At 64.4% G+C, this 54,829-nt stretch carries 58 protein-coding genes, 2 tRNA genes and 2 pseudogenes (1 of these 62 only partly in view); 19 read left to right on the forward strand and 43 right to left on the reverse strand.

The window, feature by feature from the left end; genetic code table 11:
• The 3 genes from MBENS4_RS20255 to MBENS4_RS20265 all read right to left on the reverse strand — a co-directional run.
• On the reverse strand, positions 1–618 hold a 618-nt coding region (locus MBENS4_RS20255; RefSeq protein WP_039394131.1), incomplete at its 3' end, for a nucleotidyltransferase domain-containing protein.
• Positions 619–717: 99 nt separating this feature from the next.
• Positions 718–942, reverse strand: coding sequence for an RNA polymerase sigma factor (locus tag MBENS4_RS20260; protein ID WP_039394134.1), 225 nt, complete (start codon positions 940–942; stop codon positions 718–720).
• Between the two features lie 55 nt (positions 943–997).
• Entirely contained in the window at positions 998–2,773 is a 1,776-nt protein-coding gene (locus tag MBENS4_RS20265) for a ParB/RepB/Spo0J family partition protein (protein WP_039394136.1), read from the reverse strand.
• Positions 2,774–3,664: 891 nt separating this feature from the next.
• On the opposite strand from MBENS4_RS20265, the gene MBENS4_RS20270 reads away from it, so the two are divergent.
• The 4 genes from MBENS4_RS20270 to MBENS4_RS20285 all read left to right on the forward strand — a co-directional run bounded on the left by MBENS4_RS20270 (position 3,665) and on the right by MBENS4_RS20285 (position 7,421).
• Positions 3,665–4,072 carry a sigma-70 family RNA polymerase sigma factor gene (locus tag MBENS4_RS20270; RefSeq protein WP_039394139.1) on the forward strand — a complete coding sequence of 136 codons (408 nt, stop codon included), beginning with the start codon at positions 3,665–3,667 and terminating at the stop codon, positions 4,070–4,072.
• Between the two features lie 130 nt (positions 4,073–4,202).
• Positions 4,203–5,189, forward strand: coding sequence for a hypothetical protein (locus tag MBENS4_RS20275; protein WP_039394142.1), 987 nt, complete (start codon positions 4,203–4,205; stop codon positions 5,187–5,189).
• A 391-nt stretch (positions 5,190–5,580) separates the two neighbouring features.
• A complete protein-coding gene (locus MBENS4_RS20280) occupies positions 5,581–6,516 on the forward strand; it encodes a hypothetical protein (RefSeq protein ID WP_039394144.1) in 936 nt (311 codons plus the stop codon).
• An 86-nt stretch (positions 6,517–6,602) separates the two neighbouring features.
• Positions 6,603–7,421 (forward strand): DUF4365 domain-containing protein, encoded by an 819-nt coding sequence (locus MBENS4_RS20285; RefSeq protein WP_159108110.1) that lies wholly within the window; start codon positions 6,603–6,605, stop codon positions 7,419–7,421.
• A 399-nt stretch (positions 7,422–7,820) separates the two neighbouring features.
• Here the strand turns inward: MBENS4_RS20285 and MBENS4_RS20290 are convergent, their stop codons facing one another.
• From MBENS4_RS20290 to aspS, 7 genes are all read right to left on the reverse strand, one after another.
• Complete coding sequence (locus MBENS4_RS20290; RefSeq protein ID WP_084592260.1) at positions 7,821–9,146, reverse strand: tyrosine-type recombinase/integrase; 1,326 nt, start codon at positions 9,144–9,146, stop codon at positions 7,821–7,823.
• Between the two features lie 201 nt (positions 9,147–9,347).
• A tRNA-Met gene (locus MBENS4_RS20295) sits at positions 9,348–9,424 on the reverse strand.
• Positions 9,425–9,531: 107 nt separating this feature from the next.
• Complete coding sequence (locus MBENS4_RS20300) at positions 9,532–10,077, reverse strand: 2'-5' RNA ligase family protein (RefSeq protein ID WP_052322571.1); 546 nt, start codon at positions 10,075–10,077, stop codon at positions 9,532–9,534.
• Positions 10,078–10,114: 37 nt separating this feature from the next.
• Complete coding sequence (mltG, locus tag MBENS4_RS20305; protein ID WP_445321524.1) at positions 10,115–11,089, reverse strand: endolytic transglycosylase MltG; 975 nt, start codon at positions 11,087–11,089, stop codon at positions 10,115–10,117.
• A 31-nt stretch (positions 11,090–11,120) separates the two neighbouring features.
• Positions 11,121–12,380: a beta-ketoacyl-ACP synthase II gene (gene fabF / locus MBENS4_RS20310; RefSeq protein ID WP_039394150.1), complete on the reverse strand. Its 1,260-nt coding sequence runs from the start codon at positions 12,378–12,380 to the stop codon at positions 11,121–11,123.
• Between the two features lie 133 nt (positions 12,381–12,513).
• Positions 12,514–12,750 (reverse strand): acyl carrier protein, encoded by a 237-nt coding sequence (locus MBENS4_RS20315; RefSeq protein ID WP_028657713.1) that lies wholly within the window; start codon positions 12,748–12,750, stop codon positions 12,514–12,516.
• 184 nt (positions 12,751–12,934) lie between these two features.
• A complete protein-coding gene (aspS, locus tag MBENS4_RS20320) occupies positions 12,935–14,728 on the reverse strand; it encodes an aspartate--tRNA ligase (protein ID WP_039394154.1) in 1,794 nt (597 codons plus the stop codon).
• Between the two features lie 170 nt (positions 14,729–14,898).
• On the opposite strand from aspS, the gene MBENS4_RS20325 reads away from it, so the two are divergent.
• The 3 genes from MBENS4_RS20325 to MBENS4_RS20335 all read left to right on the forward strand — a co-directional run bounded on the left by MBENS4_RS20325 (position 14,899) and on the right by MBENS4_RS20335 (position 18,134).
• A complete protein-coding gene (locus tag MBENS4_RS20325; protein ID WP_039394157.1) occupies positions 14,899–15,915 on the forward strand; it encodes a hypothetical protein in 1,017 nt (338 codons plus the stop codon).
• Positions 15,916–15,990: 75 nt separating this feature from the next.
• Positions 15,991–17,241, forward strand: a complete 1,251-nt coding sequence (rnd, locus tag MBENS4_RS20330) for a ribonuclease D (protein WP_039394159.1) — start codon at positions 15,991–15,993, stop codon at positions 17,239–17,241.
• Positions 17,238–18,134, forward strand: coding sequence for a hydrogen peroxide-inducible genes activator (locus MBENS4_RS20335; protein WP_039394162.1), 897 nt, complete (start codon positions 17,238–17,240; stop codon positions 18,132–18,134). Before rnd ends, MBENS4_RS20335 begins: the two co-directional genes overlap by 4 nt.
• A 7-nt stretch (positions 18,135–18,141) precedes the next feature.
• Here the strand turns inward: MBENS4_RS20335 and MBENS4_RS20340 are convergent, their stop codons facing one another.
• Complete coding sequence (locus MBENS4_RS20340) at positions 18,142–19,290, reverse strand: MFS transporter (protein ID WP_242405030.1); 1,149 nt, start codon at positions 19,288–19,290, stop codon at positions 18,142–18,144.
• Positions 19,291–19,472: 182 nt separating this feature from the next.
• Positions 19,473–20,066 (reverse strand): CDP-diacylglycerol--glycerol-3-phosphate 3-phosphatidyltransferase, encoded by a 594-nt coding sequence (pgsA, locus tag MBENS4_RS20345; RefSeq protein WP_039394165.1) that lies wholly within the window; start codon positions 20,064–20,066, stop codon positions 19,473–19,475.
• A gap of 122 nt (positions 20,067–20,188) precedes the next feature.
• On the opposite strand from pgsA, the gene MBENS4_RS20350 reads away from it, so the two are divergent.
• Positions 20,189–21,496 carry an MFS transporter gene (locus tag MBENS4_RS20350; protein WP_039394167.1) on the forward strand — a complete coding sequence of 436 codons (1,308 nt, stop codon included), beginning with the start codon at positions 20,189–20,191 and terminating at the stop codon, positions 21,494–21,496.
• Here MBENS4_RS20350 and MBENS4_RS20355 read toward each other — a convergent pair.
• The 3 genes from MBENS4_RS20355 to MBENS4_RS20365 form a co-directional block, all read right to left on the reverse strand.
• Entirely contained in the window at positions 21,493–21,720 is a 228-nt protein-coding gene (locus tag MBENS4_RS20355) for a hypothetical protein (RefSeq protein ID WP_039394168.1), read from the reverse strand. The two genes, MBENS4_RS20350 and MBENS4_RS20355, sit on opposite strands and share 4 nt — an antisense overlap.
• Before the next feature lie 184 nt (positions 21,721–21,904).
• Positions 21,905–22,087 carry a CsbD family protein gene (locus MBENS4_RS20360; RefSeq protein ID WP_039394171.1) on the reverse strand — a complete coding sequence of 61 codons (183 nt, stop codon included), beginning with the start codon at positions 22,085–22,087 and terminating at the stop codon, positions 21,905–21,907.
• 148 nt (positions 22,088–22,235) lie between these two features.
• Positions 22,236–22,649, reverse strand: coding sequence for an EVE domain-containing protein (locus MBENS4_RS20365; RefSeq protein ID WP_039394174.1), 414 nt, complete (start codon positions 22,647–22,649; stop codon positions 22,236–22,238).
• A gap of 82 nt (positions 22,650–22,731) precedes the next feature.
• On the opposite strand from MBENS4_RS20365, the gene MBENS4_RS20370 reads away from it, so the two are divergent.
• From MBENS4_RS20370 to MBENS4_RS20395, 7 genes and pseudogenes are all read left to right on the forward strand, one after another.
• Positions 22,732–23,667 carry an isopenicillin N synthase family dioxygenase gene (locus tag MBENS4_RS20370; RefSeq protein ID WP_039394176.1) on the forward strand — a complete coding sequence of 312 codons (936 nt, stop codon included), beginning with the start codon at positions 22,732–22,734 and terminating at the stop codon, positions 23,665–23,667.
• 459 nt (positions 23,668–24,126) lie between these two features.
• Positions 24,127–24,372 (forward strand): annotated as a pseudogene (locus MBENS4_RS26960) (GGDEF domain-containing protein); the annotation flags it as partial.
• 164 nt (positions 24,373–24,536) lie between these two features.
• Entirely contained in the window at positions 24,537–25,478 is a 942-nt protein-coding gene (locus MBENS4_RS26965) for a putative bifunctional diguanylate cyclase/phosphodiesterase (RefSeq protein ID WP_052322573.1), read from the forward strand.
• Between the two features lie 85 nt (positions 25,479–25,563).
• Positions 25,564–26,400 carry a diaminopimelate epimerase gene (gene dapF / locus MBENS4_RS20380; RefSeq protein ID WP_039394179.1) on the forward strand — a complete coding sequence of 279 codons (837 nt, stop codon included), beginning with the start codon at positions 25,564–25,566 and terminating at the stop codon, positions 26,398–26,400.
• Positions 26,397–27,575 (forward strand): MiaB/RimO family radical SAM methylthiotransferase, encoded by a 1,179-nt coding sequence (locus MBENS4_RS20385; RefSeq protein WP_039394181.1) that lies wholly within the window; start codon positions 26,397–26,399, stop codon positions 27,573–27,575. The genes dapF and MBENS4_RS20385 overlap by 4 nt, the downstream gene beginning before the upstream one ends.
• Entirely contained in the window at positions 27,572–28,534 is a 963-nt protein-coding gene (gene ftsY, locus MBENS4_RS20390) for a signal recognition particle-docking protein FtsY (protein ID WP_052322574.1), read from the forward strand. Before MBENS4_RS20385 ends, ftsY begins: the two co-directional genes overlap by 4 nt.
• A complete protein-coding gene (locus MBENS4_RS20395) occupies positions 28,534–29,208 on the forward strand; it encodes an inner membrane-spanning protein YciB (protein WP_039394184.1) in 675 nt (224 codons plus the stop codon). The genes ftsY and MBENS4_RS20395 overlap by 1 nt, the downstream gene beginning before the upstream one ends.
• A 21-nt stretch (positions 29,209–29,229) precedes the next feature.
• On the opposite strand, the gene MBENS4_RS20400 is transcribed toward MBENS4_RS20395, so the two are convergent.
• The 11 genes from MBENS4_RS20400 to MBENS4_RS20445 all read right to left on the reverse strand — a co-directional run bounded on the left by MBENS4_RS20400 (position 29,230) and on the right by MBENS4_RS20445 (position 37,305).
• On the reverse strand, positions 29,230–29,478 hold the full coding sequence (locus MBENS4_RS20400; RefSeq protein ID WP_052322575.1) for a YrhK family protein: 249 nt from the start codon (positions 29,476–29,478) through the stop codon (positions 29,230–29,232).
• A gap of 48 nt (positions 29,479–29,526) precedes the next feature.
• Positions 29,527–30,021 (reverse strand): DUF2938 family protein, encoded by a 495-nt coding sequence (locus MBENS4_RS20405; protein WP_039394187.1) that lies wholly within the window; start codon positions 30,019–30,021, stop codon positions 29,527–29,529.
• 8 nt (positions 30,022–30,029) lie between these two features.
• On the reverse strand, positions 30,030–32,000 hold the full coding sequence (locus MBENS4_RS20410; protein ID WP_084592262.1) for a potassium transporter Kup: 1,971 nt from the start codon (positions 31,998–32,000) through the stop codon (positions 30,030–30,032).
• Between the two features lie 92 nt (positions 32,001–32,092).
• On the reverse strand, positions 32,093–32,803 hold the full coding sequence (locus MBENS4_RS20415; RefSeq protein ID WP_144401016.1) for a tetratricopeptide repeat protein: 711 nt from the start codon (positions 32,801–32,803) through the stop codon (positions 32,093–32,095).
• Positions 32,800–33,252, reverse strand: a complete 453-nt coding sequence (locus MBENS4_RS20420) for a cytochrome c-type biogenesis protein (protein WP_039394192.1) — start codon at positions 33,250–33,252, stop codon at positions 32,800–32,802. The genes MBENS4_RS20415 and MBENS4_RS20420 overlap by 4 nt, the downstream gene beginning before the upstream one ends.
• The gene (locus MBENS4_RS20425; RefSeq protein WP_052322576.1) at positions 33,249–33,818 is read right to left on the reverse strand and encodes a DsbE family thiol:disulfide interchange protein; all 570 of its coding nucleotides are present in this window, start codon (positions 33,816–33,818) and stop codon (positions 33,249–33,251) included. The genes MBENS4_RS20420 and MBENS4_RS20425 overlap by 4 nt, the downstream gene beginning before the upstream one ends.
• A complete protein-coding gene (locus MBENS4_RS20430; protein WP_039394195.1) occupies positions 33,815–35,782 on the reverse strand; it encodes a heme lyase CcmF/NrfE family subunit in 1,968 nt (655 codons plus the stop codon). Before MBENS4_RS20430 ends, MBENS4_RS20425 begins: the two co-directional genes overlap by 4 nt.
• Positions 35,779–36,231, reverse strand: coding sequence for a cytochrome c maturation protein CcmE (gene ccmE, locus MBENS4_RS20435; protein WP_039394199.1), 453 nt, complete (start codon positions 36,229–36,231; stop codon positions 35,779–35,781). The genes MBENS4_RS20430 and ccmE overlap by 4 nt, the downstream gene beginning before the upstream one ends.
• 5 nt (positions 36,232–36,236) lie before the next feature.
• Positions 36,237–36,377 carry a hypothetical protein gene (locus MBENS4_RS26180; RefSeq protein WP_199904437.1) on the reverse strand — a complete coding sequence of 47 codons (141 nt, stop codon included), beginning with the start codon at positions 36,375–36,377 and terminating at the stop codon, positions 36,237–36,239.
• A gap of 16 nt (positions 36,378–36,393) precedes the next feature.
• Entirely contained in the window at positions 36,394–37,122 is a 729-nt protein-coding gene (gene ccmC / locus MBENS4_RS20440; protein ID WP_039394200.1) for a heme ABC transporter permease CcmC, read from the reverse strand.
• Between the two features lie 106 nt (positions 37,123–37,228).
• Positions 37,229–37,305 (reverse strand) — tRNA-His (locus tag MBENS4_RS20445).
• Between the two features lie 183 nt (positions 37,306–37,488).
• Here MBENS4_RS20445 and MBENS4_RS20450 point away from each other — a divergent pair.
• Both MBENS4_RS20450 and MBENS4_RS20455 read left to right on the forward strand, forming a co-directional pair.
• Entirely contained in the window at positions 37,489–38,121 is a 633-nt protein-coding gene (locus MBENS4_RS20450) for a prolyl hydroxylase family protein (protein WP_039394203.1), read from the forward strand.
• Between the two features lie 112 nt (positions 38,122–38,233).
• Entirely contained in the window at positions 38,234–38,674 is a 441-nt protein-coding gene (locus MBENS4_RS20455; protein ID WP_039394206.1) for a PilZ domain-containing protein, read from the forward strand.
• A 92-nt stretch (positions 38,675–38,766) separates the two neighbouring features.
• Here MBENS4_RS20455 and rpmE read toward each other — a convergent pair whose 3' ends face one another.
• The 11 genes and pseudogenes from rpmE to MBENS4_RS20510 all read right to left on the reverse strand — a co-directional run bounded on the left by rpmE (position 38,767) and on the right by MBENS4_RS20510 (position 48,941).
• Positions 38,767–38,994, reverse strand: a complete 228-nt coding sequence (gene rpmE / locus MBENS4_RS20460) for a 50S ribosomal protein L31 (RefSeq protein WP_039394209.1) — start codon at positions 38,992–38,994, stop codon at positions 38,767–38,769.
• Between the two features lie 133 nt (positions 38,995–39,127).
• On the reverse strand, positions 39,128–39,580 hold the full coding sequence (fabZ, locus tag MBENS4_RS20465) for a 3-hydroxyacyl-ACP dehydratase FabZ (protein WP_039394211.1): 453 nt from the start codon (positions 39,578–39,580) through the stop codon (positions 39,128–39,130).
• 24 nt (positions 39,581–39,604) lie between these two features.
• The gene (locus tag MBENS4_RS20470; RefSeq protein WP_039394213.1) at positions 39,605–40,291 is read right to left on the reverse strand and encodes an OmpH family outer membrane protein; all 687 of its coding nucleotides are present in this window, start codon (positions 40,289–40,291) and stop codon (positions 39,605–39,607) included.
• Positions 40,291–42,945, reverse strand: coding sequence for an outer membrane protein assembly factor BamA (bamA, locus tag MBENS4_RS20475; protein WP_039394216.1), 2,655 nt, complete (start codon positions 42,943–42,945; stop codon positions 40,291–40,293). The genes MBENS4_RS20470 and bamA overlap by 1 nt, the downstream gene beginning before the upstream one ends.
• 156 nt (positions 42,946–43,101) lie before the next feature.
• Positions 43,102–44,475, reverse strand: coding sequence for an RIP metalloprotease RseP (gene rseP, locus MBENS4_RS20480; protein WP_039394220.1), 1,374 nt, complete (start codon positions 44,473–44,475; stop codon positions 43,102–43,104).
• A 37-nt stretch (positions 44,476–44,512) separates the two neighbouring features.
• Entirely contained in the window at positions 44,513–45,676 is a 1,164-nt protein-coding gene (locus tag MBENS4_RS20485) for a 1-deoxy-D-xylulose-5-phosphate reductoisomerase (protein ID WP_039395664.1), read from the reverse strand.
• 8 nt (positions 45,677–45,684) lie between these two features.
• Positions 45,685–46,461, reverse strand: a complete 777-nt coding sequence (locus MBENS4_RS20490; RefSeq protein WP_039394222.1) for a phosphatidate cytidylyltransferase — start codon at positions 46,459–46,461, stop codon at positions 45,685–45,687.
• A pseudogene (gene uppS / locus MBENS4_RS20495) lies at positions 46,448–47,136 on the reverse strand (polyprenyl diphosphate synthase). The gene MBENS4_RS20490 and the pseudogene uppS overlap by 14 nt, the downstream one beginning before the upstream one ends.
• A 31-nt stretch (positions 47,137–47,167) precedes the next feature.
• Positions 47,168–47,725, reverse strand: coding sequence for a ribosome recycling factor (frr, locus tag MBENS4_RS20500; RefSeq protein WP_039394225.1), 558 nt, complete (start codon positions 47,723–47,725; stop codon positions 47,168–47,170).
• A 2-nt stretch (positions 47,726–47,727) separates the two neighbouring features.
• Positions 47,728–48,450 carry a UMP kinase gene (gene pyrH / locus MBENS4_RS20505; RefSeq protein WP_039394228.1) on the reverse strand — a complete coding sequence of 241 codons (723 nt, stop codon included), beginning with the start codon at positions 48,448–48,450 and terminating at the stop codon, positions 47,728–47,730.
• Between the two features lie 110 nt (positions 48,451–48,560).
• Positions 48,561–48,941, reverse strand: a complete 381-nt coding sequence (locus MBENS4_RS20510; RefSeq protein ID WP_039395668.1) for a winged helix-turn-helix transcriptional regulator — start codon at positions 48,939–48,941, stop codon at positions 48,561–48,563.
• A 110-nt stretch (positions 48,942–49,051) separates the two neighbouring features.
• On the opposite strand from MBENS4_RS20510, the gene MBENS4_RS20515 reads away from it, so the two are divergent.
• Positions 49,052–49,660 (forward strand): NAD(P)-dependent oxidoreductase, encoded by a 609-nt coding sequence (locus MBENS4_RS20515; protein ID WP_039394230.1) that lies wholly within the window; start codon positions 49,052–49,054, stop codon positions 49,658–49,660.
• Here the strand turns inward: MBENS4_RS20515 and MBENS4_RS20520 are convergent, their stop codons facing one another.
• The 4 genes from MBENS4_RS20520 to MBENS4_RS20535 all read right to left on the reverse strand — a co-directional run bounded on the left by MBENS4_RS20520 (position 49,661) and on the right by MBENS4_RS20535 (position 52,928).
• Positions 49,661–50,236, reverse strand: coding sequence for a hypothetical protein (locus tag MBENS4_RS20520; RefSeq protein ID WP_039394233.1), 576 nt, complete (start codon positions 50,234–50,236; stop codon positions 49,661–49,663).
• A 194-nt stretch (positions 50,237–50,430) separates the two neighbouring features.
• Positions 50,431–51,357: a translation elongation factor Ts gene (gene tsf, locus MBENS4_RS20525; RefSeq protein ID WP_039394235.1), complete on the reverse strand. Its 927-nt coding sequence runs from the start codon at positions 51,355–51,357 to the stop codon at positions 50,431–50,433.
• A 121-nt stretch (positions 51,358–51,478) separates the two neighbouring features.
• Positions 51,479–52,234, reverse strand: coding sequence for a 30S ribosomal protein S2 (rpsB, locus tag MBENS4_RS20530; RefSeq protein WP_039394238.1), 756 nt, complete (start codon positions 52,232–52,234; stop codon positions 51,479–51,481).
• Between the two features lie 220 nt (positions 52,235–52,454).
• Positions 52,455–52,928: a hypothetical protein gene (locus MBENS4_RS20535; RefSeq protein ID WP_039394241.1), complete on the reverse strand. Its 474-nt coding sequence runs from the start codon at positions 52,926–52,928 to the stop codon at positions 52,455–52,457.
• A 218-nt stretch (positions 52,929–53,146) separates the two neighbouring features.
• On the opposite strand from MBENS4_RS20535, the gene MBENS4_RS25570 reads away from it, so the two are divergent.
• A complete protein-coding gene (locus MBENS4_RS25570) occupies positions 53,147–53,419 on the forward strand; it encodes a hypothetical protein (RefSeq protein ID WP_144401017.1) in 273 nt (90 codons plus the stop codon).
• On the opposite strand, the gene pssA is transcribed toward MBENS4_RS25570, so the two are convergent.
• Together pssA and MBENS4_RS20545 are read right to left on the reverse strand one after the other, a co-directional pair.
• Complete coding sequence (gene pssA, locus MBENS4_RS20540) at positions 53,346–54,134, reverse strand: CDP-diacylglycerol--serine O-phosphatidyltransferase (RefSeq protein ID WP_084592310.1); 789 nt, start codon at positions 54,132–54,134, stop codon at positions 53,346–53,348. The two genes, MBENS4_RS25570 and pssA, sit on opposite strands and share 74 nt — an antisense overlap.
• An 83-nt stretch (positions 54,135–54,217) precedes the next feature.
• Positions 54,218–54,829 carry the 3' portion of a phosphatidylserine decarboxylase gene (locus tag MBENS4_RS20545; RefSeq protein ID WP_039394244.1) on the reverse strand. Its footprint extends 138 nt past the window's final position, so the window shows 612 of its 750 coding nt (coding positions 139–750); its start codon lies beyond the right edge, outside the window — the gene reads right to left on this strand; its stop codon occupies positions 54,218–54,220.

Consider the following 54,829-nt stretch of genomic DNA (forward strand, 5'->3'; position numbering starts at 1 on the left):
AAGGCGTTCAGCTTCCTGATGGAGGATGAAAGCTGCGTCTCTCCATTCCTTCTCACCCAAGAAGAAATGGAAACCCTTCTTTGCGGAGTGTGCTTGAGGCATCCACTCCTCGTAGTACTCCTTCGCCAGATCCAGCGCGGCATGCGGTGTCTTGGGCTTGGGGGTCGCCAGCTCGCTGTCGTCGGCCTCGTAAAGCGCGATACCGTCGCGGGCGATGTCCATGAAGAAGTACCGGCCCTGGGCGAGCCCGTCGTTCACTTCCTGCATGGTGTGCACGATGAAATTGACCGGCGTCTTGAGGCTCTCGGTGATGCCGTATTCGCGCATCAGCCGCTCATCGACGCGGGTCCAGTACTTGACCCGGTCGGTCAGCCGCTTGTCGCTGACGATCACCAGCAGATCGTAGTCCGACTTGTAGCCCTTGGCGGTGTGCGGCTCGTCGATCCAGTTGCCCCGGGCATAGCTGCCGTAGAGCACGATCTTGAGGATGCGCCCCTTCTTCTTCCAGTTCTGCGTTGAAAGCGCGAAGGCGTCCTCGAATTCCTCGAAGACGATCTGCACCACGCGTTCGAGCTCGCGCTGCTTGTTCGCCGGGAGATGGTCGAGGCTCGTTTTCATGGGCACAGACTCGCGCCTAACATCCCAATTGCCAAGAGCAAAGTGCAAGGACCGGCCCTGCACAGGACCAGCCCTTGCCGCGTTTGGGGGGAACGCACATCACGGTTGCGCCCCCAACGCGCGCAACCGCTTGTCCAGATGACGGATGGCGCGCGCCAAGCGTTTCACCACCTGCCGCTGCGACAATCCGGTGTGCCGGGCAATCTCCTCTACGGACATGTTGTCGAGCCGCATCGCGAGGAATATCTGGCGGTCGAGGTTGGTGAGTTCGAGCAGCGCCGCCTCGATCCGGCGCAGGCGTTCGGGATTGAAGTCCTGTTCCATGGGCCTTGTCTCCTATGCGAAGGAGCCCGGCGACCTTCGCCACCGGGCTCACCCATCAGGCCGCCTGCGGCAGCGGGTTCGAGGTGTCCGGCCCGGCCTTTTCGACCTCGGCAGGATCGGCGATCCGCACCGAACATTCGGCACTGCCCACGCCGCCGCGCTCGGTGTAGGCGCTGGCCGGGAACGCCATCCAGCGCGGTACCCAGCTCTCGTGCTTGCGCCGTCCATTGCTCCCCGTCAGGCAATCGCGGATGATGCCGCGCTGGACCTTGCTCGTCGCCTTGGCGTTCTCGGCGGCGACCTTCTCGCCCGCGACATCGGCCAATAGATGCCCGATCACCTCGCGGTCGCGCACGGCATCGAGCAAGGCATCGTCGGCCTGCCAGACATCAGCCAGGGTCACGGCCATGTGCTGGCCCAGCATCTCGATCAGGCTGCTGCCCATGCCAAGCGTTTCCCCCATGACCACGGCCAGAACCCGCAACACTTCGGCATCGTCCAGCGCGATCAAACGGCGCAGCAGACCGCAAAGCCCTTCCCCATCGGGATTGCCTGCGGTGACGGTTGGCGTGTCCGCATCGAAGCCGAGCAGGGCCAGAACCTCGCACCGCCGTGCATCGAACAGGCTTTCCGAAAGAGAGTTCTCGATGCTCTCGGCCACGGCATCGTTGGGAGTCTTCTGCGGCTCGACCCGCACCGACCATAGACAAGACCCGGCAATCGCATGGGCGACCATCACCCGCAGCGAGAGCCCGGTATCTTCGGCCAGTCTGGCGCGCACGGCGGCATGGCGGTGCAGGTCGATATAGGCGTTCACCGTGCTCGACACTTCGGGGCGAGTAACTTTCTCCAAGGCTTCCCCGCGTTCCAGTCGCCGCGCTTCCTTTGTGGTCACATAGCCTTCGTGGAAGGTGACGTCGCCGCGATGACCGATGGCGACATAGACCCGCCCACCCTTCGCCTGCCCCATGCGTTCGTGTTCCCACGAATGGAAGGTGTCGCCCCTTTCCAGCACGACCACCTCGCCCCAACCGGCCTCTCGCAGCGCCTCGACCCGATTGTCGACTTCGGCCATCTGGAGGCCCCAAAAGGCGTCCGGAGAGGCAAAATAGGCCTCGTTTCCGAACAAGTCGGCGATTGTTTCAATCTTGTAAGCCTCGACGTCGAACAGCGCCGCGCTCACCGGGATCGAGGCCCCGCCGAACAGCCACGCCTTGAGCCACGAGCCGGTCGGCGCGGTCGCCCGCTCGTCGTCGTGCAGATCCAGCCATTCCTTCTGCCTGGCCTTAGATGCCATGGTCAGATGCCGCAGCGACACGGCATCGATGCCGTCCGAGCGGTAGAGGTTGCGCAGGCGCGGGACCAGATTGCCGAGCGCCAGCGTGCGCTTCACCTGCAAGGCGGTCAGCCCGAAAGTCTGCGCGATACCTTCGACGTCACGCCCCTCACGCACCAGACGGGTGAAGGTTTCGCAGCGGGTCATCTCGTCGGGATCGAGCCGGGCCACGTTCTCGATCAGCGAGGCTTCAAGGGCCGCCGCATCGTCACCCGGTTCGATCACCGCGCAGGGCAGGTCCTCGATTCCGCCGCCTTCTTCGGCCACCGTACGGGCCGCATGAAAGCGGCGCTTGCCTGCGAGGATTTCATAAGCGGGAGGGCTGTCCACCCCGCCTTCACCCGTGCCGGGCAGTTCGCGAACGATCAGCGGCACCAGCACGCCGCGTGCCCGAACCGAGGGCAGGATATTGGCGATGTCGCAGGTCTTCTTCGTGCCCCGCATGTTGAGGCTGGAAACCGAGAGACGCGCAAGGTCGATGTGCATGAGTTCCATTTTGCTTCACTCCTTCCTTCAACCGCCATTGACCGGCGCCAGGGTGGCGGGGGGCGGCAGGAGCGAACCAGCAGCCCCGCCGGCGAAGGCGGGGCGCACCCGAAGGGGCGAAATGAAATGGAGCACCCGGGAGCGCAGCGGACGGGTTGCGCCTCGTCGAGGCGGGGCTATCGGGCAGCGACGCCCCCCGTCACCTTGGAGCCGACAAAGGCCAACGCCGCCGCGCGGGTCAGCGCGGCGACACTTGAAGGGATGCATGCAGCATCTCGCCCCTGACAGGGATCGTGACGGCCCTGCCGACGAGACGGCGGCGGAGCCGGTGGCTCGGTTGAGCGGAAGCGAAATAGAGCCCGGCCGCGCCATCGGCGCGGGTCAGCCTGCAATGTTTACCTCGCGTCAAAGATCGCAAGCCTGATCCATCTACCTGAACCGCCAGACTGCGCCCCTCCCCAAGGCAGCCGCCGAAGCCTTCACGATAACGACTAAAATTGGAGGGAATGCAGTCGCTGTTTCGCGCCCTAATCGGTAGCTTCAGGGGCGATTTGATGCGCCAGTGAGTCGACGTTCACGGCCGCTTTTGGCAAGCTACTTTGAGCAGTCAAACGGCAGGAAAGTCGGCGGGATCCGGCGTTGGTCCGATTGGCATCCAAGTAGGCAAGTGTCGACCAATATACGCCCTTTCGCAGGTATGCTGCGAATGTCGGCATACGCCGAATCCTGCCATTCGTAAGATTGACGCTGACCGAGCAGCAAGAGACCCCATAAACAGTTATTCAGTCGCGTTGTTGTCCGTTCCGAAATCCTCGCTCATTCGTCGCGCGCAAAAAACAAGGTTGCCAAGTCAGACGTATTGGAATAATATCATATTACTCCAAAGATAGGAAAACTCGAATGGCGAAGCCCACAAAGCCCCTCAAACTGAAGCGATCCCGCGCCCTTGTTCCGACACCAACAGGAAATGACCTCGCCATCGAGACGGTGAAGATCACGCAGGCCTTGGCCAATGACAAACGTATCAAAAAATATGTTGTCGAGTCAGACAATGCCACTGGCATCACGAAAATTAGAGCTGTGGGCTATAACGGCCAAAATGTCGTGCAGGAATTGCTAGGTCCGGGCTTGGTCCAGAGCACCACCTCCCGCCCTGTTGGCGATACGCCAGCCGAACGGCGCGCTGCTCGAGACGAGAATATCATAGCCTTTCATCTCAAGAATTTGAGCCAAGAGGAAACGGCCGAACGGCTGAACTGCTCACAGTCGCTCGTATCGAAGGTGTTGCGTCGAGAGGGGTATCGCTAAGACTCAACCCTCCTTAATTCACAACCTTAAATCTGTACCCTTGATTCTATCGGGGACATCTACGCTGTAAATGCGCGGATGGCAGCCAACTTCGGATCGCCAATGTCTCTCAGCCATGCCAAGGTAGAATATGGCGTCATTCTCCGACAACTCGTTCCAGACCTTCACGTTCGACGATCTCCCGATCGGCCGCGACACATGGATCATGGACGAGGCTTATATGTCCAAATGGGAGGCGGAGTGGCTCAAGAACATACACGATGATGAGGATGCATCGCCCTATACGGTAGGCTACATCACCCCGGTCAGCATTGAGGCCATCACACCGGTGGGCGCTGAGATCCGGTGGTATCCCAATATCCATGACCGATTTCATGTCGTGAAGACCTTCCTCCCGCGCGAGGCATTAGTCGGCGCCGCGCTCGCTTACGAATATGAGAAACGGGTGACCGTTTTCGTGAAAGGCGAATGGCTGCGCAAGCTACACCTACGCTCTAACTCGATTTTCGCGATGATCGATGCGGTCGACATGACGGCCGCAATCCAGTCAGGCGCCATATTGCATGACAAGGTCATTAGACTGCGCGACTCACTAGACGAATTCGCAGCTCGGCACCCTTTCATCTCCTTCATCTCTTTCGCCGACAGCCTGCTGCTCAAGACGAACTGGACCGCTGGGATGGTCGAGACCGACGTTAAATACACCTATGTGCCGGAGAACCTTCTTATCCTCTTCCGGCAGTTACAGACGCTGTACCGAGACGCGTTGGGCCTCGAAATCTATGGGGTGTTTGCGCAAGGGTCGAACGAATACTATGACGATCCACTGCTCCACATCTCGAAAGCGCAGAACCACATCTCGCTCAACAGTCTGGGGCTTCCCTTCGCGCAAATCTCGCTCATCGAAGCGGCTGCGCGCAAGGCCATCAAAGCGGGGGCCCATCCTCGCATGGAAGTCTACATGGACAGCGACTTGTTCCATTCGCTCATGTTCAAGAACTACCAGCGGAAGGAAGCTTGGCCTTCGGCGCCCTATAAACCGAAGATGACGTCAGAGCCGGGCCACTATTACTATGCCGCCTGCGACGATCTTATCTCCTGCCTGCATCAGCCTTGAACGTCGGATCCTGGTCGGATTACGGCCCTTCCGCTTTCGACTGTTTGATACCCTGAAACAGAAATTCGTGGCTCCTCAACCCAAAAAGGCTCGGGCTTTTCCAGCACCCTGCTGCAGGGTCGATCCAACTTTCACCAGCGGCTGGTAGCGCTAGGTCCCCCCGCACATTCATAATCTCTCGCCCGCTGTCGCTCAGCAGCACCCAGCGCTACCGGCGCTGGGTGCGCATCACGCGTCTGATCGCAGAAGCGAATGGCTGGATCGTCATTGTGGGCATGATCGCGGCAACAATTGCATCGTGTAGGGCACGCCTATCAAACTTTCCACTTGTCCGCCAACGCCAGAACACATATTTACGTGACTGTATAACTTTACGTGAATAGGACATGTCATGGAATTTCGAGCGCCGACCGTTGCAGCCCAGCAGAATGTGCGGGCGACTGAATACCTCACCAAGAACCTGAGCGACCCGGAAGCTGGGCGGCGACAAGTCGAGGAACTGATCGCTAACTTGGGCAATGCCATCGACACCTATCCGGACTGGCACCCGGTCCTGACGGCACCCCCAAGGGACAACTTCCATCACGTGTCTTCGCAATCGCAATTGCGGACCTATGACGGCATCGATCACACGGTGGAATTCGTACGGGGATTCGTCACGTGCCCATATTCCGACAAAGACGCTGACAAGCTTGTCGACGCCGTAAACCAAGTGCCGGGGCTTCAAGCGTATCGGCTGGCAGAGCCACTGTATTCGGACCGTGCCTATCCTGTCGTGGTCGAAGCCTATCTGGTCGAACTGGAAGCTGACGGGACAATTCGGAGCCGCGATGCACTGAGGTGGTTCGTGCAGCAGACGATCAAAGAAGCCGAAGGCTATCAGGTCGCAGAGACGTGGTGGAACATCCGTTCCTACATCCTCGGTCGACCTCACGGCTCGCGCTCGTCGCTGTTCGTGAACCAGCACGCGGGCAATCACATACGCAAGATTCTGGAGGCGATGAACGAAAGCGGCATGTTCGGCCCCATCAAGGAGTCATCGCTCGATATGCTGTCGCAGAAGAAGCGGGATGCGATCAACGAAACGCTGCTCCGCACCGCCGTCGAAACGTGGGACAAGCGTAGCGAGCAGTTCGAGTTCGAGTTGCGCGGCGAAACCTGCAAGGCGAAAATCCGCGACACGTGGGATGACGGCATGGAACTGTCCATCCGCGTGGAGATCGGCAAACACGATCTTTACGTGTCGGGCTTCTACTATCCAGCCGACGACCGGACCACCTACGTCGATCCAACCGGCAAGCGCAAGCTGGCCGAAAAGTTCATCTAGCAAGGCCGTGAGGCGGCGGGGCTTGTCACGCTAGTTTCTCCGAGCTGACACACGCCAAAACACCCTTTAATTCGAGGATACAATTGGTGGCAAAACCGACCAATCAAACGGAAAGGGCGGGAGTTCACGCTGTCGGAGCAATCTTCACGGCATTGGGCTGGGCGTTTCGTGAGCAGCCTACCAGCGATTTCGGAATCGATGCTCATGCGGAGAAGCTTAACGACGACGGCTTGGGAGGCGGGAAACTGATCGCACTCCAGATCAAGAGCGGTCCGTCATACTTCAAGAAACGCGGCGACAATTACGTGTTTTACGGCGAGGATCGCCATCGCGAGTATTGGACCAACCATTCACTGCCGGTGTTCATCGTCCTTCATGATCCCGAAACCCAACTAACGCTTTGGCAGAAAGTCGAGCAGCACCTGATTGAAGAAGGAAAGGATGGGCGCTGGTCGATTACGATTCCAGCCAAGCAGCAACTCGACAAGGCGAATGAACAATACATCGCGCAGGGGATCGCATCGGACTTAGGCAGTATCCGTAGGCATCGATTGACCCTCGACCTCCCGCTCATTCGGCAGTTTGCCGAGCACGAGATGGCTTATCTTCACGTAGAAGACTGGGTAAACAAGTCACTCAACTTTAGACGCACCACAGTGGTTTTCGGTGACGACCCTGACGCCGAGGCTGATCTGGACCTCGACACGTGGCTCCCGGCTTACACGATAGGCCGCTTTATGGCTGTGCACTTCCCATGGCTCGACTGGAAGGAGCATGAATACATAGGTGCCGAACACGGCTCCTACGAGGTGGCTTGCTGGGTTCTCGAGGTCGAACTGTCCAATGTTGGCAAAGCCGCGCTTGTCCTAGATGATTTCTACACAAGCGAGCTTTCGTCAGATTAATGGTCAGAATTCGATGTCGTCCCGGAACTGCTGGCCTTCCTCGCAGAAAGCGATGTCGACGACCCAGACGATCGGGAACCTTAGAATTCGGGAACAAACTTGGTAAGCCTCGAGACCGATGGCTGCTTTTGGTAAAGGCAACTAAGTCCCGTTTCGTCTGTTAGGGGGCGCTTTACTGACGGTCCACTTCGCTATGTTCCAACGGCCGCTTTTGCCTGAAGCCGACGTTCCCGGAAACAGATCTGTGCGACCGGCTCTGGGTCGGAGTCGGCATCGGACGAACAGCAGCTATCCTCACGTCCTGGCCCCGAACCCGATATTCACCTATCGGCCCATCGCGGCCACTGATGGCCCTCAAATTGACCAGCGCACTCACGAGGAGAGAAAAGCCGTCTCCTTTCAGTGTGGCTTGCCATTCGTCGAGACTAGCCGCAAAAAGGGCTTGGGCTTGCCCTGGGGCGGCTGCACCTCAGCCGCAGGTGCGCTTCTAGGCTCACTACAGCGGTTGCTTTTGGGCGAGCCGGACCTCGCTTTTCTCATGGTCGCGCCATCGATCATGTCCGCCCAGTCCTGAAGCATGCGCCGCCGCGAGGAAATATAGAGCGCGCTGTTGTATGCCCCCCTCACCGAGTTGGTTTCCGAATGCGCCAAAGCCATCTCAATCCAATCGGAGCTGTAACCTTCTGTCTCGTTGGCCCAGGTCGATGCTAGTCCTCGGAAGCCGTGAACAGTCTGGCGGCGCCGGTAACCCATGCGATAGCAGGCATAGATCATGGTGTTCTCGGAGATCGGCTGACCGGCCTTCGGGCCGGGGAAGACGAACTCGCTTTCGCTTGCTGAACGGCATCGGCGCAGCAGCGCGACGGCCTGCCTCGGTAAGGGCACAAGATGCTCTCGGCTCATCTTCATGCGTTCAGCTGGAATACGCCAGAGCGGCTCGCTCCCGTCCAGTTCTTCGAACTCACTCCATACGGCGAATCGCACCTCACTCGTCCGCGCCCACGTCATCATGGTGAACATCAGGGCGTCGCGCGTGAGCGACTGGCAGCGCGGATTCTCTTCGCCATCGTAGGAAGCGATGGCCCGCAGCAATTGGGGCAGTTCCTTGAGTGGCACGCGAGACATGTGCTTGACGCGCGGTCGAGGCTTGAGCGCTCCCGCAAGGTGAACCGAAGGATCGTCTTGCGCCCAGCCGTTGGCAATCGCAAAACGGAAGACCTGTCCCACGCACTGCTTGGCCCGGCGACTGATATCGAGAGCCCCACGCTCTTCAATCTTGCGGATCATGGCCAGGATCTCAGGAGCGGTGATCTGGGTGATCGGCTTTGCGCCCAGCATCGGAAACACATCCCGCTCCATTCGACTCAGCACACGCTTGGCGTGCGCATGGTCCAGTCCCCCTTCTCTATTCGCGTGCCACTTGCGCGCCACTGTCTCGAAAGTGTTCGTCCTGACCTGGACCTCCGCAGCGATCTCGACACCAGGATCACGCCCCTCGGCGAGGAGACCCCGCGCCACGTCCCTGCGCGCACGGGCGACCGCGAGGGAGATCTCAGGGTACTTGCCGAAGCTCAGCAGCTTCTCCTTGCCCGCGAAGCGGTATTTCATCCGCCACAGCTTCGAGCCATTGGGCTGAACAAGCACATGCAGCCCACCCCCGTCCGAGAGCTTGTAGGGGCGCGGCCGAACGGCCGCATATTTCACCTCGAGTTCCTTGAGTGCCATGTGGGGGTATCGCTGTTGTGGGGTATGCGGCGATGGTACCCCCAGATTCAGCGAAAATTCAAACCGACACCCCCAAACGCAGGCGAATGCGCTCGGACGTCAGCGCACGCGGACAACCGGGAAAAATAATTGATTTTAAAAAGAAAAAAGACGCTGCCGGCTCGTTCTGGACTAGCGCGGACAACGTCTAAAAATGGGGTATGGTAGCGGAGGAGGGACTCGAACCCCCGACACGCGGATTATGATTCCGCTGCTCTAACCGGCTGAGCTACTCCGCCATACCAATTCCGGCCTTGGCCGGAGCAGTGTGGTGCGCCGCGTCTGCGGGGCAGGTGCGTGCCTCTAGGGGGGTATCGGGGATTGGTCAACACCCTATTTTACAAATTTAGCGATTAAAGTGCAGGTCCTTGATCGGACGCCATAATCCGTCCTCCCAGGCATAGATGCCAAAGCCGCGGAAACGGAAGGTTCGGGGCTCCAGCGTAGGGCCCAACTGCGCCTGGAGCGCCCTCGCCTCCTGCGAGGTCACCTTGTTCTGGATTGTGATGTGAAGGCGCAGGGGCTGGGCGTCCTGGCGCGTGAGGAGGCCGTGCATGCGCTCGGCGATCTCCGCGTGGCATTCGACCATCGCGGGCGATTCGATGCGGATCGCCGTGCCCTTGCCCAGCTTCAGCAGACCCACGACCTGAGCCTGCGCTGGCGGAGTGCGCGTCAGGTCCTTGAGGACCTGTATCAACTCCTCCTCCACGCTGGGTGGCAGCGCGTGAAAGAGCGTCACGTGCGCGCGCAGGCGATTGCGTTCAGGCGGGAAATGGGCCGTGCGAAGTGTGTCGGCCCAAGCCTGGATCTCAGGGGGAAGCAGGGCCGTCACCAGCAAGGGAGCGCCCGGCTGACGCTCGGAGCTCAGAACTTCGCCGGGAAGGTTCACCATGGCCGGCCTACCGTCACGCCAGGTGCCTCGAATGCACTCAGATCTCGCCGCGCTTGCGCCGGATCTCGAACCACTTCTTCACGTTCTCGTTGTGCGCTTCGAGCGTCGACGCAAAGACGTGTCCGCCAGTTCCGTCGGCGACCATGTAGAGCGCGTCGGTCTCGGCCGGGTGCAGCACCGCCTCGATCGAAGCGCGGCCCGGATTGCAGATCGGGTGCTTGGGCAGGCCTACCATGGAGTAGGTGTTGTAGTCGTTGATCGCCTGGATCTCGGACTGTCGGATGCGCCGGCCCAGCGGCTTGCCCTTGGTGATGGGGTAGATGATCGTGGGATCGGCCTGGAGCAGCATCCCCTGCTTCAGACGGTTGGAATAGAGCCCGGCCACGACAGTGCGCTCTTCGGCCTTGGCCGTTTCCTTCTCCACGATGGAGGCGAGCACCAGCGCTTCTTCAGGCGTCTTCACGACAAGATCGGGCGCGCGCTTTTCCCAGAGCTCGGCCAGGGTACGGCGCATGCCCGCCTGCATCTGGCGCAGGACATCCGCGCGCGCATCGCCTTTCTGGATATCGTAGGTGGCGGGTAGGACCGAACCTTCTTCGGGCACCGCAAGATCGCCGGACAGGGCCTCCTGCGCCATCAGGCGCTCGTAGACCATGATCGAGGGCATGCCCTCCGGGATCATGACCTGGCGACGCACGACGTCATCGCTGGAGATGATCGCCAGGACCCGCGAGGGACTGGCGTGGGCGGGGATCACGAATTCCCCGGCCTTGATCCCGCCACCGCCCCCGAAGAGGCGTGCGCGCAGGGCAAACCCGTCGCCCGAGCGCACCACGCCCTCGTCCTGGAGCTTGTCGGCCACAGCCGAGAGGCTGGCGCCATTGGGGACCACGAAAGCGGAATCCTTCGCGAGCGGGCCGGAACCGAACCAGCCGCCCACGACGTTCCACACTACGATCCCCGCCACCAGGACGAGCGCTGCCACGAGGGCGTACCTGCGCCGTGACATCATGAGGGTTCTTCCCTGGAGCCCGCGCGGAAGGTCAGTCGACCTTCTTCATGATCAGGCTGGCGTTCGTGCCACCAAACCCGAAGCTGTTGTTGAGCACGGCGCGCACTTCGCGCGAACGAGCCACCTTGGGCACCAGGTCGACGCCTTCACAGCCTTCCGAAGGCGTGTCGAGGTTGAGAGTGGGCGGCACGATCTGGTCGCGCATCGCGAGGATGCAGAAGATCGATTCGACCGCGCCCGCGCCGCCAAGGAGGTGGCCGATGGCCGACTTGGTCGAGCTCATCGAGACGCTGTCCATGGCCTCGCCGAACAGGCGGCGCACCGCGCCCAGCTCGATGGTGTCGGCCATCGTCGAGGTGCCGTGGGCGTTGATGTAGTCGATATCGGCCGGCGTCATGCCCGCCTTCTTGAGAGCGGCAGCCATCGAACGGTAGGCACCGTCCATCTCCGGGTCCGGAGCCGTCACGTGGTAGGCATCGCCCGAAAGGCCGTAGCCCACGACTTCGGCGTAGATCTTCGCACCGCGCGCCTTGGCGTGTTCGTATTCCTCGAGGACGAGGACACCCGCGCCCTCACCCATGACGAAGCCGTCGCGGTCCTTGTCGTAGGGGCGGCTGGCTTCTTCGGGACGATCGTTGAAGCTGCAGTTGAGCGCGCGTGCCTGGGCGAAGCCGGCAATGCCGATGGGGCAGATCGTGCTTTCCGCACCGCCCGCCAGCATGATGTCGGCGTCGTCGTCCTTGATCATGCGCGCGGCATCGCCGATCGAGTGCGCGCCGGTCGAGCAGGCGGTGACGACCGCGTGGTTCGGGCCCTTGAGGCCGTACTTGATCGAGACCTGACCCGAGATGAGGTTGATGAGACGGCCGTGCACGAAGTGCGGCGAAACGCGGCCCGGGCCACGGTTGGCGAGCACGAGCGATTCGCTCTCGATACCGGGCAGACCGCCAATGCCCGAACCGATCGAGCAGCCCGCGCGCAGCTTGGTCTCTTCATCCATGTCGACAAGGCCGGCGTCTTCGAGCGCCTGGCCCGCGGCATCGATGCCGAAGACGATGAAGGGATCGACCTGGCGCTGGATCTTGGGATCCACGCGCTTGCTGGCATCGAACCCGTACTCGTGATCCGCCGGCTTGACCTCGCAGGCGATCTGGCACTTCTGATCCGACGCATCGAACTTGGTGATGGGGCCCGCCCCGCTCTTGCTGGCGAGGATGTTCTTCCAGGTCGTTTCCACGTCAGCGCCCAGCGGGGTGACGAGGCCAAGTCCGGTTACGACGACACGACGCATTCCAATGCTCTCCGAAACGGCGACAGGCCCGCCCCCTTAGAGGTCGAGCCTGTCAAATTCAATCCAATTGCCCACAAACCGGCGATGGTCCGCCCTGAAAGGACGTTACCGAGACGCTGCGGGCGGGCCGGGATCAGCCCTTGTTCTCGTCGATGTACTTGATCGCATCCGAGACGGTGCTGATCTTTTCAGCGGCATCGTCCGGGATTTCGACGCCGAATTCTTCTTCGAACGCCATGACCAGCTCGACGATGTCGAGCGAATCGGCACCCAGATCATCGATGAAGCTTGCATCTTCGGTGACCTTGTCGGCTTCCACACCGAGGTGCTCGACGACGATCTTCTTAACCCGATCGGCGGTATCGCTCATTTGTATAGACCCCTTCAGAAAGCGGAGGATTAATCTTGGTTGCTTGACGCCCTAGTTCCTAGGGCGCTGGCTGGCAAGTGCCGCCACAGCACGGGCACCGCACTTGTCCCAAGTGCGACGCCTTTGCAAGGGCGAAAGACCCTCAAGGCGCCGCAAGCTCGGTTTTTGCGTCGATTTTGCCCGTTCAGGCGCCCGGCTTGGGCTGGGGCTCGACGACGCGCATGTGCAGTTCGCGCAACTGACGCGATTCCGCGGGCGTCGGCGCGCCCATCAGAAGATCCTCGGCGCGCTGGTTCATCGGGAACAGCGAGATCTCGCGCAGGTTCTGCGCCCCGCACAGCAGCATCACGATGCGATCGACACCGGCGGCCATGCCGCCGTGCGGCGGAGCGCCGTACTGGAAGGCGCGGTAGAGACCGCCGAAGCGCTCTTCCACATCTGCCTTGGTCAGACCCACCTTCTCGAAGGCGGCAACCATCAGTTCGGGATCCTGGTTACGGATCGAGCCCGAGGCGATCTCGAAGCCGTTGCACACGAGGTCGTACTGGTAGGCCTTGATCGTGAGCGGATCCTGCCCGTTGAGGGCTTCCATGCCGCCCTGCGGCATCGAGAACGGGTTGTGCGCGAAGTCGACCTTCTTGTTGTCTTCGTCCCATTCGTAGAACGGGAAGTCGACGATCCAGCAAAGGTCGAAGCGATCCTTGTCGATGAGGTCGAGCTGCTCGGCGACGCGGGTGCGCGCAAGGCCCGCCAGCTTGGCGGCCTGCTCGGGCTTGCCCGCAGCGAAGAAGACGCCGTCGTTCTCACCCAGACCGAGCGCCTCGATGAGAGCCGCGGTCTTTTCCTCGCCGTGGTTCTTGGCGATCGGACCACCGGGCTTGCCGTCCTTGATGTTGATGTAGCCAAGGCCCGAGAAGCCCTCGCCGCGCGCCCAGTTGTTCATGTCGTCGAAGAACTTGCGGCTGCCCGCGCCCGCACCCGGAGCGGGGATCGCGCGGATCACGCCGCCCCCACCAACGATGCTGGCAAAGATGCCGAAGCCCGATTCGACGAAGTGCTCAGTCACGTCCTTGATGAGGATCGGGTTGCGCAGGTCCGGCTTGTCCGAGCCGTAGTCAAGCATCGCCTGGGCGTAGGGAATACGGCGGAACTCGCCCGAGGGGGTCACCGGCTTATCGCCTGCGAAAGCCGCGAAGATGCCCTGCATGACCGGCTCCATCGTCTCCCAGATCTCTTCCTGGGTGACAAAGCTCATCTCGAGGTCGAGCTGGTAGAACTCGCCCGGCAGACGGTCGGCGCGCGGATCTTCGTCGCGGAAGCAGGGCGCGATCTGGAAGTAGCGGTCGAAACCGGCGACCATCAGCAGCTGCTTGTACTGCTGCGGTGCCTGCGGAAGGGCGTAGAACTTGCCCGCGTGGATGCGGCTGGGCACAAGGAAGTCGCGCGCGCCTTCGGGCGAGGACGCGGTCAGGATCGGCGTCGAGAATTCGGTGAAGCCGATGCCTTCCATGCGGCGACGCATGTCCGAGATGATCTGGGTGCGCTTGACGATGTTCGCGTGCAGCGTCTCGCGGCGCAGGTCCAGGAAGCGGTACTTGAGGCGGATGTCCTCGGGATATTCCTGCTCACCGGCAACCGGCATCGGCAGTTCGGCAGCCTTGCCCAGCACCGTCACCGAACGGGCGTAGACCTCGATCTCGCCGGTGACGAGGTTGGGGTTCACCGTCTCGGGGGTGCGCGCCTTGACGGTGCCCTCGATGGTGACGACCGATTCCAGACGCAGTGCGTCGAGGATCTCGAGCGCAGGGCTGTCGCTGTCGGTCACGACCTGGGTCATGCCGTAGTGGTCGCGCAGGTCGACGAACAGGACGCCGCCGTGGTCGCGCTTGCGATGGACCCAACCCGACAGGCGGACCGTCTGGCCGACCTCGGCCGCCGTCAGGGCGCCGCAGGTGTGGGAACGATAGGGATGAGTCATGGCGTCAGGCTTCTTCTTCGCGAAAAACTAAGAGTTCAGGCCGCGTCCCCTAGTCGAGTGGCGCGCCGATTTCCAGACACCGTTTGACCCTGCGCAAAAGGTTATCCGCGTAACCCGGTATAAACCATTATCATCTAATTGCCTGACGTTCGGGTCGAATGGAGAACACGATGTTGGCAGAGGTCACGATTGACAGCGCGGAAAACAAGGCTTTTCGACGCTCGATCGAGGACATGGTGCGCAGCCAGCGCGCGGACGAAGCCGCCGATATGCTGCGGGACATGCTGACGGGCGTCTGCTCCGCGCAAGGCCCCCTCCCCGCCGAATTCCTGAACACACGGCCCGAAGCAATCTCGTTCACGGGCTGGAATCTCCTCGCCGATGCGATCTGGAAGCTCGACCAGTGCGGCGAGCCGGTCTCGGCCGTCAGCCTCGACCTCTCGCCCCACACCATCAGCGACGAGGACGGTGAGCCGGTCCTCGCCACCCGCTTCTTCTTCGACACCTCCTGGCCCTTCTCCGAATGCACCCGCGAGGAACTGCTCGAAGGCTTCAACGACTACGGATCAGCCTGGCACAACGACCACGCCGATGCCGAAGAGCGCGTGGTGGGTATCGACGGTCTTGGCACCATGGCCGATGCGCTGGCCGCGCTGCACATGGCCAACGCCGCGCGCGAGACACCCAACGCCACCGCCCTCCAGGCCGAACTGCTCGGCACGCTTTACATGGGCGTGCTGTTCCACCTGGCCGTCGAGGACAAGGCCCGCCGCACCGCGCTGCCGCGCCGCATGGCCCTCCTCGCGGTGAGCGAAAGCCCCTTCGCAGCCCTCTCCACCCCCGTCCTTGCCAATTGCGACGCGCCTGAAACGCCAAGCGCGCCGGAGCCCTACGATGGCGCCACAGGCTTCTCGGGAACTTACGACGAGGATGCCGAGGAAGAGGACGATTTCGAGAACGAGAGCGAAGACCACGCCGACACGATGGCCGCGCTGCTTTCGCCTTCCTATTCCGGCGACGCGCAAGGCTCCGCTCCGGGCGATGACCCGGAAGCCTGGCACCTCCCGCCACCGGGCATCCACACCACCGGCACGCAGCTGCGCCGCAAGCTGGTGACCGAGGAAAGCATCTCCGAACTCGCCGAATCGGCCCGTCCGGGGCTCCTTGCCCGCCTGTTTCGCCGTTAATAATCGCAAACAAACGCGAAACGGGGCATCGCTGGCGTTGATCCCTTCGCGTCTTCAGCGTAACGCCGCATGCAAATGAAGATACACACCCTGATCACGGACAGCGACGAGCTCGCCCAACTGTGTGACCGCCTGGCAAAGTCGGACTTTGTCGCGGTCGACACCGAGTTCATGCGCGAAAACACCTACTGGCCCGAGCTTTGCCTCGTCCAGATCGCCAACACCGAGGAAGCCGCCGCGATCGATCCGCTCGCCAGCGGCCTCGACATGACGCCGCTCTACGAGCTGCTCACGGACAACCACGATGTCCTCAAGATCTTCCATGCCGGCGGGCAGGACGTCGAGATCATCTTCAACGCGACGGGCAAGACCCCCTCGCCGATCTTCGACACCCAGATCGCGATGATGGCCATCAGCCAGTCGGAACAGATCGGCTATTCCAACCTCGTCGAATCCTGGCTGGGCCTGACCATCGACAAGGGCGCGCGCTTCACTGACTGGTCGCGCCGTCCGCTGACCGAGCGCCAGATCGAATACGCCATCGGCGACGTCACCCACCTCTCGAAGATCTTCCCCAAGATCCTCCAGCGCCTGATCAAGACCGGCCGCGGCATGTGGCTGAACCAGGAAATGGAAAAGCTCGCCGATCCGGACAATTACCGGAACGACCCGACGCTGGCCTGGCGCCGGATCAAGGCTGCCGGCCGCAATCCGCAGATGCTCGGCCGCCTGAAAGCCATCGCCGAATGGCGCGAGATGGAAGCGCAGGGCAAGAACATCCCGCGCGGGCGCATCGCCCGTGATGAGACGCTTGCCGATCTTGCCAGCCATCCGCCCAAGCAGCAGTCCGACCTCGCCAAGGTGCGCGGCCTCTCGCAAGGCTGGCGCGACAACGACATCGGCAAGCGCCTGATGAACACCATCGCCAAGGCCCAGCCGCTCGGCGACGACGAGATGCCCCCGCGCCAGCCGCGCGGCGCGCCGCTCGGCAAGGAAGGCGCGCTGGTGGCCGACCTCCTGAAGCTGCTCCTCAAGATCCGCGCGCGTGAGATCGACGTTGCCGCCCGCCTCCTCACCCGCAGCGACGAGTTGGAAATGCTCGCCTCGGGTGTGCGCAAGAACCTGCCGATCCTGGAAGGCTGGCGCTACGAGGTATTCGGCAAGGACGCGCTCGAGCTGGTCGAGGGACGCCTGGGCTTCGCCGTCGAGAAGGGCCGCCTCAAGATGACCCGGGTCAGTGAGGACGAGGAAATCTTCGCCTCCGCCGGCTCGGACGACGCGGTCGACGAGGAAACCGACGAGAGCGGGGACGACAGCGAATCATGACGGTCTACCAGCCGACACTGAAGCAGCTTCAGTATCTGGTTGCCCTGCATGAACATGGACATTTCGGCCGCGCGGCCGAAGCCTGCTACGTCTCGCAGTCGACGCTCTCGGCGGGCCTGCGGGACCTGGAAACCCTGCTCGACGTGACCCTTGTGGAGCGCACCAAGCGTGCGGTGCGCTTCACGCCGCTGGGGAACACGGTGGTCGAGAAGGCCCACCGCATCCTGCGCGAGACCGAGGAACTGTCCGAACTCGTCCAGTCGAGCGGCAAGCCACTCTCGGGCGAAGTGCGCATGAGCGTGATCCCGACAATCGCGCCGTTCCTGCTCCCGCGCATGTTGCCGCGCCTGCGCCGTGAACGCCCCAACCTCAAGCTCTTCCTGCGCGAGGAACCGAGCCAGGCCGCGATCGAATCGCTGCACCATGGCCGGGCGGACTGCGTGCTCCTGGCCCTCCCCTACCCTACCGGAGAGGTGGAGCAGGAGACGATCGAACTCGACGCCTTCTTCGTGGCCTTCCCGGCCGACGATCCGCGCGATCCGCCCCAGGAAGTGGGGCCCGACATCATCGATGAGAATCGCCTCCTCCTGCTGGAAGACGGGCACTGCCTGAAGGACCACGCGCTCGCCGCCTGCAACCGCCCCGAACTGCGCGCCTCTGCCACGATGATCGGGACCTCGCTGCACACGCTGGTGCAGATGGTGGACAATGGCCTTGGCCTCACGATGCTGCCCGAAATGGCGCTCGATGCAGGCATCCTCAACGGCACCAACGTAGTCGCCCGCCCGCTCATCTCGGCCAACGCGAACCGCGAGATCGCGCTCGTCTGGCGCAAGAATTCGCCCCGCTCGGACGAATTCCGGATGCTAGCGGATGAACTGCGCGCGGGCTGATCGCGCCTTATTGCCCCGCTGACGCAGCCTTGCCGCCGGTGAACTGAAGCGCAACGCAGCACAGGCTGATCGCCGCGCCCAGCGCGCACACGCCCGTCCAGCCCAGGTGCGTCCAACATGCCATGGCCGCCGCCGAAGCAAGTCCCCCGGCCACGAACATGGCGGTCATGTAGATCGTGTTGATGCGCGAGCGCGCCTCGGGCTTCAGTGCGAAGATCACGCTCTGGTTGGAGATCTGGCTCGACTGCACTCCGAAATCGAGCGCGATGACGCCCAGCATCACGCCCGCGAGCCCGTCCCACAATCCGAAGATCGCCCAGGAGACGAGCGAGATGCAGGCTGCAGCGGCAATCACCCGGTGCGGTCCGCGACTATCGGCGATGCGTCCGGCAAGCGGCGCGGCAAGAACGCCGACCACGCCCAGGATGCCGAAAAGACCCGCTACCTGCGGCCCGAAGCCGAAGCGCGCCTCCAGCCGGAAGGCCAGGATCGACCAGAAGACCGAGAACACGCCGAACTGGCAGCACTGGATCGCCGTTGCCCGCCGGAGCGCGGGAAATTCGCGCCAGAGCCCGACAAGCGAGCCGAGCGTTGCGCGGTAGCTCGTGCCAGCCGTTTCCGGCGCGCTGCGCGGCAGGCGCAGCGCCACCATGGCCGCCGTCCCGAGGGCAAGTGGCACCGCGATCCAGAACATGGCCCGCCAGCCAAGGTGCTCGGCCACGAACCCGGCAAGTGTACGGCTGAGCAGGATGCCGCAAAGCAGTCCCGCCATGACAACCCCGATCACATGCCCGCGCCGTTCGGGAAGCGCGAGGCTGGCGGCCATCGGGATGATCTGCTGGGCTACCGATGCGAAGATGCCCACCACCAGCGAGGCGATCAGGACAAGCGCGCCCCCCTGCGCCAGCGCAACACCCGCACAGGCCACGGCCAGTCCGAGACACTTCCACAGGACCAGCCCGCGCCGCTCGAACAGATCGCCCAGCGGGACAAGGAAAAGAAGGCCCAGCGCATACCCGATCTGGGTCGTCGTCGGCACATAGGCCACCCGCCAATCGGCAAGGTCGCCATGCATCTGCTCAAGCATGGGCTGGTTGTAGTAGAGATTGGCCACGGTCAGGCCCGCCGCCAGCGCCATCACGGCAACGACGCTCACCGACAGAGGCGCACGATGCTCTCGGGCAGGATGGGAAAGCGAGGAAATGGCAGGGCTCCGCGAACGTGCAGGGGCCAGGCAGGCCCGGGATCGAGGCCGAGCCCTAGGCCCGCCTCCCCTCTCGCCGCGAATGCAACGAACGCACGCCCTTGCGCGCGCGACGCATGTCGCGGACCTACGCGTCAGTCCATATGCTTGAGGCCGACGCGCAGGTAATCCCAGCCGGTGATGAGCGTCAGCACGGCCGCCCCCCACAAGGTGGTCAGGCCCACGGTATGCGGGATATTGATCGCCGCGCCAGCGAACGGCGTGTTCCACCAGGGCATCGCCTTGCCCAGGATCAGCGCGCCCAGCGAGATCATCTGGAACGTCGTCTTCCACTTGGCGAGCTTGCTGACCGGGATCGAGACACGCAAGGGGCCCAGGAACTCGCGCAGGCCCGAGACCGCGATCTCGCGGATGAGGATGACGAGCCCGGCAATCACGTGCATGTCGCCCACATAAGGCCCGCGCAGGATGCCCTGCGCCGTCAGGACGAGGATGACCGCCGCGACCATGATCTTGTCCGCAATCGGATCGAGGAAAACCCCGAGCTTGGAAACCGTCCCGCTCGAGCGCGCAAGATAGCCATCGAAGTAGTCCGTGATCCCCATCAGGCAGTAGAGCGCAAAGGCAAGCGCATAGCCCAGCACCCAGTCCGGCCACCACAGCAGGAAGGCAAGGAGCGGAACCGCGAAGATTCGCGAAAGGGTCAGGATGTTCGGAAGCGTCAGCATATGGGCTGCCCCATAGCCGGGAATGCGGGGCAGAATAAAGTGTTGATCGGGGGTTGCGGCCTCGGCCTGCCGCTTTAAGGATCCCGTCAACCCGAACGGTGAGAGACCGACAAGACCATTACATGACGCAATCGACCCAACTGCTCCGCGCGCGACGCTTTCTCCCCCTCTTCGTCACGCAGCTTCTGGGCGCGTTCAACGACAACCTGTTCAAGAACGCGATGGTCCTCTTCGTGGTCTACAGCGTCTACAACTCGGAGAGCTCCGAGGCGATCTTCAGCGCGGTGGCCTCGCTGATCTTCGTTGCGCCCTTCTTCCTGTTTTCCGCACTGGCCGGCCAGCTGGCCGACATGCGCGACAAGGCCACGATCATCCGGCTTATCAAGCTGTGCGAGATCTTCATCATGCTGGTGGGCGGGCTTGGCCTTGCCCTCGCGTGGCAGGGTATCGCCCTTCACACTGTGGCGATCCCGCTGCTCCTGGTGGCGGTTTTCGCCATGGGCGTACACTCCACCTTCTTCGGGCCGATCAAGTACGCGATCCTGCCCCAGCACCTCAAAAGTGAGGAAGTCCTCGCGGGCACCGGCCTCGTCGAAGCGGGCACCTATCTCGCGGTCCTGGCCGGTACGATCGTTGCAGGCTGGATCAGCGTCGATGCGGCGGCCATCGCGGTGATCGCGGTTGCCGTGATCGGCTATGTCTCGGGGCGCAGCGTGCCCCCAGCCCCGCCCATCGGCAAGATCGAGCCCCTCGATTTCCACCTGGTGCGGGCGCCTGCGCGCCTGATTCGCGCCACCATGAGCGACCGGCGGGTCTACCTTGCCGTGTGCTCGATCAGCTTCTTCTGGGCGCTCGGCACGATCCTGTTCATCCAGTTCCCGCCGCTTGCCAAGAACATCCTGATGGCCGCCAAGGAAGTGGCGAGCCTGTTCCTGGTCATCTTCTCCATCGGCATCGCCATTGGCTCGGTGACGATCAACGCGCTTCTGAAAGGCACCGTATCGGCGCGCTGGTCGCCGCTCTCGGTCATCGCGATGGGGGTGTGCCTGATCGGCTTCGAGCTCGTGTGCGAGGCCTGGCCCGCTTTCGAGGGGCCCGACGCGCTCATGGACGTGGGCACGTTCGTCGTGCAGCCGCTCGCGCTCCCCCTGATGCTCTCCCTCCTGGGCGTCGCCATTGCCGGGGGGATGTTCGTCGTGCCGCTCTACGCCTTTCTCACGACCTTCGTGGAAAAGTCGCAGACCGCGCGCACGATTGCCGCGAACAACGTGGTCAATTCGGGCGCCATGGTGCTGGGCGCGGGCGTGGCCATGGCGCTCAATTTCTTCGGCATGCCCATCGTCAAGCAGTTGCTGGTCGTCGCGGCTGCCTGCCTCGCCTCGGCCTGGCTGGGTTACCGGCTCTACCGCGCCGAACTCGCCGCGCGTTAGAGAATGAAGGTAAAGATCGCGAGGAACGAGGCGCAATAGGCCGCGAGGAACTGCTGCCAGTCGCCGCCTCGCATCTTCCAGCGCCGCGCGGCCAGCGCCTCGTCGTCCACGGCAGGGCGCAGGTGCGGCGGCACTTCGAGCACATGGGCCGGAAGGGAGCGGCGAAACGGGTGCCCGGATTGTTCGCTGGAGAGGACCAGCGCGCGACGTTTCTGGGTTCTCATGCCGCAAAGTTAGCTAACGGTTAGTTAACTATCCAGACCAAAATGGCGCGCTTCCCACTTCGGGACGAAAGTCTCCCGACGTGGCAGCCTCACGCGGGAGTGCGCACGAAAAAGGGGCAACCTTGCGGTCGCCCCTCTTCGTACTGGCGCAAGGCTTGGCCTTGGCCTTATCGTGGTCTTGCCGTCAGACCCGGTCGCCCACGGCACCCTTCACCTTGCCGACGCCCTGCTGGACTTCGCCCTTGCGCTCCTGCGCCTTGCCCTCGGCCTTCTGCTCGGGATCGTTGCGCGCATCGCCTGCGGCCTGCTTGGCGTTACCGGCGATCTCGTTGCCCAGACCCTTGATCGTGTCCTTCAGTTCACCCATGATAACATCTCCTTGTTTTTTCGGCACTTACCTGCCGATCTTACACAAGGACAACAGCTCGACCGGGCGGTTCGTTCCCGCCCCGCCGACAAGGCGAGCCTTACGTGAGACAACTGGACAACCCGGTTGGACCCACTCCAGTCACGTGTCAGCCGCCCGCCATTTCCAGGATGTGCGCCCATTCCTCGGGCCGGACCTCGCCGACCGAGAGCCGCGACAGCTTGACCAGTTCCATGTCGGCGAGCGCCGGGTCGGCCTTGATCTGCTTGAGCGTGACGCTGCGCGCCAGTTTGCGCACCGGCTTCACCTTGACCGCGGCCCACTTGCCCTCGGGGTCGCTCGGATCGGCAAGTCCCGCGACGCTCACTTCGACGATCCCCACGATCTCGCGTCCCTCGTTCGAATGGTAGAAGAACGCTTCGTCGCCAACTTCCATCGCACGCAGGTTGTTGGCCGCCCGGTGGTTGCGCACACCGTCCCACGTCCCCTCCCCCTCGCGCACCAGGTGGCGCCAGCCATAGGCATCGGGTTCGGACTTGAGGAGCCAGTAGCGCTTTGCCATCGTGTGCCTTTCCGTTTCGACTAAGGGCTTCAAAACCTTTACAGCGGCGGCATAGACGATTCTTGATGGAAATATGCAAGACATGGACCTCGCCAATATCCCCGTTCTGAGCCTCGAGGCCGACCGCGACGATCTTCCCGCCCGTATCGGCGAATCGTTCCGCACCTTCGGTTTCGCCATGATCCGCGATCACGGCATCGATCAGGAGCTGATCGACCGGGCATGGGCCCTCACCCGCGAATTCTTCGCGCTGCCCGAAGAGACCAAGCGCGCCTACCACCTGGCCGGCAAGGCCGGTGCGCGCGGGTACACCCCGTTCCGCACCGAGGTCGCCAAGGGCGCGACCGAGAAGGACCTCAAGGAATTCTGGCACGTCGGACGCGACCTTCCCGAGGGCTCTCCGCTGGCCGACAGCATGCCGCCCAACATCTGGCCCGGCGAAGTTGAAGGCTTCGAAGAGACCTTCAAGACCCTGTTCGCCCGCTTCGACGCGGTGGGCGCAGAGATCCTCTCGGCTATCGCTGTCCACCTCGGCCTCGATCCGCGCTGGTTCGATCCGGCCATCGACGATGGCAATTCGGTGCTGCGCCTGCTCCACTATCCGCCCGTGGCCGAAGGCGCCGGCGGGGCCATCCGCGCCGGGGCGCATGAGGACATCAACCTCATCACCCTGCTGCTCGGCGCCGAGGAAGCCGGTCTGGAGCTTCTGAGCAAGGATGGCGAGTGGCTTTCGGTCGCGCCGCCCGAAGGCGCGATGGTCATCAACATCGGCGACATGCTGCAGCGCCTGACCAACAACGTCCTGCCTTCGACCACGCACCGCGTGCGCAATCCCGAAGGCGAACGCGCCAGCTACAGCCGCTATTCGATGCCCTTCTTCCTGCACCTGCGCAGCGATTTTCCCTTCGTGACGCTTCCGCAATGCATCAGCGCGGACAATCCCGACCAGTATCCCGATGTCATTACCGCAGACGACTATCTTCAGGAGCGCTTGCGCGAGATCGGATTAAAATACTGAAACGGATAACAATTAGCAAAATCCTGAAGTGAGCGTCCGAGGTGATTTAACCAAAACTTCAGGGGATATCCCTAGAGCTTCCGCTTCCGACGAATTCAGGGAGCTCTGGCTTTGAACGCCAAGGTCACGACGACCACAGACATCAGCGACGACATCCCGGGCAGACGCACCGTGGATGTCGTCGCGTTCGGTATCGTGACATCCGCGATCCTGCTGTTCACGGCGACCGGCAGCGTGATCGGCCCCGACATCGTGCGCGCGCTGATGGGCCAGAGCCCGAGGCCCGACCAGTTCGTCCTCAACGCCTTTCTTCTCAACATCGCGATCATCATCTTCGGCTGGAGCCGTTACCGCGAGCTCAACGCCGAACTGGCCGTGCGCACGCGCGAGGAAGCTGCGGCCCGCCGCCTGGCCGAAACCGACCCCCTGACCGGGTTCCTCAATCGCCGCAGCTTCGGCATGCGCGCCGATGTCATGATCGCCAAGGCCCGCGAGAGCGGACGTGCCGTGGCGCTGATGATGATCGATCTCGACAACTTCAAGCAGGTCAACGACTTCAACGGGCACGCCGCAGGCGACCAGTTGCTGCGCCAGTGCGCCGCGCGCATCCGCGAGGTGGTCCCCATCGGCAGCGCCATCGCCCGCATCGGCGGCGACGAGTTCGCCATTGCTATCGAGTACGCCCCTGCCCAGAGCGGCCACGTCGACCGCCTCGCCGAGATCCTTCTCAGGCAGCTTGCCCGCACCATGCGCGTGGGGGCACAACGGCCGACATCACCGGCTCGCTCGGGCTTGCCTCCACCGCGCGCAGCCACCGCGCCGCAGAGCCTGCCGACGCGCAGGTCCTGCTCGAATATGCGGATGTGGCGATGTACCACGCCAAGCACCAGGGCCGGAACTCCTTCTCCTGGTTCGAACCGCAGATGGCCGAGGAACTGCACCTGCGCACCGAGCTGGAGGACAAGATCCGCCGGGGCATTCCCGCTGGCGAGTTCGTTCCCTATTACGAGCGGCAGATGGATCTGGGCACGGGTCGCCTGTGCGGCTTTGAAATGCTCGCGCGGTGGCAATCCCCGGATCTGGGCCTCGTCTCGCCCGACATCTTCATTCCGATTGCCGAGGATATCGGCGCCATCGCCGAACTCTCCGAAGAGCTCATCCGACAGGCCCTCCAGGACGCAAAGGGGTGGCCCCGCGAGCTCACTCTCTCGGTGAACATCTCCCCGCTCCAACTGCGGGATCCCTGGTTTGCCCAGAAACTTCTGAAACTTCTTGTCGAATCGAGCTTCCCGGCCGAGCGCCTGGAAATCGAGATCACCGAGAGCTGCCTGCACCAGAACGTAGGACAGGTCCGCTCGCTGCTGACCAGCCTCAAGAACCAGGGCATCAAGGTCAGCCTTGACGATTTCGGAACCGGTTTCAGTTCGCTCGCACAGCTGCGCAGCCTGCCCTTCGACCACATGAAGATCGACCGCAGCTTCATCGAGCGGATCGATACCGACATGGACGCCGCCACCATCGTACGTGGCATCGCGATGATGGGCGAAGGCCTGCATCTTCCGATCACGGCCGAGGGCATCGCCAATGTTCACGTCCTCAACGAACTGCGCAAACTTGGCCCGGTAAAGGGCCAGGGGCACTATTTCGGTGCGCCGCGCCCCGCTTGCGACCTCGGCGACTGGATTAGCGCGGGAACCGCCCCGCGCGGTGGAAGCGTATCCGCGACCCCGGCTGGCCTGGAGCGCACGCCAAGGACGCTCGACCTCGAGACGACGACCTCGAACGAAAGTCGCCGCTCCGGCCGCGTCTGAACACCCCCTATGACCGGGGGCGCCGTCGCACGTCTCTTAATCTGAGGGCTGGACCAATCCTCCCGAAATACCTAGATCGCAGCCCATGCGGATCGACTTCATCAAGATGCATGGCCTGGGCAACGATTTCGTGGTCCTTGACGCGCGCAGCCAGCCCTTGCCCGCCATCGACGGGTCCATCGCCAGTGCGCTTGCGGACCGTCACACCGGCATCGGCTGTGACCAGCTGCTGGTGCTGGAGCCGAGCACTTCGGCCAATTTTCGCATGCGCATCTTCAATCCCGACGGCAGCGAGGTGGAAGCCTGCGGCAACGCCACTCGCGCGGTCGGCCTGCTCCACGGCCAGAGCGCCGCGATCGAGACCCTGGGCGGCATCGTCCACGCATCGCCCGCCGAAGCCGGGATCTCGGTCGAGATGGGGACGCCCCGCTTCGACTGGGACGCGATCCCCCTCGCCTACGCGATGGACACCCACGCCATGCCCGTCGCCTGGGAGGAACTGGTCAACCCCAGCGCCGTCAACGTCGGCAATCCGCACGCCATCTTCTTCGTTCCCGATCCCTACGCCATCGACATGGCGCGCCTCGGCCCGCTGATCGAGAACGACCCCATCTTTCCCGAGCGGGTCAACGTGAACGTCGCCGGGATCACCGCCCGCGATGCCATCACCCTGCGCGTATGGGAACGCGGTGCCGGCCTCACCCGCGCCTGCGGGACGGGAGCCTGCGCCACGGCGGTTGCGGCCATGCGGCGCGGACTTGTCGACCGCTCGGTCAAGGTCTCGCTCCCCGGCGGCACGCTGCGCATCGACTGGCGCGAGGACGGTGTGATCGTGATGACGGGCCCTGCTACCGAAAGCTTCCGCGGTTCGTTTGCAGCCGCCGACTTCGGCTTTCGTCCGGTGGACGAGACCCGCGCTTGAGCGTCGAAGTCCATTCGCTGGGCTGCCGGCTGAACCTGTCCGAAAGCGAAGAGATGCGCGCGCTGCTGCGCGAGGCGGACGATCTTGTCGTCATCAACTCCTGCGCGGTCACCTCCGAGGCCGTGCGCCAGACGCGCCAGGCGATCCGGCGGGCGCGACGTGCCCGCCCCGACGCGCGCATCGTCGTGACCGGCTGCGCCGCCGAAGTCGAGCGCGAGGCCCTGGCCGCGATGCCCGAGGTCGACGGCCTTGTCGCCAACACCGCCAAGCTCGACCCACGCGCCTGGAACGTACCCGCGCCCTCCCTACCCGAACGCCGCGCGGCCTACACCCGCGCCTTCGTCCAGGTGCAGAACGGCTGCGACCATTCCTGCACTTTCTGCGTGATCCCGCAGGGGCGCGGAGCCAGCCGTTCGCGCACGATTGCCGAGGCGCTGGCCGACGTTGCCGTCCACCACGAACGCGGCGTACAGGAAGTGATACTGACCGGCGTCGATCTCACCTCCTGGGGCGAGGACCTCGACGGTGCCCCGCGCCTTGGCGAGCTGTGCGCGGCCATTCTCGAACGCTTCCCAGAACTTCCGCGCCTGCGCCTGTCGTCCATCGACGGGGCCGAAGTCGATCCCGTCCTGTTCGAGCTTCTCGCCGGCGAGCCGCGCGTCATGCCGCATGTGCATCTCTCGCTCCAGCATGGCGATGACCTCATCCTCAAGCGCATGAAGCGCCGCCACAGCCGCGCCGATGCCGTGAGGCTGGTCGAGAGCCTGCGCGCGCGCCGCCCCGAGCTTGCCGTGGGCGCCGATCTCATGGCCGGTTTTCCGACCGAGGACGAGGCCGCGCACGCGGCCAATCTCTCGATCATCGCCGAGCTCGGCATCGTCCACGGCCATGTCTTCCCCTTCTCCCCGCGCCCGGGCACGCCCGCCGCGCGCATGCCGCAGGTCGAGCCTGCGCTGATCAAGCGCCGGGCCCGTGAATTGCGCGAGGCGGTGTCGAAAGAACGTGCGCGCTGGCTTGCCGCGCAGGTCTCTCGCCCGCTATGGGTTCTCGCCGAAAAGGATGGTACCGGCCACGCGGAGAATTTCGCACGGGTCCGGCTGCCAGACGGGACCGTGCCCGGCACCGTGCTGTGCCTCACGCCCGCCAACGTGATCGAAGGAATACTGGAAGCATGAGCGACACCACCCCACCTGCCGGAGGGTCCGCCACGCCGCAGGATGGCGACTGGTCCGACCGGCTCTTTGGCGGGTTTCGCAAGACCTCCGAGCGCCTGAGCGGGAACCTCGCCGGGATCGTGGGCGGCAATCGCCTGACCGACGCGCAGCTCGACGACCTGGAAGACGCGCTGATCATCTCGGACCTGGGACCGCGCGCGGCCGCCCGCATCCGCGAACGCCTTGCCGAGGAACGCTTCGAGCGCGACGCGGATGAGCGCGCGATCATGGAAGTGGTCGCGCGCGAGATCGCCGACATCCTGCGCCCCGTCGCCAAGCCCCTCGACATCGTCGCCTTCCCGCGCCCGCAGGTGATCCTCACCATCGGCGTCAACGGCTCGGGCAAGACGACGACCATCGCCAAGCTTGCCCACCTCTTCCAGGAACAGGACTACGCGGTCATGCTGGCCGCGGGCGACACCTTCCGCGCGGCCGCCATTGGCCAGCTCGCGGTCTGGGCCGAGCGCCTCGACGTTCCCATCGTCAAGGGCCCCGAGGGCGGCGATCCCGCCTCGGTGGTGTTCGATGCGGTCAAGGACGCGACCGAGGACGGCACCGACGTCCTGATCGTCGACACCGCCGGACGCCTCCAGAACAAGCGCGAGCTGATGGACGAGCTGGCCAAGATCCGCCGTGTGCTGGGCCGCCTCAACCCGGCTGCCCCGCACGATGTCGTGCTCGTGCTCGATGCCACCAACGGGCAGAACGCGCTCGCCCAGATCGAGACCTTCAAGGAAGTGGCCGGCGTCACCGGCCTCGTCATGACGAAGCTCGACGGCACCGCGCGCGGCGGCGTCCTCGTGGCCGCGGCCGAGCAGTACGGCCTTCCCATCCACGCCATCGGCGTGGGCGAGAAGATCGATGACCTTCGTCCCTTCGACCCGGACCTCGTCGCCCGCGTCATTGCAGGTATCGCGTAATGGAAAGCCCGAAGGCACCGCAGGACAGCGCCACTACGGCCGAAAAGCCCAAGTCGAGCTGGATCAACCTGGTCGTCGATTTCGGCCCGCTTCTCGTCTTCTTCCTGACCTACCGCCACTTCTCGCCCGAAGAGAGCGGCGATGCCATTGGCACGGTCTCGGCCGTCATCAAGGGCACCATCGCCTTCATGGGCGCAACCGTCGTGGCGCTGGGTGTCTCCAAATGGCGCCTGGGCAAGGTTTCGCCCATGCTCTGGCTGACGACGACGCTGATCCTGGGCTTCGGCACGCTCACCGTGATCTTCCGCGAGGCGATCTGGATCCAGCTCAAGCCGACCGCGGTCTACCTGATGTTCTCGGTCGTGCTCTTCATCGGACTTATGAAGGGCAAGCCGATGCTCAAGTACCTGCTCCAATCCGCCTTCGAAGGGCTGAACGAGGAAGGCTGGATCAAGCTGTCGCGCAACTGGGCCTGGTTCTTCCTGGTCCTGGCCATCGCGAACACGGCGCTGGTATACACCGTCAGCTTCGATGCCTGGCTTCAGGCCAAGCTCTGGGGCTTCACGGTCGCCTCGTTCCTCTTCACCTTCTCGCAGCTTCCCATGGTGCTGAAGCACGGCATGGGCGAGACCGAAGCGCGCGAGGACCTTCTCGACAACCCGCCGCACGACTGAGCGCAGCAGGGCATCACCCGGTCAGGGCGCGCTGCTGTCGCGCTCCAGCCGGGTGCCGCGCATGGAAAGCGTCTGCTTGAGCAGCTCGCCCAGCGCCCCCAGGAACATCAGCCCCGAACCGGCGATGAACATCCACACGCCCGCCGTCTGCCAGGCGGCCATGGCGGGCAGGAACAGCACACTCCCCACCACGAAGAGCAGGTTGCCGACAAGGCCCACCGCGATGTGGAACCAGCGAAAATCGTGAACGAGCGTGCGTAGGAACTGCATGGCGCGAAACCCTAGCGGGCGCGCCCGAAGCTGTCAGCCCGCACCGCCTCAGGTGGGAGCCGTCACCAGGCCCAAGGCAAGCGCATACTGCGCACCGGCAAAGACCGCGTGGTTGAGCAGCATGAGCGCGATCCGGCGCCCCTGGTCGGGCGTACGCGATGCGAACAGGCCGCCCCCCAAGGCCGGTGTCAGGACGCACAGCCCTGCGAGCGTGCTGAGCGCGAAGCCGATGAGAATAAATGGGCCCACCTTCGGCGCGGCCAGGAAATCCTCGCCCCAGACCAGCGGATAGACCGCCGCGTATACAAGGCCGACAAGATAGTGGAAGCTCCAGCCAAGCGCGCGTTCGCCCCGGCTTGATATCTCGAACCCAGCGCTCGTGTGGACCATTCGTCCGGCGGGCAATCCGACGAGCCATTGCCCGACCAGGCCCCAGTCGGCACCGGCAATGCCGAACCAGCGCCGCAGCTGCCGCGCCCAGACGTCGAGCGCAACGGTCGCACCCAATCCGACCACGAGCGTGAAGGTCAGCGCCGTTTCCACTGCCCCGGTCAGATTTCCAGCTGGCTGCCGAGTTCGACCACGCGGTTGGTGGGCAGGCGGAAGAACACCATGGCGCTCGCCGCGTTGCGCATCATCCAGGCGAAGAGACGTTCCCGCCAGATCGCCATGCCCGGCTTTTCCGAGGCGACAAGGGTCTGGCGCGAGAGGAAGAAGCTGGTCTTCATCATCTCGAAGGGCTGGCCGCACATCTGGTTGTGGGCAAGCGCTGCGGGAATGTCGGTTTCCTCCATGAAACCGTAGCGCAGGGTCATGCGGTAGAAGCCCTGCCCCAGATCCTGCACCGAGTAGCGCTCTCCCGATTCGACGTAGGGCACATCTTGGACTTCGACGGTCAGCACCACCACGCGTTCGTGCAGCACCTTGTTGTGCTTGATGTTGTGGAGGAGCGCCGAAGGCACGCCGACGTTGCTCGAGGCCATGAAGATCGCCGTGCCCGGCACGCGGGCGGCGCTGCCGTGGGCGCTCTTGGCAAAGACGTTGAGCGGAAGCGCCGCCTCGGTCATGCGATCACGCATGAGGCGGCGGCCCTTGTTCCAGGTGGTGAGGAGCGTGAAGGCCACCGCACCGATCAGCAGCGGGAACCAGCCACCGTCGGGGATCTTGGTCGCGTTCGCGGCGAAGTAGGCGCCGTCGACCACGAAGAAGGTCACCGCAACGGGGATCGCGATCCACAGCTTCCAGCGCCACAGCACGATCAGGAGAACCGTCATCAGGCAGGTGTCGATCAGCATCGCACCGGTCACCGCGATACCGTAGGCCGAGGCGAGGTTCGAAGAGTTCTGGAAGACCAGCACCAGCACGATCACGCCGATCATCAGCGCCCAGTTCACGAAGGGAATGTAGATCTGGCCGACCTCGTGCTCGGAGGTATGGCGGGTCGAAAGGCGCGGGATGAAGCCCAGCTGCATGGCCTGGTGCGTGATCGAGAAGGCGCCCGAAATCACCGCCTGGCTGGCGATGAAGGCGGCGGCACTGACCAGGATCACGAGCGGCAGGCGCAGCGATTCGGGCGCGAGATTGAAGAACGGGTTCTCCATCGCAAGCGCGGCCTGCGCATCATCGAGGCTCAGGATCATCGCGGCCTGCCCGAAGTAGTTGATGAGCAGGCACGGCATCACGAAACCAAACCAGGACAGGCGCATCGGGCCGCGTCCGAAGTGGCCCATGTCCGAATAGAGCGCCTCGGCTCCGGTCACGGCCAGCACGACCGAACCCAGCGCGAGAAACCCCAGCACCTTGTCGGTGAGGAAGAACTGGATCGCGTACCACGGGTTCAGCGCGACGAGCACCTCGGGCATCTGCACGAGGTGGTAGATGCCCAGGACCGCGAGGATCGTGAAATAGGTCACCATGACCGGGGCGAAAAGCGCACCGACCTTGGCCGTACCGCTCTTCTGAAGGACGAACAGACCCACCAGCAGGATCAGCGCGATGGGCATGACAAAGGGCGCGAGGTTCGATTGGACAACGGTCAGGCCCTCGACCGCGGAGAGCACGGAAACGGCGGGTGTAATCATCGAATCGCCGTAGAACAGCGCCGTTGCGAACACGCCGAGCATGACGATAAGCCCGCCATAGCGCGACTTCTTGATCGCACCGGAGATGAGGGCAACGAGCGCGAGACTGCCACCCTGCCCCTTGTTGTCCGCGCGCATGAGAATGCCGACGTACTGAACCGCCACGACAAGCGTCATCGACCAGAAGATCAGGCTGACCACGCCCAGGATGTGCAGTTCGTCGATGGCCAGCGGATGCGGGCCCACGAACGTCTCGCGAAACGCGTAGATCGGGCTCGTGCCGATATCGCCGAAGACGACGCCGACCGCGCCGAAGGCGAGCTTCGCGACGTTACCGGTGGAATGGCCGTGGGAACCGGATTTTCCGGCATCGGACTGCTTCGCGGCACCCGGCGCACTTGCCGTTCCACCGCCATTCATATCCGTAGTTGCATCACTCATTCGTGCGCCCCGTCATGGACTAGAGACCCCGTTTCGCACTCGCGGCAAGGTTGAAGGCCGTTAGCAGCATGGCAGGTGCCTAGCAATGATGCTCAATCACGCGAAGGGGCCGTTGGTTCCGCGCCCGTACCGTTGCGGGACTCTGGCCCGACCTGCGAATCGGGTGCCGGAGCCGGCGCATTGGCCTTGATGTAGGCATCGAGCTGCTGGAGTTCGGCGGCAAGCACCGGACGCCATTCGGCCTTCTCAGGCGTGCGCTCCAGGAGGTCTGCCCACAGTTCGCGCGCTTCGCCGAACTGTCCGGACTGCGCCATCGCCAACCCCAGGAAAAACGCGGGTCCCGGCGCCTTCGGGTCGGCCTTGGCGGCCTGGCGGAAGGCATAGAGCGAAGCGGGGGTCAGGACACCATCGGAATGGGCGACAAGCGCATTGGCCATGGCCAGCCAGGCGTCCTCGTCCTTGGGATTTTCCTCGACCGCGCCCAAGAGGACCCGCGCCGCCTCGGCCGTCTGACCGTTGCGTGCGAAGCCATCGGCGATGACGACATAGCGATTGGTCGGCGGGATCGTGCGGTTGGTGACCTTGCCACGTGCGGCCACCAGGAACGCGGCTTCCTCGCCGCCCCCCTCGGTCACGGTGCTCGGGCTCGATGGCTGCGAGGGCGAGCCTTGCGTCACATAGCCCGCAACACCCAGGAGCAGCGCGGCTGCCACCGCCTCGCGCCCTCCCACAGGCACTTTGAGGACGACCACGGCCAGCACGAACGCGGCGATGACCAGCAAGGCCAGCAGGAACCAGATCATGCCTCTTCTCCTTCATCGCCCGCGTCACGTTCCGTGGCCTCCCGGCGCAAGGTGAAACGGCGGCGCAGCAGGAGGACCGCGATCAGCAGGAAGACAAGCGGCACGGCGAAAAGCGGCCAGGTCAGCTCGGTCAGCTGCGGCGCGTAACTCACATAGTCGCCATAGCGCTCGATCAGCCAGGCGCGGATGTCCTCCGGGGATTCGCCCGCCTTGATCCGCTCGCGCACGAGACTGCGCATCGAGCCCGCGATGGGCGCGTCCGAATCGGCGATAGACTGCCCCTGGCACTGCAGACAGCGCAGCGTCTCCATCAGATCCATGGCCACCCGCTCCTGCTCCGGATCGTCCAGCTGACGGTAGGCAAAGGGGGCGGTCGACTGCTCCTCCTGGGCAAGAGCCGGAGCGCCCAGCAGCGCAACGGCAGCCAGAACGGAAAGGACGCGCCTCACTGTCCGGCCTCCTGGATCCGAGCGAGGATCACGTCGAGCTGTTCGGGCCTGATCTCACCGACGTGCTGGTAGCGAATCACGCCCTTGCCATCGACGATGTAGGTTTCGGGAACGCCCGAAGAGCCCAGCGCAAGCTGCACCTGCCCATCGTCGTCCGCGCCGATGCTGTCGAAGGGATCGCCGTTGGTCGCGAGGAAGCCTTCGAGATTCTCGCGCGAATCGCGCACCGAGATGCCCTCGATCTCGACACCCGCCCGCTGCAGCTGGGCCAGCTGCGGCGCCTCGACCCGGCAGGGGATACACCAGCTGGCGAAAATGTTGACGAGGTGGACCTTGCCGTTGGCCAGCTCGGCGCTGCTCAGGCCAGGCCGTCCGGGCAGTGCAGGCGGCAGATCGAAGCTGGGCATGGGCTTGCCGACGAGCGCGCTGCGCACAGTACGGTCGGCGGGTTTGAGAAGCCCGGTCATCACCAGCGCGACGAAGCCCACGAAGAGCGCGAGCGGGAGCCAGATCGCCCAGCGCGGCGCCCGGACGCGGCCTTCGGGAGCCTTGTGATTCGCGCTCATGCCCGGTCCTCCCGCAACTTTTCTTCGCCTTCGCGGCGCTCGGCGATACGATCGCTCTGGACCGAGCGGCGCACATCCGTGGTGACACGGCCGAGCAGCGCCAGCAGGCCTCCCAGCGCGATCAGCAGACCGCCCAGCCAGATCAACGGAACCAGCGGCTTCCACCACAGACGCAGCTGCCAGCGGCCGTCCTCGCCCTCGCCGCCCAGAACGGCATAGAGCTGTCCGTTCCAGCGTGTCAGCAGCGCCGATTCGGAGGTGTTCTGCGGCGGCGCCCAGAACGTGCGCGACTGCGGGGTGAGGCGCGTGACCTTGCCGTCCGGACCGTAGCGCACCAGCAGACGCGCTTCGAGTGCGGTCCAGTTGGGGCCTGCAACCGGCTCGATCCGGTCCAGCTTCACGCCCCACGGGCCGACCTGGGTAATCTCGCCCACCTCGACCGCGACGAGCTTCTCGGTGGAGAACGCGCTCTCACTGCTCATGCCGACAAGCACGACCGCAATGCCGAAGTGCGCGACGACCATGCCCCAGACCGCCAGCGGCAGACGGCGCAGATTGCGCCCGCGCAAGGGAAGCACGCTCGCCCAGGCAAGACCGACACCCAGCACGAGGCCCAGGAATGGCAGCAGCGCGACGTCGGCCAGGGCCACCAGAGCCCCGCCCATGACCACCACGAGCATGGCCGGGATGACAAGGTTCTTGCCGATCCGCGCAAAGTCGTCCCGCCGCCAGCGCAGCATCGGGCCGACCGCCAGCACCACCAGCATGGGCACGGCGAAGAGCGCGCTCATCGGGTTGAAGTAGGGCGGGCCGACCGAGACCTGCGCGCCCAGAGCCTCGGCAACGAGCGGGTAAAGCGTGCCGAACAGGACGATGCCCAGGATCGCACAGAGCAGCACGTTGTTGATGACGAGAGCACCCTCGCGGCTCATCGGCGCGAAGCGGGCCCCCTCGCTCACCGTCGCGGCGCGCAGGGCAAAGAGGGTGAGCGCACCACCGATGTTGATGGCGAGCAGCGCAAGGATGAAGCTGCCGCGCTCGGGATCGACGGCGAAGGCGTGGACGCTCGTCAGGATGCCCGAGCGCACGAGGAACGTGCCCACCATCGACATCGAGAACGCGACGACGCCCAGCATCACGGTCCAGGTGCGCAGCGCATCGCGCGCGGCCAGGACGCTCACCGAATGGAGCAGCGCGGTTGCGGCCAGCCAGGGCATGAGCGAGGCGTTCTCGACCGGGTCCCAGAACCACCAGCCCCCCCAGCCCAGCTCATAATAGGCCCAGTAGGAACCGGCGGTGATGCCGACCGTCAGGAATATCCAGGCCGCCAGCACCCAGGGGCGCATGGCGCGCGCGAAGGCCGGGCCGACCTCGCGGGTAACAAGCGCCCCGATGGCAAAGCTGAAGGCTACCGAAAGACCGACATAGCCCAGGTAGAGCGTGGGCGGGTGGAAGGCGAGGCCCAGGTCCTGGAGCAGCGGGTTGAGCCCCTGCCCCTCAGCCGGAACCGGCGAGAGGCGCTCGAACGGGTTCGAGGAAAGCAGCAGAAAGGCGTAGAAGCCAAGGCTCACGAACGCCTGTCCAGCCAGCGTTGCGAGCATGGTGCGCTCGGGCAGTCGGCGCTCGATCAGCGCGACAAAACCGCCCGCAACGCCCATGACCGTGACCCACAGGAGCATCGAGCCCTCATGGTTGCCCCAGGCGCCCGCGATCTTGAAGACAAGGGGTTTGAGCGAATGCGAATTGAGCGCGACCAGCTTTACCGAAAGGTCCGTGATCGCAAAGACGTAGATCAGGCAGAAGAAGGCGAAGAGCGCCAGCAGGCCCTGCACCACCGCGACGGGGCGAACGACCCGGCCCAGCGCCGCACCTTTCGTGGTCAGCCCTAGCGATCCGCCCAGAAGCTGCAATCCCGCCAATGCCGCCGCGAGCCAGAGCGCGGCCAGTCCCAGTTCCGCGATCATTTGCGCTCAGCCATAGCCTGCTGCAGCTCTTCGCCGGTCATGTCCTGCATCTCGCGGGGGACATAGTTCTCGTCGTGCTTGGCGAGGAGATTGTCGGCGACGAACGTGCCGTCACTGCCCATGTGGCCCTCGGCGACGACGCCCGAGCCTTCCACGAAGAGCGAGGGGACGATGCCGCGAAACGTGACCGGCACGCGCGCTTCCTTGTCCTCGACAACGAAGGCGATGCTGACCCCATCGGGCAACGTGCGGATCGAGCCCTGCTCGACCATGCCCCCCAAGCGCACCGCGCGCGAGGCCTCGGGCGGGCTCGCCACGATTTCACGGGGCACGTAGAAATAGCTTGCCTGGTTGCGCAGCGCCCAGATCGCCAGGATCGCCGCGCCGATCAGCACGACCATCGCGACGCCAAGCAGCACGAGGCGCTGGTGCTTTGCCTTGATTGCCATCCTCGTCAGCGCTTCCTTGCCTCATCGCGCCGTTTCTCGGCGCGTTTCATCGTCACAAGCGACCAGCCGACCATCGCCGCCGTAGCTCCCACGCCGATGGCGTAGGAGGCAAGGACGAAGGTCCAGGGGTCCATCGCTTCGCGCATTCTCTCGCGTCCTCTCTCAACCAGCCTGGGCCAGCGCCTTGCGGCGCAGCCGCGCCTCGGCCTGCTGGTGTGCCAGGATTGCCCGCATGCGCGCCAGCACAACCCCTGCGAAGATCAGCGTGAAGCCTGTCATCGCAATCAGGAGCGGCCACAGGAAGGCCCCCGACATGGCGGAGCCGCCCGTGGTGATGCTGGGGGGCTGGTGCTGGCTGTTCCACCAGATCACCGAATAATGGATAATGGGAATGTTCACCGCGCCCACGAGGCCAAAGATGGCCGGCGCGCGGGTTCCTGCTCCGTCGGACGCTTCGCTTGCCTGCGAGAGCGCCATCCAGCCGAAGTAGAGGAACAGCAGGACCAGCATCGAGGTCAGGCGCCCGTCCCAGACCCACCAGGTACCCCAGGCCGGACGGCCCCAGAGCGAGCCCGTCACCAGGCACACCGCGGTGAAGACTGCGCCGGGCACCGCGCAGGCGCGTGCGGCAATTCCGGCCAGCGGGTGGCGCCAGACGAGTTCGGTGAAACTGGCAATCGCAATGCCGCTCCAGCCCGCCATGCCCAGCCAGGCGGCGGGCACATGCAGGTAGACGATGCGGACCGTCTCGCCCTGCAGGCGTTCGGCGGGCGCAAGGAACAGGCCCCATCCCAGGGCGGCGAGGGCGATCACGATACCTGCGCCCAGGCACAGCGGCATGAGCCAGCGTGCGATGCGCAGAAAACGGGCCGGGTTGGCGAAGCCGTGCATAAGCCGCGCTTTCTAAAGACCGTACCGAAAGGAGCAAGTGAATGATGGAAAAGGCTTACGGTTTTTACCCGCCTATTGGGCGAAGGTATCATAAGCTTTCAAGGAATGGGGCGATTGATGGGGTTCGAACCCACGACCTCCGGTACCACAAACCGGCGCTCTGACCAACTGAGCTACAATCGCCACACGTCCCGTTCGACCATCTGCGAACCGGGAGACTTTAACCGCGAACCGAAGTGCGTTGAAGCGTCCTCGGTGCGGGAGCGCGCCTTTGCACACAGATGACGCGTTTGCCAAGCAAAAAAGTGATAAAATCGTCTGGAGAGGCAATTTTCTTGGACGAAGCCAGCGACTACCGTGCGGCGCATGGTCACTGCCACCGAATCATACGCCGTCCCGATCCAGGCTCATCCGGCCGCGCGCAAGGTCCCCTCGTCGCGAATCGAGATGTACATCCTGCCCAATTTCCTCTCGGGCGAGCAATGCGCGCGCCTGATCGACAAGATCGAGACCCAGCACCGTCCCTCCACCATCACCGGGTACAACGGCGACGATGTCTTCCGCACCAGTTCGACCTGCGACCTCTCTCCGCGCGATCCGGACGTGGCCGACCTGCGCGCGCGCCTGTCCGCGCTTTCGGGTATCCCCGAAAGCCACGCCGAGCCGCTCCAGGGCCAGCGCTACGAGGTCGGGCAGGAGTTCAAGGCCCACACCGACTACTTCGAGCCCGACCGGCCGGAATTCGACCAGTTCTGCTCGGTCGCGGGGCAGAGGACCTGGACCTACATGATGTACCTGAACGCGGTCGATGCGGGCGGCGCGACCCGCTTCAAGGTCGCCGACAAGATCGTCCAGCCCGAAGCGGGCAAGCTCATCTGCTGGAACAACCTGCGCCCCGACGGATCGCCCAATGCCGCAACGCTTCACCACGCGATGAAGGTGCGCAAGGGGGCCAAGTATGTTCTCACGCAGTGGTTCCGGGAAAAACCCTGGGGCTGAACGCGGCAACGCTCCCCCTTCGCGGCCTAGTCGTGGCCTAGTCGTGGCCTCGCACGATCCCCTAATTGCCGGTTAGAGCCCGGCTAGGCGCCCTGCGTATAGGCTGCCGCACGTGTCCAGCTACGAATCCGCTTCACCCGCTCACGCCGCCCCCACGGCCCTGCCCACGCCTGCCGCGCACGACGATCGCCGCCGCGAGACGCGCCACCCCATCCGACAACGGATCTTCCTGCGCACGGACGGTGTGCCCATCGGGAGAGCCTGGCTGCTCGACCTATCGGCCAGCGGCTGCTGCGTCCACGCCGAGGGGCTGGACCTGCGCATCGGTCAGTGCCTGAGCCTGCACCGCGGTGCGGGGCTGGCCTTCCTCACCAGCGGCCACGGCGCGGTGGTTCGCTGGACCCATGCGGACATGGCCGGCCTTCAGTTCGAGCGCGCGATCCCCAGCAGCGACACCCTGTGGCAAGGCCTTATCGCGACCAGCGGGGGCTCCTACACGGGCGAGAACCCGGCCCTGCCGTTACAACCGGACGAAGCGCCCCCCGATTCGTGACCCGACGCCCCGCACGCCTCCACAGCCCCAACGAAAAAGGGCGGCCCCGCAAGGCCGCCCTTTTCGCTACAAGGTTCGGATGAACCGTCGTCTCACTTCTTGTTGAGCGAGAGACCACCGAAACGCTTGTTGAACTGTGCCACGCGGCCGCCTTCGTTGACGCGCTGCTGACCACCGGTCCAGGCCGGGTGCGTGGTGGGATCGACGTCGAGAACGAGCGTGTCACCTTCCTTGCCCCAGGTCGAGCGGGTCTGGAACGTGGTGCCGTCGGTCATCTGGACGGTGATCATGTGGTAGTCGGGGTGCAGATCGGCCTTCATGTCGTAATCTCTCTTGCATATGGCCGGTTCCGACCGGCCTGCCATGGAAAGCGGCGCGCTTACATCGGAACGGGCCCAATGGCAAGTCCCGGCACACCACCTGCGGCGAAAGGGGCCCGAAAGCCCCCTTCCCTCACGCGTCGGCGATCATCGCGGTAAAGCTGACCTCGCAGGTCGTCTTCCCGTCAATCGAGGCCGTGCCCGTGAACTTGCAGACCCGCGCGCGCTTCTGGACGAAGCTCACCTTGAGGTCGAGCAGGTGCCCGGGCGTCACGGGATTGCGGAACTTCGCGTTCTCGATCGCCATGAAGTAGACGAGCTTGCCCGAACCGGCGAGACCCAGGGTCTCGATGGCCAGGATACCCGCCGTCTGCGCCAGCGCCTCGATCTGGAGGACACCGGGCATGATCGGACGGCCGGGGAAATGGCCCTGGAAGAAATCCTCGTTGAAGCTCACCGCCTTGACCGCGTGGATCGACTCCTCATCGAAGGAGACCACCCGGTCGACGAGCAGCATCGGGTAGCGATGCGGCAGCGCCTCGAGGATTTTCGGGATGTCGTAGACCAGTTCGCCCGGTTCGCTCATCGTACAGGTACTTTCGTCTGGAAATTAACGGCCGGCGGGCGCCGCGGTGTTGCCAGCGGCCGGAGCCGGGGCCTGGCCGGCCTGCTGCTGACGCGCGCGCGCTTCACGCACCTGGCGCGGTTCCCAACCCTCGGGCGGGACGATCTGGGCGGTCGGGATCGCGGTGTTGAGCTCGGCCAGGATGTCCTGGTTGAGCGAGTAGGCACCGTCGGTGATCGCCTGGATCGCCTGCGGGTTGAGGAGGATGGTGACCTTCTTCTTGGTCATCGCAGCCTTGACCGCGTCGTTCAGCTTGTCCTCGATCTGCTCGTTGACATAGGCTTCCGAGAGCGAGACCGGCGCGAGGATCTGCTGCAGTTCCTGCTGGCCCTGCTGCTGGATCTGCTGGATCTGCTGGGCCTGCTGCTGGAGCGACGCCTCGTTCGGGTTCGCGGCGCGGCTGTCGGTCTGGTACTTCTGGATCAGCGGCTGAAGCTGGGCCTGGATCGCGGCGCGACGGCTGTTGGCCTGATCGATCTGCGCCTTGTAGGTGGTCTGGCGCTGCTCACGCGCGGTCTGGTTGGCCGCCGAGCTGAAGACGATGCCCTCGAGGTCGGCCACGCCGATGCCGGGAACCACGGTGCCCGACTGGGCCGAGGCCACGCCCGGAAGCGCGACGGATGCAAGCGCCAGGGTCGAAGCCAGCGCAGCGGACTTGAGAAGAGTTTTCATCAGAATTGCGTTCCCACGTTGAATGAAAAGACCCGGGTGTCGTCGCCATCGCGCTTCAGGAGCACGTGCGACATGTCGATGCGGAAGGGTCCGAAGGGCGAGTTCCAGTTCACGCCGACACCGATGGCCACGCGCGGCAGCCAGGTGTCGCCGAGATAGTTCTCGGTGAAATAACTCGTCGAGCCGGCCGGATTGCGGGTCGCACCGGTGTCCGGATCGATCTGATCGATGCTCGTGCCCACGACGTTGCCGTCATCGTCGAGCACATTGTAGAGCTGGTTGCCGTCCTGGTCACGCTGACCGATGAAGCAGCCATCGCCGCAGTCGCTGAGTTCAGGGCGACGCGTGCCCCAGACCGCGCCGGCATCGACGAAGACCGAGGGGCGAAGCCCCATCTCGCGCGCGCCCGATCCCAGCGGGATCTCCATTTCGGCACGCGCCATGTAGTAGTACTTGCCGCCCAGCGCGTCGTCGGAATCGTTGCCCGGCACCGTGTAGTTGCCGTCCTCGTCGGGACCGTAGTACTGGCGGATCACGCGCGGACCGACACCGCGCACGGCAAAGCCGCGCATCTGCGGGTTGCCGAGGTAGAAGCGGTCGGTCAGGCGCACGTAGTCATCGCCGCCGTAGGGCTCGATGATGCCGCCCTCGCCCTGCAGCGAGAAGATGAAGCCACCGCCCAGCGGCCAGTACTTCGCCGCATTCGCGCGCAGGCGCGCGTACTTCACGTCGCCGCCCAGGCCTGCCACGTCGATGCTGACCTGCGCGGTTTCACCACGCGAAGGACGCACGCGGTTGTCGAGCGTGTCGTAGATCAGCGAGAAGCCGACGATCGAACTCAGGCGCTTGCCGATGGCATCGCACAGGTAGCGGCCCGCGCGCAGCGGATCGCACTCGAGCTCACCGGTATCGCCGATCGAGTAGAACTGGTTCTCCGAGAGCGAGACGTCGTCGTAGTTGAGCGTGTAGCGCCCGACCGCGGTGATGTACTCGGTGACCGGAACACCCGCGCGCACCTGGAAACCGGTCGTGGTCTGCTGGTAGGTGGTGTTGCGGTTCGAGTTCTGGAAGTTGAAGTTGTTGTAGTCGCGGCGGTAGAGGTCGACACCGAGCGAAACGTTCTTGTCGAACAGGTAGGGCTCGACGAAGCTCGCCTGGACCGAGCGCGAATAGCGCGAATAGCTGCCCGACAGGCCCACCGTCTGGCCGCGGCCACGGAAGTTGCGCTGACGGATCGAGGCCTGGAAGATGAAGCTTTCCAGGCTCGAGAAACCGGCCGAAAGCTGAAGTTCGCCGGTCGGGCGCTCTTCCACATTGGCTTCCAGGATGATGCGGTCATCGGCCGCACCCGGCTTCTGCTCGACCTCGAACTTCTCCTGGAAGTAGCCGAGCGACTTGATGCGGTTGGTCGAACGGCGCACCTGGAGCGAGTTGAAGGCATCGCCCTCGGCGAGACGGAACTCGCGGCGGATGACCTTGTCCTGGGTGAGCGTGTTGCCGTTGATGTCGATGCGCTCGACGTAGACGCGCGGTGCCTCGCGGATCACGAAGGTCAGACCCATCGTGAGGTCTTCCTTGTTGCGATCGTACTGCGGACGCACGTCCGCAAACGCATAACCGAAGGCGCCGGCGGTGTTGTTGAGGCTCTCGATTGTGTCCTCGACCTGCTTGGCGTTGTACCAGTCGCCCGCCTTCATCGGCAGGTTCTGGGACATCTTCTCGCTGGAGAAGTCGCGCAGCTGGCTTTCCACCTTCACATCGCCGAACTTGTAGCGCTCGCCTTCCTCCACCACGTAGGTGATGATGAAGTCCTTCTTGTCCGGCGTCAGCTCGGCGACGGCCGAGACAACGCGGAAGTCGGCGTAACCTTCGGTCAGGTAGAACTGGCGCAGCTTCTGCTGGTCGAAGGCCATGCGGTCCGGGTCATAGCTGGTCCCCGAGGAGAACAGGCGCCAGAAGCGGGCCTGCTTGGTCACCATCTGCGAGCGCAGTTCGCCATCCGAGAAAGCCTCGTTGCCGATGACGTTGATCTGGCGGACCTTGGACTTGTCGCCCTCGGTGATCTCGAAGACGATGTCGACGCGGTTCTGGTCGAGCATGACCATCTTGGGCTCGACCGTCGCGGCATAACGGCCCTGACGCTTGTAGAGCTCGATGATGCGGGCAACGTCGGCGCGGACCTTGGAACGGGTGAAGATCTGGCGCGGCGAGACCTTGATCTCGGGCAGGATCTTGTCGTTCTTGATGCGCTTGTTGCCTTCAAGAATGATGCGGTTGACGACCGGGTTCTCCTGAACCTCGATCACCACCGCGCCGTTCTCGTTGGTCACCTCGACCGACTTGAACAGCTCGGTCGCGTAGAGATCCTTGAGCGCGCCGTCGGCGGCCGCCTTGGTGTAAGGCTGGCCGATGCGCAGCTTCACGTAGGAAAGAACCGTCTGCTGCTCGAGACGCTCGGCACCGCGCACGGTCAGCGAGGTGATCGTCTCGGCTTCAGGCTGCGCGGCGGGCTCGGTCGGAGCGCTCTGCGCGGCCGCGTCCTGGGCAAAGGCGGCCGAGGGCACACCGGCCAGGATCGTGGTCCCAAGGAGCACGGCCGCGACGTGTGACGAGCGGCGAGCCTCAGTGCTGCGAACCATTTCCACTCCGATCATTCCAAGATAATTCCTGATAAGCGCCTCAGCGAGATCCATGACAGTCGGCAGGCCTGCACCGAAACCTGCGCAAGTCCGCAGCCATCTGCCTGATGGAGCCGCGACGATCAAGCAGCCAAACCGGGCGACATTGTGATCCTCGGTAAAATTCCGGCCCTATCCCCCGAAAATCGGCAGGGAGACGATGTCGTTCACCGTAACGAACACCATGAGCGCAAGAAGAAATACCACTCCCGTGCGGATCGCCCACTCCTGGCTGCGACCATCGAGAGGTTTGCGACGAACCCACTCCGCCGCGTAGAAAGCCAGATGTCCTCCGTCGAGCCCCGGGATTGGCAGGAGGTTGATGAATGCCAAGTTAATCGAGATAAACGCCGCGAAAGCCACGAAATTCTCCCAACCAAGGGAGAATTGCTGGCCCGAGGCCTGGGCGATCTTGATCGGCCCGCCAAGCTCCTTGACCGACCGCTCGCCGAAGATGATCTGGCGAAGCCCGGTCACCATGTCGTCGAGCATGGCGAAGCTGCGTGCAAAGCCGATCCCCACCGCGGCGACAGGTCCGACCGGCACCAGCCGACCGACCCGCGCCTCGACGCCGATCATGCCCACATTCTCCTGCTCCCCATCCGCGCCCGGACGGCTTGCCGAGCGCACCGCGACGGGCAGCTCCAGTTCAGCCCCCTCGCGCTCGACGGTGAAGCGAAGCGTGTCCCCGGCGCGCGGCTGCACCAGGTCGATGACATCGTGGAAGCTGGTGACTTCCTGCCCCCCGATACCCACGATCCGGTCACCCACTTCGAAACCGGCCTCTTCGGCCGCAGAATCGGAAGTGAATCCGGCGACGATGGGCTGATCGAACGACACACCCAGATCACCGATGCGGGCGGTCTTGCCAAACCCATCGTCGATCTCGCGCGTGGCAATCTCGACCGGCAGGGTCATGGCGCGCCCTTCGCGCTCGACGCCTACGGGAACGCGCCCTTCCGGGTGAAGCAGGATATAGCGTTCCAGATCCTGGACATCGCCCACTGTCTCGCCGGCGATCGAGGTAATGCGGTCGCCAACCTGAAGGCCCGCCTCCTGCGCGACCGAATTCTCGGCAAAGTCGGCAATCACCGGTTCCACCACGCGGTTGCCGTAAGCCATCGTGAAGGCCGCGAAGATCGCGACACACAGGAGAAGATTAGTGAGCGGGCCGGCAAAGACGATCAGCGCACGCTGCCACAGCGGCTTGAACTGGAACATCTGCCCGCGCTGCTCGGCCGGAGCCTCGCTCGCCCCGGCATCCGAGGCGCTGGCCGGGTTCATGTCGCCTGCGAACTGGACGTAGCCACCCAGAGGGAGCGCGCAGAGCTTCCAGCGGGTTCCGCGCCTGTCGGTCCACCCGGCCAGTTCCTTGCCGAAGCCGACCGAGAACGCATCGGCCTTCACGCCGAAGAAACGGCCGACCAGATAGTGGCCAAGCTCGTGGATGACCACGAGGGGCCCCAGCACGAGCAGAAATGCGAAAACCGTTGTCAGGACGCCCATCAGGCCTGTCCCCTCCCCTCGATCGACTGCCGGGCAGTCATGTACACGGCATCAGGCCCTGCGCGCGCCGACGCGCCTCGGCATCGACGGCGAGCACGTCATCGAGGCTGCCGGGCGGCGGGGGCGCATAGCTTTCCAGCACGTGCGCCACGTCTGCCGCAATCCGGGTGAACCCAATATGACCGCGCAGGAAGGCGTCGACCGCGACTTCGTTCGCGGCGTTGAGAACCGCGGGAATGGCGCCCCCGGCCTGCGCCGCCTCGCGGGCGAGACGGGTAGCCGGAAAGCGCTCCTCGTCGGGCGCACGGAAAGTCAGCTCGCCAATGGCCGCCAGATCGAGCGGACCGCACGGGGTTTCCATCCGCTCGGGCCAGGCGAGGACCGAGGCAATGGGCACGCGCATGTCCGAGGGCCCAAGCTGGGCCAGCGTGGAGCCGTCGCGGTACTCCACCATCGAATGCACGACCGATTGCGGGTGCACGACGATGCGCAGCTTATCGAGGCCAACGGGGAAGAGGTAGTGCGCCTCGATCAGTTCGAGGCCCTTGTTGAACATGGTCGCCGAATCGACGCTGATCTTGGCGCCCATCGACCAGTTGGGATGCTTGACCGCCTGCGCGGGCGTTGCTGCTTCGAGCTGGGCCTGCGACCATTCGCGGAAAGGCCCGCCGCTCGCCGTCAGCGTGATCGCGCGGACGTGGCTGGCCTTGTTGCCCTGTAGGCACTGGAAGATCGCGTTGTGCTCGCTGTCGACGGGGAGCAGCGTTGCGCCATGTTTTGCCACGGCTGCCGTCATGATGGGGCCAGCGGAGACCAGCGCCTCCTTGTTGGCAAGGCCGATGAGGCCGCCCTGCTCGATCGCGGCCATCGTCGGGGCGAGCCCGGCACAGCCCACGATCGCGGCAATCGTCATGTCGGCACCGCGCGCGGCGGCCTCGACCAGCGCGGACGCGCCGCCGGCCGCCTCGATGCCCGTTCCGGCGAGCGCCTCGCGCAGCGCAGGAAGGCAGGTCTCGTCGGCGACGACAGCGATCTCGGCCGAGAACTCACGCGCCAGCTTCGCCAGCGCCTCGACGTTGCCGTTCGCGGTCAGCGCGCACACGCGCCAGTCCTGCGGATTGCGCCGCACGAGATCGAGCGTGGAGCTGCCGATGGAGCCGGTCGCTCCGAGAATGGAGATGGTCCGCGGGTTCTGCGTCATTGCGCCGATCATGGCTGAAAGAGGATCATGAGGGCAAGCACGAAGAGCACGGCCAGAAGGCCGTCGACGCGGTCGAGAAACCCTCCGTGGCCCGGAATGAGATTGCCCGAATCCTTGAGCCCTGCCCGGCGCTTCATCCAGCTTTCCAGGAAATCGCCCGTCTGCGCGCAGACGGCGAGCAGGATGCCGAAGAGGAGGCACTGGGCAAAGACCGCGACGGGGCTCGCCGTCAGGTACCAGCAGTCCCCGCTCGAGCCCAGGCACGCCTGCGCTCCACCAGCCGGGCCAACCGGCGTTGTCGTGATGCGCCCGCCCTGCCAGAGCATCACCGCCCCGAACAGGACCAGCGTTGCGCCCACGCAGCCACCAATGAGCCCCGACCAGGTCTTGGACGGGCTGATGGCCGGCGCGATCTTGGGTCCACCGAACGTCCGGCCCGCAAAATAGGCCCCGACATCGACCGCGATGACCGAAAGCATGACCGTCAGCAGCGGAGCGAGCGTAAAGGCCGGGTTGCGCAGGAACAGCAGCATGGCCGCCCCCACGCCAACGTAGAACATACCTGCGAAATTCCACAGGCCGCGCTGCATCGGGTCCTGCGTGCCCCGGCGCGCCATGCGCACCCATTCGTAGAGCACGCCGACCGCGACCGCGCAGACGAAGGCCATCCACAGCACGCCGCCCGCCCAGACCGCCGTTCCGGCCACCGCCAGCATGACCACGGCCGAGACCGCCCGGACACCGAGGTCCGAACTGCCCTTCGCCTTGCGATCAGCGCCCGCCATAACGTCTCTCCCGGCCCGAGAAGCACTGGAGCGCCTCACGCAGGTGGTCCAGCGTGAAATCGGGCCAGAGCACGTCGGTGAAATAGAGTTCCGCGTAGGCGCACTGCCACAGGAGGAAGTTCGACAGGCGTACCTCGCCCGAGGTCCGGATCATGAGATCAAGCGGCGGCATGCCGGCCGTATCCAGCTCGGCCGAGATCGTCTCGGGCGTGATCGGACCCTTGGCGGCCGCCTTGGTCGCCGCGCGCGCGATCTCGTCCTGCGCGCCGTAGTTCAGCGCGACAGCCAGCGTCGTGCCGGTATTGGACGCGGTGCGCGCGATGGCCCCGTCGATCAGCTCGACCACGTCAGGCTTGAACGCCGAGTAGTCGCCAATGATCTTGAGACGCACGCCCGCTTGCGCGAACTCGTCGAGGTCGGAGAGGATGAAGCGCTTCATCAGCCCCATGAGGTCGGAGACCTCTTCCTCGGGACGGCGCCAGTTCTCGGTCGAGAAGGCGTAGAGGGTCAGGGCCTCCAGGCCCAGTTCCCGCGCGCCGCGCACCACGCGGCGCACCGCCTCCACGCCGCGCTGGTGCCCCATCGCGCGCGGAAGCAGACGCTTCTTCGCCCAGCGTCCATTGCCATCCATGATGATGGGACGTGACGCACGCCAACAGGTTCGCCGGCTCCCATCAGGCCCCCTTCCGCACGAACAGGTCTTGCCTCACTTGCCGAGGATTTCCTTTTCCTTGGCACCGAACGCCTCATCGACGGCCTTGATCTGCTCGTCGGTCAGCTTCTGCACCTCGGCCTCGGCGCGCTTGCGGTCATCCTCGGAGATTTCCTTCTTGTTCTCGTCGGCCTTGAGCGCTTCCATGCCGTCGCGGCGCACGTTGCGGATCGCGACCTTGGCCTTTTCCGCATACTGGCCCGCGATCTTGGCGAGCTCCTTGCGGCGCTCTTCGGTAAGATCAGGGATCGGGAGACGCAGCGTGGCACCGTCATTGATCGGGTTGAGGCCAAGACCTGCCGAGCGGATCGCCTTCTCGACGGGACCGACATTCGACTTGTCCCAGACCTGCACCGAGATCAGGCGCGGCTCGGGAACCGAGACGGTCGCGACCTGCACCAGCGGCATCTTCGAGCCGTAGACTTCAACCACCACGGGATCGAGCAGCTGGGTGCTGGCGCGGCCCGTGCGCAGACCCGTCAGATCGCCCTTCAGCGATTCCACGGCACCCGCCATGCGGCGTTCGAGATCGTCCTTGTCGTACTTGGCCATCGTCAGGCTCCTTTCTGCACGATCGTCTTGGTGCCCTCTCCCGCCAGAACAGCGGCGAGATTGCCCTGCTCGCGGATCGAGAAGACGACGATCGGAATCGCGTTGTCGCGGCACAGCGCCACGGCGGAAGCGTCCATGACCTTCAGGTTGTCGGCCAGGACGGTGTCGAAATCGACGGTCGCATAGCGCGTGGCCGTCGGGTTGGTCTTGGGATCGCTGTCATAGACGCCATCGACGCTGGTGCCCTTGAGCAGCGCGTCGCACTTCATCTCGGCGGCGCGCAGGGCCGCACCCGAATCGGTGGTGAAATAAGGCGCCCCCACGCCCGCTGCGAAGATCACGACGCGGCCCTTTTCCAGGTGGCGTTCGGCGCGGCGGCGGATCACCGGCTCGCAGACCTTGTCCATCTCGATGGCGGACTGCACGCGGGTCGGCACGCCCAGCTGCTCCAGCGCGTTCTGCATCGCGAGCGCGTTCATCACCGTCGCGAGCATGCCCATGTAGTCGGCCTGGGCACGGTCCATGCCCTTGGCCGCGCCAGCCATGCCGCGGAAGATGTTGCCACCGCCGATCACGAGGCAGATTTCCAGCCCGGTGTCCTTCGCGGCCTTCACTTCCTTGGCCATCTCGGCAACGAACTCAGGGTCGATGCCGAACGGCTGACTACCCATGAGAACTTCACCCGAAAGCTTGAGCAGAACGCGTTTGTAGGGGGAGGAACTCATCGCCGCACGGTCTCCTGAATTTGGGGGGCCGTTGGGCTTTAGGAGCGCGCACGCGCATTGCCAAGGGCGCGGCTTTAGATTTCCCGCCGTATACTTCGCGATACGTGAGCTTAGCTGACCGAAGCAAGACGCCGGTCGAAAGCGGCCTGTGCGGCGGCTACCGCACCCATGCGCTGCTCAGCCCAGTCGATCATCGCCTGAAGCGCGCTCAGCAGTTCCGCGCCGAGCGGTGTGATCACGTAGCTGACCCGAACCGGGATGCTGGCCACCACGCGCCGCTCCACCAGGCCGTCGCGCTCGAGCGTGCGCAGGGTCTGGCTCAGCATCTTCTGCGAGATCCCCTCGATCCGGCGTCGCAGCGCGTTGAAGCGCATTTCCTCGGCGCCCAGCGTCGTAAGGATCAGCACGCTCCACTTGTCGGCCACGCGGTCGAGCAGCTGGCGCGTCGGACAGGCCGCCGCAAACACGTCAGGCGCGGGACGGGAGGCCACAGGGCTGGCGGTTACCTCGGAGTGACCGGGTGCGGAAAAAGTGCCTTCTTGCATAAGCGCTAGGGATATCACACCTAGTCACCACTAGATACCACATTAGGAGTTACACCATGAAGATTGCAGTCCTGGGCGCCAGTGGCCACGCCGGTTCGGAGATCGCCAGGGAAGCGGCGGCTCGCGGCCATGAGGTCATCGCCATCGCCCGCCACCCCGAAGCCATCCCCGCAGCCGCCGGCATCGTGCCGACCAAGGGCGATGCCGGCGACGCCGCGCAGCTTGCCAAGCTGATCGCGGGCAGCGACGCAGTCATCAGCGCCCTGCACCACACGATCAAGGCCGAGATCCTGCTCGCAGCGCTGCGCGAAGCGGGTGTCACGCGCTTCCTGGTGACCGGCGGTGCGGCCAGCCTCAAGGGCGCGGATGGCGCACGCCTGATCGACAACCCGGAATTCCCGGCCGACTGGAAGCCCGCCGCCCTTGCCGGCATCGCCTTCCTCGATGACCTCAAGGCCACCGACGATATCGATTGGACGTTCTTCTCGCCCGCCATGATCATCTTCGAAGGCGAGCGCCAGGGCCACTACCGCAAGGGCGGTGACGATCTCGTCGTCGATGCCAATGGCGAGAGCAAGATCAGCTTCGCCGACTTCGCGCTCGCCATGGTCGACGAACTCGAAGCCCACGAGCACAGCCGCGCGCGCTTCACCGCCGCGTACTGATCACTCGCCCGCTGGCGCGAAGCTGGCCGAGGCGATCACCTGCACCCGGTCGCGCCGCGCACCGGGTGCAGTCGCCCGGCTCAGCACCATCGTGAAATCCGGTTCCTCGCGGCTGACGAAAGTGGTCAAGACCATGTCGCCGCGCGTCGCCTCATCGACCTCGCGCCAGGCCTCTGCAAATTCCGGCGACGCCAGGACCTCTCCGACGGTGGGCTGCAGGTCCGCATCCCCGCCGCCTGTCACCTGGCAGATCGGCATCCGGTGCGAGACGACAAGAACGTACCCTGCATCCAGTGTCGCGTTGATCCGCCAATAGACGTTGCCTTCGCGCCAGGCCTCAGGCGGCTGATTGACCTCGGCGATAGAGCGGACCTGCCCCATCGCATCCCCAAGCCCCACGTCCTTGAGGAAAGGTTCCGGGCCCGCCGCCCAGGTGTCCGGGTGCAGCACCCAGAGCCGACAAGCCTTCAAGGCGCCCGCCAGTCCATCCGCCAGTGCCGCGCGCTTCTCGAGCGTGCCCGCCCCTTCCTGGTCCGCAGCGGCCGCCTGCGTGGGCCCCTGACTGGCGAAGGCCATAGCGGCCACTCCCATCATCACACGACGTCGCATCAGCACATGCCAACCCCTCTTCCCAGTCCACTCCGATGGCCCGGATCCTGCACTATCCCGAGTGCAGATCAAGTCCGCCACACGCCCTATTTTGGACATGAAAAAGGCCGCAGAAGCGATTGCTTCTGCGGCCTTTTCAAATGTGCGTAATCGCGAAAGGATCAGACGCCAGCGGCAGCGGCCACTTCGGCGGCGAAGTCCGAAACTTCCTTCTCGATGCCTTCGCCCAGCTGGTAGCGCACGAAGTCCACGAGCTCGATCTTGGCGCCCGCTTCCTTGCCCGCCGCGTTGACGACTTCAAGGATCGGCGTCTTGTTGTCCATCACGAAGACCTGCGACAGGAGAGCGTTCTCCTTGGCATACTTCGCGATCGCGCCGTCGACCATCTTGGCCTGGACGGCTTCGGGCTTGCCCGATTCGGCGGCCTTTTCCTCGGCGATCTTGCGCTCACGCGCGATCAGCTCGGCGTCGAGGTCGTCTGCGGTCAGCGCGAGCGGGAAAGCGGCCGCGATGTGCATCGCGATCTGCTTGCCCAGACCTTCGAGAACGTCAGCCGGAGCTTCCGATTCGAGAGCCACGAGAACGCCGATCTTGCCGAGGTTCGGCGCAGCCGCGTTGTGCATATAGGGAACCACGACGCCCTGCTTGACCGACACGGTCTTCATGCGGCGAACCTGCTGGTTCTCGCCGATGGTGGCCACGTTGTTGGTCAGCGTGTCGGCAACGGTGCCGCCGCCCGGGTAGGCCGCAGCCTTGAGCGCCTCGATGTCGTCGCCCGCAACACCCAGAGCCACTTCGGTGGCCTTGCGCACGAAGTCCTGGAACTGGTCGTTCTTGGCAACGAAGTCGGTTTCCGAGTTCACTTCGACGGCAACGCCCTTGGTGCCTTCGACGGCAACGCCGACGAGACCTTCGGCCGCGGTGCGGCTCGACTTCTTGGCGGCAGCCGCCAGGCCCTTGGCGCGCAGCGCGTCAACCGCGGCTTCGATGTCGCCGTTGGTTTCGTCGAGGGCCTTCTTGCAATCCATCATGCCGGCGCCCGAGCGCTCGCGCAGGGTCTTCACGTCTGCGGCGGTGTATGCAGCCATCGCTCAAATCCTCTTGTTTGGTACAGACCGGATCACCGGCCTTGAATACAGGTGCGCGCCGAGCCCCATGGACCCGGCGCGCGACAATTCCATGACGAAAGTGTCGTCCGTCGCCGGGCTATCAGGCCTCGACAGCGACTTCCGCGGCGGGCTCGTCCATGGCGCCCATGTCGACACCGCTGTCGGCCAGAGCGTCCTGGCCGCCCTTGGTCGCGGCCTGCGCCATGGCGTCACAGTACAGGCGCACAGCGCGGCTGGCGTCGTCGTTGCCCGGGATCGGGAAGGCGATGCCCTGCGGGTTGACGTTGGTGTCGAGCACGGCAACAACCGGAATGCCAAGGACGTTGGCTTCCTTGATGGCCAGCTCTTCCTTGTTGGCGTCGATCACGAACATCACGTCCGGGATGCCGCCCATGTCGCGGATACCGCCGAGCGAGAGCTCAAGCTTGTCGCGCTCACGGGTGAGCTGAAGGATTTCCTTCTTGGTGAGGCCGTGGGTGTCGCCAGCGAGCTGCTCTTCGAGCGCCTTGAAGCGCTTGATCGACTGCGAGATGGTCTTCCAGTTGGTGAGCATGCCGCCCAGCCAGCGGTGGTTGACGAAGTGCTGACCGCAGGCGCGCGCAGCCTGGGCGATCGGCTCCTGAGCCTGGCGCTTGGTGCCAACGAAGAGCACCTTGCCGCCGGCCTGCACGGTGGCCGAGACGAAGTCGAGAGCGCGGGCCATCAGGGGCACGGTCTGCGACAGATCGATGATGTGGATGCCATTGCGCGCGCCGAAGATGTACGGCTTCATGCGCGGGTTCCAGCGGTGGGTCTGGTGGCCGAAGTGGGCGCCAGCTTCGATGAGCTGCTGCATCGTGACGGTAGGAGCCGCCATAGAGAAATTCCTTTCCGGTTGTACCTCTGGAAAGCTGGAACCGTGGGGATCAGACCCGCTGCGGCACCGGTATGTGCGCTTTCCATGTGGATTCGCCCTTGATCGGAACCTGCGAATTCAGGAATCCATATCAGTGGACGCGGCGGCCCTTAGACCTATCCGCCCCGCGATGCAAGGCCGGATGCAGAACCTGCATGCGAACAGTGCACCCAAAGCCCGTTCAGTGAACCCGCAGCGAGCCCGTGACACCGAACGCGCGGTCGATCGCAAACTCGTCGGCCGCGACATCGCTCTCGACGACATCCTCAAGGAGCCCCACGGTCTGGTCGATGATCGACTGCATCTGCAGCAGCGTCTCTCCGATCGCCTCCATCGACTGCGCCGCGCGGGCAAAGTCGGCGACGATCACGACACCGTGCTGCTGATCGATGGAGAAGCGGCAACCCAACAGCCGGTCGTGCAGACGGGCGAGCGTCAGGCACATCGGCAGTTCGGGCTCGACATCCTCGAGAACGAGCCCCTTCAACTGGAGCCAGTCCTCCACACGGAACAAGGACCAGGCGCTCCCGGTGGTCTGATCGGTCAGGAACACCTCGTCCGCGCCGATCTCCTCCACGGTGAAGGCGTTGAGCGCGCACCACTGCGACAGTCCGTCGAGCGTGATGAGGCGATGAGGCAAACCGTCGGCAACCATGGGAACCCTAACTAAGCGGATGAAGGCGCAGCGGCGCGACGCCCTTCAAGGAAGCGCCCTGCACACATCGCGCCCCTCTCGTCAAATTCCCGCTTGACACAACGGGAACAAAAATAGAACAAGAACACCACTGGAACATTGATAGAACAGATTCGCGTTTTCCACAAGTCATCCACAGCCCGCACGCACAGCTGCGGGGCGCGAGAAAGGAAACGGTCATGACAGCCTTTGCCGCCAGCCTCTTCGCCCTCGCCGGCCTTGTCTCTCTATGGGTGATCGGAAAAACGCTGCTGGAGTACGCAGCGGCCGCGCGTGGCCTGTCACGCCAGCTTCAGGCCTGCAGCACCACGCTGACCGTGTCCTGGTCCGTGATCGAACGCCCTTCCCCGCACGGCGACACGCAGCGCGGGCGCGTTGTCACGATGGGCCAAGCGGTTCGTCAAGCTCGTCGAGTTCCGGCTCCGGCACGGCCAATGGACCTTGCCGCCTGACCTTGGCGTAAACGAACAGGCCATAAGGCAGCAGCGCCAGATAGCCGATGGTGAGCACCGCCAGCGTGGGCCAGGGCTCGACCAGGAGCGCTGCCATCACCAACCCGACCAGGGCCAGGACGAAAAGACGCACGCCCGGCGCGGGACGCAGGCGCGACCAGCTGAGCGTGGGAATATTCGAGATCATCAGGAAGGCGGCCAGCACCATCCACACGCTGACGCCGATGGGATTGGCAAAGTCGCGCTCTCCGCTCGCGATCCACAGGCACAGCGGCAGGAAGCCGAGCACGGCCCCAAGCGGCGCCGGGACGCCGGTCAGGAAGCCTGCCGCCTTGTGCGGCTGATCATCGAGATCAAGACGCGCATTGAAACGCGCAAGTCGCAGCACACAGCAGATCGCAAAGGCCAGCGCCGCCATCCAGCCCAGGCTGGGCAGCGCATGAAGCGACCAGAGATAGACGATCAGCGCAGGCGCGACACCAAACGAAATGGCGTCGGCCAGGCTGTCCAGTTCCGCACCGAAGCGCGACTGCGCCTTGAGCAGGCGCGCCGCGCGGCCATCGATACCATCGAGGACGCCCGCCAGAAGGACGGCCTGGACCGACTTTTCGAAATCCCCGGCAATGGCAAAACGGATGCCGGTCAGGCCCGAGCAGAGCGCCGCGGCGGTAATGGCATTGGGCACAAGCGCGCGCAGCGAAAGGCCGCGCGCCATGCGCCGGGCACGCGATTCCGAAGCCCCGTCCGGGCCCGGCGTGTCGTCCGAGGGCGCGGCGGCCTGGGGAATCGCGTCCTCGCTCACTGGCAGATGCCCTCGATCATGGGGGCGGCACCAATTTCGCCAAGCACGGTCTCACCCGCGACGATACGCTGGCCCATGAGCACCTTGGGCTCGGTTCCGGCGGGAAGGTACACGTCGACACGGCTGCCGAAGCGGATAAGGCCAATGCGCTGGCCTGCGGCGATGATGTCGCCGGGCTTCACGAACGGCACGATGCGGCGTGCGACAAGCCCCGCGATCTGGGTGAAGCAGACCTGCTGACCGTCACCGCGCTCGATGAGAATGTGCTGACGCTCGTTTTCTTCGCTCGCCTTGTCGAGGTCAGCGTTCACGAACTTGCCGGGGATGTAGATGACGCGGCGGACGGTGCCGCCAATCGGTGCGCGGTTGATGTGGACGTCGAAGACACTCATGAAGATCGAGACGCGCGTGAGCGGCGCGTCGGAGAGCGGCGGCATGCCGCTGCCATCGTCAACGGTCAGCTCGCGCGGCGGCGGGACCTTCTGGATCAGCGTCACCAGGCCGTCGGCCGGCGCAACAATCGCGCGCTCATCCTGCGGCGTCACGCGCAGCGGATCGCGGAAGAAGGCGAGCACGCACAAGGTCAGGACGGCGAGCGGCCATCCGAA

Source organism: Novosphingobium sp. MBES04 (assembly GCF_000813185.1).
Taxonomy (GTDB): domain Bacteria; phylum Pseudomonadota; class Alphaproteobacteria; order Sphingomonadales; family Sphingomonadaceae; genus Novosphingobium; species Novosphingobium decolorationis.

Coding starts and splice junctions, on each gene's coding strand:
- MBENS4_RS20260 (WP_039394134.1), bottom strand. CDS start 942: ATGGAACAGGACTTCAATCCCGAACGCCTGCGCCGGATCGAGGCGGCG.
- MBENS4_RS20265 (WP_039394136.1), bottom strand. CDS start 2,773: ATGGAACTCATGCACATCGACCTTGCGCGTCTCTCGGTTTCCAGCCTC.
- MBENS4_RS20270 (WP_039394139.1), top strand. CDS start 3,665: ATGGCGAAGCCCACAAAGCCCCTCAAACTGAAGCGATCCCGCGCCCTT.
- MBENS4_RS20275 (WP_039394142.1), top strand. CDS start 4,203: ATGGCGTCATTCTCCGACAACTCGTTCCAGACCTTCACGTTCGACGAT.
- MBENS4_RS20280 (WP_039394144.1), top strand. CDS start 5,581: ATGGAATTTCGAGCGCCGACCGTTGCAGCCCAGCAGAATGTGCGGGCG.
- MBENS4_RS20290 (WP_084592260.1), bottom strand. CDS start 9,146: ATGGCACTCAAGGAACTCGAGGTGAAATATGCGGCCGTTCGGCCGCGC.
- MBENS4_RS20300 (WP_052322571.1), bottom strand. CDS start 10,077: ATGGTGAACCTTCCCGGCGAAGTTCTGAGCTCCGAGCGTCAGCCGGGC.
- mltG (WP_445321524.1), bottom strand. CDS start 11,089: ATGATGTCACGGCGCAGGTACGCCCTCGTGGCAGCGCTCGTCCTGGTG.
- fabF (WP_039394150.1), bottom strand. CDS start 12,380: ATGCGTCGTGTCGTCGTAACCGGACTTGGCCTCGTCACCCCGCTGGGC.
- MBENS4_RS20315 (WP_028657713.1), bottom strand. CDS start 12,750: ATGAGCGATACCGCCGATCGGGTTAAGAAGATCGTCGTCGAGCACCTC.
- aspS (WP_039394154.1), bottom strand. CDS start 14,728: ATGACTCATCCCTATCGTTCCCACACCTGCGGCGCCCTGACGGCGGCC.
- MBENS4_RS20325 (WP_039394157.1), top strand. CDS start 14,899: ATGTTGGCAGAGGTCACGATTGACAGCGCGGAAAACAAGGCTTTTCGA.
- rnd (WP_039394159.1), top strand. CDS start 15,991: ATGAAGATACACACCCTGATCACGGACAGCGACGAGCTCGCCCAACTG.
- MBENS4_RS20335 (WP_039394162.1), top strand. CDS start 17,238: ATGACGGTCTACCAGCCGACACTGAAGCAGCTTCAGTATCTGGTTGCC.
- pgsA (WP_039394165.1), bottom strand. CDS start 20,066: ATGCTGACGCTTCCGAACATCCTGACCCTTTCGCGAATCTTCGCGGTT.
- MBENS4_RS20350 (WP_039394167.1), top strand. CDS start 20,189: ATGACGCAATCGACCCAACTGCTCCGCGCGCGACGCTTTCTCCCCCTC.
- MBENS4_RS20355 (WP_039394168.1), bottom strand. CDS start 21,720: ATGAGAACCCAGAAACGTCGCGCGCTGGTCCTCTCCAGCGAACAATCC.
- MBENS4_RS20360 (WP_039394171.1), bottom strand. CDS start 22,087: ATGGGTGAACTGAAGGACACGATCAAGGGTCTGGGCAACGAGATCGCC.
- MBENS4_RS20365 (WP_039394174.1), bottom strand. CDS start 22,649: ATGGCAAAGCGCTACTGGCTCCTCAAGTCCGAACCCGATGCCTATGGC.
- MBENS4_RS20370 (WP_039394176.1), top strand. CDS start 22,732: ATGGACCTCGCCAATATCCCCGTTCTGAGCCTCGAGGCCGACCGCGAC.
- MBENS4_RS26965 (WP_052322573.1), top strand. CDS start 24,537: ATGTACCACGCCAAGCACCAGGGCCGGAACTCCTTCTCCTGGTTCGAA.
- dapF (WP_039394179.1), top strand. CDS start 25,564: ATGCGGATCGACTTCATCAAGATGCATGGCCTGGGCAACGATTTCGTG.
- ftsY (WP_052322574.1), top strand. CDS start 27,572: ATGAGCGACACCACCCCACCTGCCGGAGGGTCCGCCACGCCGCAGGAT.
- MBENS4_RS20395 (WP_039394184.1), top strand. CDS start 28,534: ATGGAAAGCCCGAAGGCACCGCAGGACAGCGCCACTACGGCCGAAAAG.
- MBENS4_RS20400 (WP_052322575.1), bottom strand. CDS start 29,478: ATGCAGTTCCTACGCACGCTCGTTCACGATTTTCGCTGGTTCCACATC.
- MBENS4_RS20410 (WP_084592262.1), bottom strand. CDS start 32,000: ATGAGTGATGCAACTACGGATATGAATGGCGGTGGAACGGCAAGTGCG.
- MBENS4_RS20415 (WP_144401016.1), bottom strand. CDS start 32,803: ATGATCTGGTTCCTGCTGGCCTTGCTGGTCATCGCCGCGTTCGTGCTG.
- MBENS4_RS20425 (WP_052322576.1), bottom strand. CDS start 33,818: ATGAGCGCGAATCACAAGGCTCCCGAAGGCCGCGTCCGGGCGCCGCGC.
- MBENS4_RS20430 (WP_039394195.1), bottom strand. CDS start 35,782: ATGATCGCGGAACTGGGACTGGCCGCGCTCTGGCTCGCGGCGGCATTG.
- ccmE (WP_039394199.1), bottom strand. CDS start 36,231: ATGGCAATCAAGGCAAAGCACCAGCGCCTCGTGCTGCTTGGCGTCGCG.
- MBENS4_RS26180 (WP_199904437.1), bottom strand. CDS start 36,377: ATGCGCGAAGCGATGGACCCCTGGACCTTCGTCCTTGCCTCCTACGCC.
- ccmC (WP_039394200.1), bottom strand. CDS start 37,122: ATGCACGGCTTCGCCAACCCGGCCCGTTTTCTGCGCATCGCACGCTGG.
- MBENS4_RS20450 (WP_039394203.1), top strand. CDS start 37,489: ATGGTCACTGCCACCGAATCATACGCCGTCCCGATCCAGGCTCATCCG.
- rpmE (WP_039394209.1), bottom strand. CDS start 38,994: ATGAAGGCCGATCTGCACCCCGACTACCACATGATCACCGTCCAGATG.
- fabZ (WP_039394211.1), bottom strand. CDS start 39,580: ATGAGCGAACCGGGCGAACTGGTCTACGACATCCCGAAAATCCTCGAG.
- MBENS4_RS20470 (WP_039394213.1), bottom strand. CDS start 40,291: ATGAAAACTCTTCTCAAGTCCGCTGCGCTGGCTTCGACCCTGGCGCTT.
- bamA (WP_039394216.1), bottom strand. CDS start 42,945: ATGATCGGAGTGGAAATGGTTCGCAGCACTGAGGCTCGCCGCTCGTCA.
- rseP (WP_039394220.1), bottom strand. CDS start 44,475: ATGGGCGTCCTGACAACGGTTTTCGCATTTCTGCTCGTGCTGGGGCCC.
- MBENS4_RS20485 (WP_039395664.1), bottom strand. CDS start 45,676: ATGACGCAGAACCCGCGGACCATCTCCATTCTCGGAGCGACCGGCTCC.
- MBENS4_RS20490 (WP_039394222.1), bottom strand. CDS start 46,461: ATGGCGGGCGCTGATCGCAAGGCGAAGGGCAGTTCGGACCTCGGTGTC.
- frr (WP_039394225.1), bottom strand. CDS start 47,725: ATGGCCAAGTACGACAAGGACGATCTCGAACGCCGCATGGCGGGTGCC.
- pyrH (WP_039394228.1), bottom strand. CDS start 48,450: ATGAGTTCCTCCCCCTACAAACGCGTTCTGCTCAAGCTTTCGGGTGAA.
- MBENS4_RS20515 (WP_039394230.1), top strand. CDS start 49,052: ATGAAGATTGCAGTCCTGGGCGCCAGTGGCCACGCCGGTTCGGAGATC.
- MBENS4_RS20520 (WP_039394233.1), bottom strand. CDS start 50,236: ATGGCCTTCGCCAGTCAGGGGCCCACGCAGGCGGCCGCTGCGGACCAG.
- tsf (WP_039394235.1), bottom strand. CDS start 51,357: ATGGCTGCATACACCGCCGCAGACGTGAAGACCCTGCGCGAGCGCTCG.
- rpsB (WP_039394238.1), bottom strand. CDS start 52,234: ATGGCGGCTCCTACCGTCACGATGCAGCAGCTCATCGAAGCTGGCGCC.
- MBENS4_RS20535 (WP_039394241.1), bottom strand. CDS start 52,928: ATGGTTGCCGACGGTTTGCCTCATCGCCTCATCACGCTCGACGGACTG.
- MBENS4_RS25570 (WP_144401017.1), top strand. CDS start 53,147: ATGACAGCCTTTGCCGCCAGCCTCTTCGCCCTCGCCGGCCTTGTCTCT.
- pssA (WP_084592310.1), bottom strand. CDS start 54,134: ATGGCGCGCGGCCTTTCGCTGCGCGCGCTTGTGCCCAATGCCATTACC.